The organism is Paenibacillus anseongensis (assembly GCF_009757995.1).
Taxonomy (GTDB): Bacteria; Bacillota; Bacilli; order Paenibacillales; family NBRC-103111; genus Paenibacillus_E; species Paenibacillus_E chondroitinus.
Genome location: NZ_WSEM01000032.1, coordinates 1 through 57671, shown reverse-complemented (window position 1 = coordinate 57671; position 57671 = coordinate 1). Strand labels below are relative to the sequence as shown.

Annotated in this window: 47 protein-coding genes and 1 pseudogene (1 of these 48 running past the window's edge); all 48 read left to right on the top strand. The window is 47.8% G+C overall.

Annotated elements, in window-relative coordinates; genetic code table 11:
• A protein-coding gene (gene yabG / locus GON05_RS30135; RefSeq protein WP_157324501.1) for a sporulation peptidase YabG crosses the window boundary here: on the top strand, window positions 1-367 show its 3' portion. Its footprint begins 506 nt before the window's first position; the window shows 367 of its 873 coding nt (coding positions 507-873); its start codon lies off the left edge, out of view; it ends in the stop codon at window positions 365-367.
• A gap of 265 nt (window positions 368-632) precedes the next feature.
• The gene (veg, locus tag GON05_RS30130; RefSeq protein WP_028557365.1) at window positions 633-908 is read left to right on the top strand and encodes a biofilm formation stimulator Veg; all 276 of its coding nucleotides are present in this window, start codon (window positions 633-635) and stop codon (window positions 906-908) included.
• Between the two features lie 154 nt (window positions 909-1062).
• Window positions 1063-1233: pseudogene (locus GON05_RS30125) on the top strand (small, acid-soluble spore protein, alpha/beta type); the annotation flags it as partial.
• A 349-nt stretch (window positions 1234-1582) separates the two neighbouring features.
• Complete coding sequence (gene ispE / locus GON05_RS30120; RefSeq protein ID WP_157324499.1) at window positions 1583-2437, top strand: 4-(cytidine 5'-diphospho)-2-C-methyl-D-erythritol kinase; 855 nt, start codon at window positions 1583-1585, stop codon at window positions 2435-2437.
• 270 nt (window positions 2438-2707) lie between these two features.
• A complete protein-coding gene (purR, locus tag GON05_RS30115; RefSeq protein WP_157324498.1) occupies window positions 2708-3544 on the top strand; it encodes a pur operon repressor in 837 nt (278 codons plus the stop codon).
• Between the two features lie 4 nt (window positions 3545-3548).
• Entirely contained in the window at window positions 3549-3932 is a 384-nt protein-coding gene (locus GON05_RS30110; RefSeq protein ID WP_157324496.1) for a RidA family protein, read from the top strand.
• Between the two features lie 118 nt (window positions 3933-4050).
• On the top strand, window positions 4051-4335 hold the full coding sequence (gene spoVG / locus GON05_RS30105) for a septation regulator SpoVG (protein ID WP_028557369.1): 285 nt from the start codon (window positions 4051-4053) through the stop codon (window positions 4333-4335).
• Window positions 4336-4473: 138 nt separating this feature from the next.
• A complete protein-coding gene (glmU, locus tag GON05_RS30100; protein WP_157324494.1) occupies window positions 4474-5877 on the top strand; it encodes a bifunctional UDP-N-acetylglucosamine diphosphorylase/glucosamine-1-phosphate N-acetyltransferase GlmU in 1404 nt (467 codons plus the stop codon).
• 141 nt (window positions 5878-6018) lie between these two features.
• The gene (locus tag GON05_RS30095; RefSeq protein WP_157324493.1) at window positions 6019-6654 is read left to right on the top strand and encodes a 50S ribosomal protein L25; all 636 of its coding nucleotides are present in this window, start codon (window positions 6019-6021) and stop codon (window positions 6652-6654) included.
• A 390-nt stretch (window positions 6655-7044) separates the two neighbouring features.
• Window positions 7045-7605, top strand: a complete 561-nt coding sequence (pth, locus tag GON05_RS30090) for an aminoacyl-tRNA hydrolase (RefSeq protein WP_127457137.1) — start codon at window positions 7045-7047, stop codon at window positions 7603-7605.
• 130 nt (window positions 7606-7735) lie between these two features.
• A complete protein-coding gene (locus GON05_RS30085; RefSeq protein ID WP_145669352.1) occupies window positions 7736-7960 on the top strand; it encodes an anti-sigma-F factor Fin family protein in 225 nt (74 codons plus the stop codon).
• A gap of 95 nt (window positions 7961-8055) precedes the next feature.
• Window positions 8056-11583: a transcription-repair coupling factor gene (gene mfd, locus GON05_RS30080; protein ID WP_157324492.1), complete on the top strand. Its 3528-nt coding sequence runs from the start codon at window positions 8056-8058 to the stop codon at window positions 11581-11583.
• 34 nt (window positions 11584-11617) lie between these two features.
• On the top strand, window positions 11618-12670 hold the full coding sequence (locus tag GON05_RS30075) for a peptidylprolyl isomerase (RefSeq protein ID WP_221435278.1): 1053 nt from the start codon (window positions 11618-11620) through the stop codon (window positions 12668-12670).
• Between the two features lie 250 nt (window positions 12671-12920).
• Entirely contained in the window at window positions 12921-13463 is a 543-nt protein-coding gene (gene spoVT, locus GON05_RS30070) for a stage V sporulation protein T (RefSeq protein WP_127457141.1), read from the top strand.
• Window positions 13464-13594: 131 nt separating this feature from the next.
• A complete protein-coding gene (locus GON05_RS30065) occupies window positions 13595-15301 on the top strand; it encodes a putative polysaccharide biosynthesis protein (RefSeq protein ID WP_246239586.1) in 1707 nt (568 codons plus the stop codon).
• A gap of 283 nt (window positions 15302-15584) precedes the next feature.
• Window positions 15585-17102, top strand: coding sequence for a bifunctional methyltransferase/pyrophosphohydrolase YabN (gene yabN / locus GON05_RS30060; RefSeq protein WP_157324489.1), 1518 nt, complete (start codon window positions 15585-15587; stop codon window positions 17100-17102).
• Window positions 17103-17270: 168 nt separating this feature from the next.
• Window positions 17271-17543: an HU family DNA-binding protein gene (locus GON05_RS30055; RefSeq protein ID WP_029197991.1), complete on the top strand. Its 273-nt coding sequence runs from the start codon at window positions 17271-17273 to the stop codon at window positions 17541-17543.
• Window positions 17543-17806, top strand: coding sequence for an RNA-binding S4 domain-containing protein (locus GON05_RS30050; RefSeq protein ID WP_127457143.1), 264 nt, complete (start codon window positions 17543-17545; stop codon window positions 17804-17806). Before GON05_RS30055 ends, GON05_RS30050 begins: the two co-directional genes overlap by 1 nt.
• Window positions 17807-17923: 117 nt before the next feature.
• Window positions 17924-18211 carry a sporulation protein YabP gene (gene yabP, locus GON05_RS30045; RefSeq protein WP_157324487.1) on the top strand — a complete coding sequence of 96 codons (288 nt, stop codon included), beginning with the start codon at window positions 17924-17926 and terminating at the stop codon, window positions 18209-18211.
• Window positions 18208-18783: a spore cortex biosynthesis protein YabQ gene (gene yabQ / locus GON05_RS30040; RefSeq protein ID WP_181646445.1), complete on the top strand. Its 576-nt coding sequence runs from the start codon at window positions 18208-18210 to the stop codon at window positions 18781-18783. Before yabP ends, yabQ begins: the two co-directional genes overlap by 4 nt.
• 15 nt (window positions 18784-18798) lie before the next feature.
• Window positions 18799-19119 carry an FtsB family cell division protein gene (locus tag GON05_RS30035; protein WP_127457146.1) on the top strand — a complete coding sequence of 107 codons (321 nt, stop codon included), beginning with the start codon at window positions 18799-18801 and terminating at the stop codon, window positions 19117-19119.
• 105 nt (window positions 19120-19224) lie between these two features.
• Window positions 19225-19815: a S1 domain-containing RNA-binding protein gene (locus tag GON05_RS30030; RefSeq protein ID WP_157324483.1), complete on the top strand. Its 591-nt coding sequence runs from the start codon at window positions 19225-19227 to the stop codon at window positions 19813-19815.
• Between the two features lie 351 nt (window positions 19816-20166).
• Window positions 20167-22659: a stage II sporulation protein E gene (spoIIE, locus tag GON05_RS30025; RefSeq protein WP_157324481.1), complete on the top strand. Its 2493-nt coding sequence runs from the start codon at window positions 20167-20169 to the stop codon at window positions 22657-22659.
• An 89-nt stretch (window positions 22660-22748) separates the two neighbouring features.
• Window positions 22749-23498 carry a class D sortase gene (locus GON05_RS30020; RefSeq protein WP_157324479.1) on the top strand — a complete coding sequence of 250 codons (750 nt, stop codon included), beginning with the start codon at window positions 22749-22751 and terminating at the stop codon, window positions 23496-23498.
• A 183-nt stretch (window positions 23499-23681) separates the two neighbouring features.
• Window positions 23682-27092 (top strand): collagen binding domain-containing protein, encoded by a 3411-nt coding sequence (locus GON05_RS30015; protein WP_246239584.1) that lies wholly within the window; start codon window positions 23682-23684, stop codon window positions 27090-27092.
• Between the two features lie 327 nt (window positions 27093-27419).
• On the top strand, window positions 27420-35654 hold the full coding sequence (locus tag GON05_RS30010; RefSeq protein ID WP_157324477.1) for an S-layer homology domain-containing protein: 8235 nt from the start codon (window positions 27420-27422) through the stop codon (window positions 35652-35654).
• 143 nt (window positions 35655-35797) lie between these two features.
• Window positions 35798-36517: a vWA domain-containing protein gene (locus GON05_RS30005; RefSeq protein WP_157324530.1), complete on the top strand. Its 720-nt coding sequence runs from the start codon at window positions 35798-35800 to the stop codon at window positions 36515-36517.
• A complete protein-coding gene (locus GON05_RS30000) occupies window positions 36501-37412 on the top strand; it encodes a protein kinase domain-containing protein (protein WP_127457151.1) in 912 nt (303 codons plus the stop codon). Before GON05_RS30005 ends, GON05_RS30000 begins: the two co-directional genes overlap by 17 nt.
• Window positions 37413-37423: 11 nt before the next feature.
• Window positions 37424-38863: a tRNA lysidine(34) synthetase TilS gene (tilS, locus tag GON05_RS29995; protein WP_246239583.1), complete on the top strand. Its 1440-nt coding sequence runs from the start codon at window positions 37424-37426 to the stop codon at window positions 38861-38863.
• 70 nt (window positions 38864-38933) lie between these two features.
• The gene (gene hpt / locus GON05_RS29990) at window positions 38934-39473 is read left to right on the top strand and encodes a hypoxanthine phosphoribosyltransferase (RefSeq protein ID WP_127457153.1); all 540 of its coding nucleotides are present in this window, start codon (window positions 38934-38936) and stop codon (window positions 39471-39473) included.
• 97 nt (window positions 39474-39570) lie between these two features.
• Window positions 39571-41523, top strand: coding sequence for an ATP-dependent zinc metalloprotease FtsH (gene ftsH / locus GON05_RS29985; protein ID WP_157324475.1), 1953 nt, complete (start codon window positions 39571-39573; stop codon window positions 41521-41523).
• A 201-nt stretch (window positions 41524-41724) separates the two neighbouring features.
• Window positions 41725-42663: a quinolinate synthase NadA gene (gene nadA, locus GON05_RS29980; RefSeq protein ID WP_157324474.1), complete on the top strand. Its 939-nt coding sequence runs from the start codon at window positions 41725-41727 to the stop codon at window positions 42661-42663.
• A gap of 134 nt (window positions 42664-42797) precedes the next feature.
• The gene (gene nadB, locus GON05_RS29975; protein ID WP_157324527.1) at window positions 42798-44408 is read left to right on the top strand and encodes an L-aspartate oxidase; all 1611 of its coding nucleotides are present in this window, start codon (window positions 42798-42800) and stop codon (window positions 44406-44408) included.
• A 1-nt stretch (window position 44409) separates the two neighbouring features.
• Window positions 44410-45279, top strand: coding sequence for a carboxylating nicotinate-nucleotide diphosphorylase (nadC, locus tag GON05_RS29970; RefSeq protein WP_157324472.1), 870 nt, complete (start codon window positions 44410-44412; stop codon window positions 45277-45279).
• Window positions 45276-46040: a type III pantothenate kinase gene (locus GON05_RS29965; protein WP_127457158.1), complete on the top strand. Its 765-nt coding sequence runs from the start codon at window positions 45276-45278 to the stop codon at window positions 46038-46040. Before nadC ends, GON05_RS29965 begins: the two co-directional genes overlap by 4 nt.
• Window positions 46041-46063: 23 nt before the next feature.
• A complete protein-coding gene (hslO, locus tag GON05_RS29960; protein WP_157324471.1) occupies window positions 46064-46930 on the top strand; it encodes an Hsp33 family molecular chaperone HslO in 867 nt (288 codons plus the stop codon).
• Window positions 46931-46964: 34 nt separating this feature from the next.
• Window positions 46965-47915, top strand: coding sequence for a peptidyl-prolyl cis-trans isomerase (locus GON05_RS29955; RefSeq protein ID WP_157324469.1), 951 nt, complete (start codon window positions 46965-46967; stop codon window positions 47913-47915).
• Between the two features lie 111 nt (window positions 47916-48026).
• On the top strand, window positions 48027-48968 hold the full coding sequence (cysK, locus tag GON05_RS29950) for a cysteine synthase A (RefSeq protein ID WP_127457161.1): 942 nt from the start codon (window positions 48027-48029) through the stop codon (window positions 48966-48968).
• A gap of 121 nt (window positions 48969-49089) precedes the next feature.
• Window positions 49090-50622: an anthranilate synthase component I family protein gene (locus tag GON05_RS29945; RefSeq protein WP_157324467.1), complete on the top strand. Its 1533-nt coding sequence runs from the start codon at window positions 49090-49092 to the stop codon at window positions 50620-50622.
• 33 nt (window positions 50623-50655) lie between these two features.
• Window positions 50656-51237, top strand: a complete 582-nt coding sequence (gene pabA / locus GON05_RS29940; protein ID WP_157324465.1) for an aminodeoxychorismate/anthranilate synthase component II — start codon at window positions 50656-50658, stop codon at window positions 51235-51237.
• A gap of 3 nt (window positions 51238-51240) precedes the next feature.
• Window positions 51241-52104: an aminodeoxychorismate lyase gene (pabC, locus tag GON05_RS29935; protein ID WP_157324463.1), complete on the top strand. Its 864-nt coding sequence runs from the start codon at window positions 51241-51243 to the stop codon at window positions 52102-52104.
• Window positions 52105-52137: 33 nt separating this feature from the next.
• On the top strand, window positions 52138-52953 hold the full coding sequence (gene folP / locus GON05_RS29930) for a dihydropteroate synthase (protein ID WP_157324461.1): 816 nt from the start codon (window positions 52138-52140) through the stop codon (window positions 52951-52953).
• Between the two features lie 17 nt (window positions 52954-52970).
• Window positions 52971-53339: a dihydroneopterin aldolase gene (folB, locus tag GON05_RS29925; RefSeq protein WP_157324447.1), complete on the top strand. Its 369-nt coding sequence runs from the start codon at window positions 52971-52973 to the stop codon at window positions 53337-53339.
• Window positions 53336-53851, top strand: a complete 516-nt coding sequence (gene folK / locus GON05_RS29920) for a 2-amino-4-hydroxy-6-hydroxymethyldihydropteridine diphosphokinase (protein ID WP_157324445.1) — start codon at window positions 53336-53338, stop codon at window positions 53849-53851. The genes folB and folK overlap by 4 nt, the downstream gene beginning before the upstream one ends.
• Entirely contained in the window at window positions 53833-54045 is a 213-nt protein-coding gene (locus GON05_RS29915) for a helix-turn-helix domain-containing protein (protein ID WP_157324443.1), read from the top strand. Before folK ends, GON05_RS29915 begins: the two co-directional genes overlap by 19 nt.
• 17 nt (window positions 54046-54062) lie before the next feature.
• Window positions 54063-55079 carry a tRNA dihydrouridine synthase DusB gene (dusB, locus tag GON05_RS29910; RefSeq protein ID WP_181646444.1) on the top strand — a complete coding sequence of 339 codons (1017 nt, stop codon included), beginning with the start codon at window positions 54063-54065 and terminating at the stop codon, window positions 55077-55079.
• A gap of 221 nt (window positions 55080-55300) precedes the next feature.
• Window positions 55301-55777 carry a transcription elongation factor GreA gene (gene greA, locus GON05_RS29905; protein WP_127457170.1) on the top strand — a complete coding sequence of 159 codons (477 nt, stop codon included), beginning with the start codon at window positions 55301-55303 and terminating at the stop codon, window positions 55775-55777.
• Between the two features lie 125 nt (window positions 55778-55902).
• Complete coding sequence (gene lysS, locus GON05_RS29900) at window positions 55903-57399, top strand: lysine--tRNA ligase (RefSeq protein WP_157324441.1); 1497 nt, start codon at window positions 55903-55905, stop codon at window positions 57397-57399.
• Window positions 57400-57671: the final 272 nt, after the last annotated feature.

Below are 57671 nucleotides of genomic sequence, written 5' to 3'. Positions count from 1 at the left end.
TGGGCCAGGCGGGTTGTCCAGTTATAAGAACTCGCAGAACTTCGTGAACGCGGTTCAAATAGCGCGGCAGTATGAGCGCAATCGCGATGCGATGATTATCGTGGCCGGCGCTTGCCAGTCACATTTTGAGGCTTTGCTTCGAGCTGGAGCCAATTTCGCCAGCTCGCCGGCTCGCATTCTCATCCACGCGCTGGATCCGCTGTGTATCGCCGCAAAGCTATCCTATACATCCGTGAAGGATACGATTTCGATGTTGGATATTATGGATTTGACGGTGACGGGACTTGATGGCTTAGGTGGTGTAGAGACACGAGGGAGCTACCGAATGGGTGTTCCCGGCATTCAACATACAGATGAGCATGCGTAAATCTTTGCTCAGTACATGATTTTCTTTTAAGGACACTTGTCTGATACTTCTCTTTTCCGAGAGGGTAGCAGGGGAGTGTTCTTTTTTTATTGGAAAAGTGTGAATAATTTGCGAACTTTGGAGACAACCTGTACAATGGGGAATTCAGAAATTAGGCGAAAATGCCGTTGACAACTGGATTATGGTGCTGATATAATATTTGACCCTGTTTGACATGCTTGTCAGGATGGGTTATAATTAACAAGGAAAGAGGTGGTAGTTGACAATGGCAAAAAATGCGCTGTTGGAAATCAAACGCAGTTTGGAGCCCCACGTCGGGCAGAAGATCATGTTGAGAGCGAATGGTGGCCGTCGAAAGACAGTCGAACGTTCCGGTGTTTTAGAAGAAACCTACCCTTCTGTGTTTATCGTGAAGCTTGACCAAGAATCACACGCCTTTAAACGAGTGTCATACAGCTACGCCGACATTCTTACCGAATCTGTTGAAGTTACGGTTTGTAATGATGATGGTCAGGTTCGTATCACCTATATCCAACATTAAGCTTAATAAGTTTCTATAATGAGCAGACCCTAGGGTCTGTTTTTGCATTTGAATGGTCTTGGTGCGTCTGGGCATACTAACCTTACTTTACGCTTACGCTGCCAGCTTTGTTCGATCAAAGCTCAGACTAAGCTCAGGAAAAGGAGGTTTTTTGATGAGTCGCAGAAGAGGTGTTATGTCCGAAAGTTTTAAAAATGAGTTGGCGAAAGATCTGGGGTTCTATGATGTCGTTCAGCGCGAGGGTTGGGAAGGAATTCGTACCAAGGATGCCGGGAATATGGTGAAGCGAGCTATTCAGATTGCAGAAGAACAGTTGGCGAAGCAGTATGTAGCCTCAGCGCCGCCGGTTACGCAAACCTCATACGGGCAGAATGGCTTTACGCAGCCAAGCTTCTCACAGGCGCCAATGTACAATCAGCGGGTTGTACAGTCTCAACAGCACTATGGACAGCAAACGCAGGCTTTTACACCTTCCTATAGCTCTCAAAACACGTACGCCTCGTCTTCGCCTAGCGGTCAGTCACAAGCGGGCTGGAATCCTATGACATCAGCTACCCAACAAGCGGGGCAAGGCGAACGGCGTCCCTACTACAGCTAAAGCGAATGCTTTAGCTTTTTTTTTGCGCTTTTGTTATAATATTTTAACGGCAAACGAGCAAAAGAAGGTGATCCTGATGAAGATTTTTGAAAAAGCACCGGCTAAAATTAATTTATCCTTAGATGTTTTACATAAAAGACCAGATGGTTATCATGAAGTAGAGATGGTCATGACGATGGTCGACCTGGCTGATCGGATTGAAATGCAGGAGCTTTCGCGGGATACGATCATTATTTCCAGTCAAGCGGGCTATATTCCGTTGGATGAGAAGAACTTGGCCTTTCAGGCTGCGCGACTTATCAAGGATCGCTATGACGTCAAGCAAGGCGTCTACATTCATTTGGATAAAAAGATTCCCGTGGCTGCAGGACTTGCAGGGGGCAGTAGTGACGCGGCAGCAACGCTTAGGGGTTTGAATCGGCTTTGGAATTTAAACATCCCTATGGAGGAGCTGCAGGTGCTTGGCGCTGAGCTTGGATCGGACGTGCCCTTTTGTGTGACGGGAGGGACGGCTGTCGCCAGAGGGCGCGGAGAAAAGCTGGAGCCAATCGTCTCGCCGCCGCAATGTTGGGTTGTTTTGGCCAAGCCTCCCATCAATGTGTCCACGTCGGAGATCTACGGCAAGCTGAACGCTCGTGAGATCAAGAATCACCCTTCAACGGCGAATGTCATGAAGGCGATTCGTGAGAAGCAATTCGATCAGCTCTGCGGCAACCTCGGCAACGTGCTGGAGGAAGTAACGCTCGACCTGTACCCGGAAGTTAGACAATTGAAAGATTGCATGCAGCGTCTCGGCGCAGACGGCGTGTTAATGTCCGGAAGCGGGCCGACAGTGTTCGGCCTTGTCTCCAAGGAAGCGAAAGTTCCCCGTATTTATAATGGGCTTCGAGGATTCTGTAAGGATGTTTATGCGGTGCGGATGTTGACCTAGCATGTGGAGTTGTGTGCGAGGGGCCCGAAGGGGCTCTTTTTTAACGGAGTGGACTAAGGGGCAGCGCTTAATGTAATAGAATGATAAAGCCGTCAGGCTCATGCCTAGGCGGTGCTTTTTTGTGGAAATATTCACCTTCAGGGAGTATTTTCTGCCATGTTAGCATTGTGTTATGTGTATGTTAAGTTAATTTTCATGTGAAGCTTGAATAAATACGTATAAAAGTGGTATATTTTCTTTATATTATTCGGATTTTTGGGGGGTAGTGCGATGAAAAAGTTGAAAAGGAGCGCTAGGCTGGTAGAAATGACGCAATACTTGTTATTTCGCCCCCATTCGTTAATTCCTTTAACGACTTTTGCCGAGCGTTACAACTCAGCGAAATCCTCGATCAGTGAGGATTTGGCGATTATTAAAGAGGTTTTTGAAGAAGAAGGACTCGGGGAACTGCAAACGCTTGCGGGTGCAGCCGGCGGCGTGAAGTTCTCACCGAAGGTACCGAAGGAAATCTCGTTGAAGTTCATTGGGCAGCTCTGTTTGCAGCTGCAGCAGCCTGAACGGATCCTGCCAGGCGGTTACTTATATATGTCCGATATCATGGGGCAGCCCCAGTATTTAAATGAAATTGGTAAAACGTTCGCATCTGCGTTCGCAGGGCGTGATATCGATGTGATTATGACCGTAGAAACGAAAGGCATTCCGCTCGCGTACGCGACGGCTACTTATATGAATCTACCCGTTGTTGTTGTTCGCAGGGATAATCGGGTAACAGAAGGCTCAGCCGTAAGCATTAACTATGTTTCTGGCTCCAACAAGCGTATTCAGACCATGTCGCTTGCAAGACGCGCCTTGAAAGAAGAATCCAAGGTGCTTATCATCGACGATTTCATGCATGTTGGCGGAACGATTCACGGCATGATGGATCTGCTGGCGGAATTCAAAGCCTCAGTCCAAGGGGTTGGCGTCTTCATGGAATCTGTGGAAGTGGAAGAACGCTTAGTGGATCAATACGTATCACTATCCCGATTGTTTGGCGTCGATTCCAAGACCAAACAAATCACGGTAGAGCCAGGCAATTATTTTGATAGTAAAAAAGGAGACGCGTAAAACGATGGAATTCATCTCAACAACGGCAGCACCTGCTGCTATCGGACCTTATTCACAAGCTGTTAAGCTCGGTAATATGCTGTTTACTTCAGGACAAATCCCGCTTGACTTAGATGGGCAAATCGTACAGGGCGGCATTAAGGAGCAAGCTCATCAAGTGTTTGCCAATTTGAAAGGCGTGTTGGAAGCAGCGGGTACTTCTTTCGATCAAGTTGTGAAAGCGACCGTTTTCCTCAAGGACATGAATCAATTTGCTGAGCTGAATGAGATCTATGGTACCTACTTTGATGATCACAAACCGGCTAGATCGACTGTCGAAGTGGCTAGATTACCACGTGATGTTTTTGTCGAAATAGAGTTAATTGCTGTGATTCCTGTCGAAATTTAACAGTAACATTAAGATTGTATAAAATTATCGAAAATTTCAAAAAAATAAGAAGGAATTTGCACAACGATGTGGAATATTACACCCAAGTCTCAGAGATGGAAAAAGGTGGTGAACACAAGTGCAAATTACAGATGTAAGGCTCCGCCGGGTCAACTCCGAGGGGAGGATGAAGGCAATTGCTTCCATAACTATCGATAATGAATTCGTAGTACACGACATACGTGTTATCGATGGGAACAACGGTATGTTCGTAGCGATGCCAAGCAAACGAACGCCGGATGGGGAGTTTCGAGATATCGCTCATCCAATTTCTTCTACGACTCGTGAGAAAATTCAAGCTGCGGTATTGGCTGAATATGACCGTGCAGCGGTAGAAGAAGAGGTTATTGAAGAAGGCGCATAATGTCTAATAATTGAGAGGGCCCGTAAGGGCTCTCTTTTCTTTTTGGGGACTTTGGTGCTATATTTGGTAAAGAACTGTTAACTACATCATTTAGGCAGAAATCATACAGCTATTTATAATAAAGGGGTTGGATAGTCTTTGAAACTCATGGCGATTGTGTTGGCGGCAGGACAAGGTAAACGAATGAAATCGAAGCTGTATAAGGTGCTTCATCCGGTTGTAGGCAAACCGATGGTAGGGCATGTTGTAGATACCCTTCGGCAAATAGATGTAACAAGAACGATGGTCATCGTAGGATTTGGAGCAGAAGCCGTCCAGAACTACCTTGGAGATCAAGTTGAGTATGCACTGCAGGAGAAGCAATGCGGAACCGGTCATGCGGTCCTTCAAGCGAAGGATTTGCTCGGTGATGAAGACGGGATGACAGTGGTCATTTGCGGAGATACGCCGCTAATCTCAGACGTAACGCTTAAGAATACGATAGAACTTCATCAGCGTTCAGGCGCGGCAGCTACGATCTTGACAGCGAAGCTCGATGAGCCGCAAGGCTATGGCCGTATCATTCGCGGTGAAGATGGCAGAGTTGCGCGAATAGTTGAACAGAAGGACTGCAGCAGCGAAGAAGCGGCTGTTCAGGAGATTAATACAGGGACATATATTTTTGATAACCGTAAGCTCTTTAAAGCGCTGGGCTCTGTCACAAACAACAATGCTCAGAATGAGTATTACTTGACGGATGTTATCGGCATCATGACGGAAGCGGGGGAAACTGTGCAAGGGTACTGCATGGCGGATGCTGCAGAATCTATCGGCGTGAACGACCGTGTTGCGCTTGCGGAAGCGGAGCGTTTGTTCAAAGCGCGCATTAACCGTGAACATATGCTGAACGGAGTTACGATTATCGATCCTGCCAACACGTACATCGAAAAGGATGTTGTGATTGGAGCGGACACCGTTCTGCTGCCGGGTACTATTTTGCGCGGGAAAACGATCATTGGCGAGCAGTGCACGATTGGACCTCAAACTGAGATCATCGATTCTGTCGTGAAAGATGACGTTACGATTAAGCAATCCGTTCTGCAAGAGGCTTATGTGGATAATGAAGCTAGCGTAGGGCCTTTCGCGTATTTGAGACCTGGAGCGGACATCGGGAAGCAAGTGAAGATCGGCGACTTCGTCGAAATCAAGAATGCGAAGCTGGGCGAGGGTACGAAAGTGTCTCACTTAAGTTACGTTGGCGACGCGATTGTCGGCACGAATGTTAACATTGGCTGCGGTGCGATTACGGTTAATTACGATGGATTCAATAAGAGTTTAACGGAAATCGGGGACGACGCGTTCGTAGGCAGTAATGTGAACTTGATTGCTCCTGTGAAAATCGGCAATGGTGCATACGTTGTCGCAGGTTCCACAATTACCCATGCTGTGAGCGATGGGGATTTGGCTATCGCGAGAGAAAGACAAACGAACAAACCCGGTTATGCGGACAAAATCAAAGGCCGGATGAAAGCGAAGAAAGAAAACAAGGCAAAAAAAGAATAGGAAACGTTAAATCTCCCTAACAAGGGGGAATTTGGATGGAATCTCTGAAGGATGGGTACGCTATGAACTAGCTGTTACCCACTTGGCGTTGTTTACGAAAGTAAATGAGCTAAGCAAAATTCTTAGGAGGTTCTTTTTCTTATGGCATTGTCACTGAAAGCGGAAGCCCGCAAGGACACAACGAAATTCGATATCAAACAACTGCGTGTAAAAGGCAAGGTGCCTGCGGTCGTGTATGGCAAAAAGGTGGCTGCGACGGTGATAACCGTCGACCAGAAGGAATTAGTGGCGCTGCTTCGCAAAAGCCCGCACGCTGTCATTGAGCTGGAGCTGCCGGACGGCGGCAAGCAGCCGGTTATGATCAATGAAATCCAGCGCAACCCGCTGAACCGGGAGCTCCTCCATGTTGACTTCCATCAAATCAATATGGACGAGCCGGTTAAAACGGTGGTCACGCTGGAGTTCATCGGGGATGCCGTGGGGGCGAAAGAGGGCGGTATCTTGCAAATTCAATTGCATGAGCTAGAAATCCGCTGCTTGCCGAGTGAGATCCCGGCATCGATCACTGTGGATATTTCGAATGTAGGAATCGGAGAAAATATGCTGGTTAGTGAGCTCAACGTGCCGGGCACGATTGAAGTGAAATCGGATCCGAACGAGCTTGTACTGACCATCCTGGCGCCTCAGAAAGAGGCTCCTGAGGATGTTGCTGCTCAGGGCAAAGAGGATAAGACAAGCGATGTTAGTGAAGAGACGAAAGAAGAGCAGACCGTATAGGCTTAACAAAGGGTACCCTCGCCGCTGCGCAAAGGGTATCCTTTGTTTTTCCTCTTTCTTCCGTTAATACCCGGGTCGGGAAACTATGAAGTGCGTATTTCTGTTATAAAACGTATTATTAATTTTAATAAAATGCGGGCTGTAAAATTCGATATAGCCTATATCCTTATGCAGATTTTGGTAGTATACTTGGACGGGAATACCGGCATCTATATGATCTTGAAAATGATGATCGCTTGTAAGTTGTTGACCGTTTAGATACATATTCGCTGTTTCACCCGCAATTATGAATTTGATGTTCACTTTAGTAACATATAGGTAAACAATAACCTTAAGATGCAGGTTACGCCAAGGATTTTTTAGTAAAAGGCTAGGAGGATCTGGAAAAAAATGAAATGTTTTATCGGACTGGGTAACCCGGGAAAGCAATATGAGATGAATCGGCATAATGTTGGGTTCATGGCGATAGACCGTTTTGCCGCCAAATGGGGGATAAACTCTTTTCAAAGTAAGGGGAAGGGACATCTGGGAGAGGGAAACGTGAACGGCACGAAAGTATTTCTATTGAAGCCGATGACGTATATGAATCTGTCCGGTGAGTCGATGAGAGCAATCTTGGACTTTTATAAACTGAAGGTGGAGGATGTCGTCATCATTTATGATGATATGGACACGCCTTTCGGGCAAATCAGGCTCCGTTATCAAGGGAGTGCAGGCGGCCACAATGGAATTAAGTCCATTATTCAGCATGCCGGAACTCAGAGCTTCAACCGCATTCGTGTGGGCGTGAACCGCCCTGCACCAGGCTATAATATCGCTGATTATGTCTTGGCGAACTTTTCCAAGGAAGAGATGAAGTCGCTTGATCAGGTGCTGGATCTGACCTGCGAAGCGATGTTGTCGAGCCTGGACGAGCCTTTCGAGAAGACGATGGGCAAGTTCAATAAATAAGTAAAACGGTTTGTCTCCAATCATCATATGCATGGTCCTTATTCGAAAATGACAATGGTACATTCGGCTAATTTCTCCGTAGAATGGTCATACTAGGATGTAATTGAATCGTCGAAGGAGGCATACATATATGATTAAGTACATTTGCAGGCATTGTCATACCTTTGTTGGGGAAATTAATCAAGCAATTACGGAGCAGCAACTCGGCTTCCATTTCTTGACCCCTGATGAGCGTAGAGATATAATATCGTATAACACGAATGGTGATGTTACGGTTAGGGTTGTTTGCGATTACTGCCGCGAGGCGCTGGAAGCCAATCCAGAGCTGTCGCTGCTGGCCAGTCCATTGCAGTAACATGATGTTTTCGCTGAATTAAAATGATGAAGATGAAGAGTTAATAGCCGAGGCAAGTGTGCCAAGGCTTCTTTTTGTGAGAGGAGTGTACTTGTTTGCAAGCTTTAATACAGGCTTTTTCTGCGGATACCGACTTTCAAACGATCGTGTCAGGCATCAGGTCCGAGATGAAAGAGCAGCTCGTTGCCGGACTTACCGGTTCCTCCAAGCAAGTGATGATCGCAACTCTTGCGCGAGAGCTAACGCGCCCGCTATTCATTGTTACTCATAATATGTTTGCCGCTCAAAAAATAGCGGAGGATTTGCTAGAATGCCTATCATCCGATGATGTTCTGCTCTATCCGTCGCAAGAGCTTCTGACAGCGGAAGAAGCAGCTTCCAGCCCGGAGATGCTGGCGCAACGTATTGACGTGCTCACGAAGCTGGCGGGCGGTTACCGCGGTATTGTGATTGCACCGTTCGCGGGCGTGCGCAGATTGCTTCCGATTAAGCAAGTATTCGAAGAATCTCGAATAACCGTTAAAGTCGGAGATACCATTCAACTGGATGAGCTTCTCAGCAGCTTGTCGAATTTGGGCTACGAACGTGTGGAGCGTGTGGAGACCAAAGGGGAGATGAGCGTTCGCGGCGGCATTCTGGATTTATTTCCTTTGACGTCGGAAAATGCGATCCGAATTGAACTTTTTGATGTCGATGTGGACTCTATTCGGACTTTTGATGTGAGTGACCAGCGGTCAATAGATAAATTAACGTCGATTACGATTCCGCCATGCCGTGAGATTCAAGCAGATAGAAAGCGATTACAATCTGCTGCCCAGCATGCGTATGAACTGCTGCAGGCTCAGCTGGAGAAGATGACCGACCGAACAGCCAAAGACAAGCTGCTTGAAGGGATCGGACACGACATTGAGCTGCTCCGCGAAGGGCAGACGTTCCCAGGCATTTATAAATATATTTCTCTTTTATATACGGAAAGACAGACCCTCATAGACTACATGCCTAAGGATGCTGTGCTGATTATCGACGAACCGGCTCGTTTGCTGGAGACAGCGAAGCAGCTTGAACGCGACGAGGCAGAGTGGATGATGCATGCGCTGACAGAGGGGAAGAGCTTGCCGGCTTTTGTGCTGTCCAAATCTTACGAAACGCTGCTGCACCGCAGACCGTTTCCAACGTTGTATCTCTCTCTATTTCTACGTCAGGTCGTTGGGATTCAACCGCAAAATATCGTGAACTTCGTCAGTCGTGTGATGCAAAATTTCCACGGGCAGATGAATTTGCTCAAAGCGGAGATGGAACGCTGGAAGAAAAATGGAGCGAACGTCATTCTACTCGCCAACGGCGAAGAACGTGCTGAACGGGTGAGGCGTGTTCTGAACGATTACCAGATCGAAGTGCCGGAAATTGTAGATGGGAATCTGCAAACAGGGTTTGAATTGCCTTCGATTCATTTGGTTGTCATTACAGAAGGCGAGATTTTCACACAGAAGCAGCGTAAAGCCCGTAAAGTCGAGAAGAAGCTGGAGAACGCCGAGCGGATCAAAAGCTATCAGGAGCTTAAAATTGGCGATTACGTTGTTCATGTGAACCACGGGATCGGGAAATACGTCGGTATAGGTACGCTCGAAGTGGGCGGTATCCATAAAGATTATCTGCATATCATGTATGCCGGCGGCGACAAGCTGTCTGTGCCGATTGACCAGATTGATCTGATTCAGAAATATGTAGGTTCCGAAGAGAAGGAACCGAAGGTTTATAAGCTTGGCGGAGCCGATTGGGCGAGAGTGAAGAGCAAGGCAAGAGCATCCGTTAAGGATATTGCCGATGAGCTGATTAAGCTTTATGCGGAACGACAGGCTACGACAGGTTATGGATTTAGTAAAGACAGCTCCTACCAAAACGAGTTCGAAGCCATGTTCCCCTACGATGAAACAAGGGATCAGCTTCGTGCAATCGAAGAAATCAAGAACGACATGGAGAAATCGCGTCCGATGGATCGCTTGCTTTGCGGCGACGTTGGTTACGGGAAGACCGAGGTTGCCGTTCGTGCGGCCTTTAAAGCGGCCATTGACGGGAAGCAGGTTGCGGTCTTGGTGCCGACAACGATTTTGGCGCAGCAGCATTATGAGACATTCCGCGAGCGTTTCTCCGGCTATCCTTTTAATGTGAGAGTGCTCAGCCGTTTCCGCTCCAAAAAAGAGCAGACGGAAGTCATGAAGGGTGTCAAAAAAGGAACGGTTGACGTTGTCATTGGAACACACCGATTGCTGTCACAAGATGTGCAATTCAAGGATCTGGGCCTGCTGATTGTCGATGAAGAACAGCGGTTTGGCGTGTCCCACAAAGAGAAGCTGAAGCGGCTTAAGACGAACGTCGACGTGCTGACGCTGACAGCAACGCCAATTCCAAGGACGCTGCATATGTCTATGCTCGGAGTTCGGGACTTGTCCGTTATTGAAACGCCGCCGGAAAATCGGTTCCCTGTCCAGACGTATGTGGTCGAATATGGCCCGACATTGGTTCGGGAAGCGATCGAGCGGGAGTTGGCGCGTGAAGGTCAAGTGTATTACCTTTACAACCGGGTTCAAGGGATTACGCAGATTGCCGATCAAATCTCGATGATGATACCGGATGCCCGTGTTACAGTTGCACATGGTCAGATGGGCGAGCAGGAACTTGAGAAAACGATTCTCGATTTCTTGGACGGAGAATACGACGTACTTGTCAGTACGAGCATTATCGAGACGGGTGTCGATATTCCGAATGTCAACACGCTTATCGTTCATGATGCGGATAAAATGGGGCTTTCCCAGCTGTATCAGCTGCGCGGGCGCGTAGGGCGATCGAATCGCGTTGCGTATGCTTATTTCACGTATCAGCGGGATAAAGTGCTTACGGAAGTAGCGGAGAAACGGCTTCAAGCGATTAAAGAGTTTACAGAACTTGGCTCAGGCTTTAAAATTGCGATGAGGGATTTGTCGATTCGCGGTGCAGGGAACTTGCTGGGTGCCGAACAGCATGGCTTCATTGCTTCTGTAGGGTTCGACCTCTACTCACAGATGTTAGCCGAAGAAATTGCAAAGCTGAAACTAGAAATAGATGGGGAAGCGACCATCCCGGAACCGGAATGGAACACTTCCATCGATATACAATTGGATGCCTATCTGCCATCCGACTACATCTACGACAGCATGCAAAAGATCGAGATTTACAAAAAAGTGGCCGCGATTCGCACGCTGGAAGAAGCGGCAGACCTGCATGATGAGCTCGTGGATCGCTTCGGAGATCTGCCGCAGGCCGTGTTTAACTTGCTGTCAGTGGCTCGCCTGAAAGCATACGGTGCGGAGTACCGAATTGAAACGATTAGCCAAAAAGGGGATGATTACCTAATCAAGGTGCATATTGACCAAAATGGCAGGCTGGATGGACAGAAGCTGCTTAATTTGTCCAAAGGCTTTGATAATCGGATCAAACTCAATGCAGACCCGCAGTTGCATATTGTTATTCGCTCCAAAGGTATGAAGCCAGAAGCTTCCATCGAGTTGGTGGAGCAGTTCTTGGTACAATATAAGGATGTTCTGAAAACGAAAGGGGAATTAAAGGATGTTGCCAAATCATACTAGCAAACGACTTTTTTCTAAAAAATGGATCTTAAGCATGGTAGCATTGCTTGTTGCATTTTCCGTACTAAGTGCTTGTGGAAGCAAAAAGGAGGGTGCAGCAACCGCTTCACCTTCCCCATCTGCAGCAGCAACAGCAACAGGTAATCCGGCTGACGTGATTGCGACTTACAAAGAAGGCGGCAAAATTACGCGCGGTGAATTCGATTCTTTCATCAACGTGAACAAAATGTTTTCGCCACAATTGGCGCAATTCATGACAGACCCGGCGTTTCAACAAGATATGTTGAAGCAAATGGTGACTTTCCGCGTGTTGTCTGCGAAAGCGGATGACAAAGTAAAAGCAGATGCTGACAAACAAGTCACTGAGCAAATGAAAGCTATCACGGATTACTTCGGTAAACAAGAAGGCGGAATGGACAAGCAGTTGAAAGACAACGGTATCGAACTGAAAGATATCGAATCTTTGATGAAAATGAGCTTCTACACAATGGGCAGCATGGAAAGCAAAATCACCGACAAAGCTGTTCAAGATTCCTATAACGAGCAAGCAGCTGCACATGCTTTTGATATCGCAACAGTCAGCCACATTCTGATCTCCTTGAAGGACGCAGCTACTCAAAAAGATCTGCGCACGAAGGATGAAGCTTTGGCAAGAGCGAAAGAAGTTAAAGGCAAATTGGATAGCGGCGGAGATTTCGCGGCTCTAGCGAAAGAGTATTCCGATGATCCAGGTTCCAAAGATGCTGGCGGTACGTACAAAGATGCAGACATCAACCAATGGGTGCCTGAATTTAAAGAAGCGGCAAGCACACTTCCTTTGAACAAAATTTCCGATCCAGTTGAATCCTCCTTTGGTTACCACGTGATGAAAGTGGAATCCAGAAGCACGAAACAACTTGATGACACGCTTAAAACACAAATCAAATCTCAGCTTGCGGAGAAATCCCTTTCTGAGTTCGCAGAGAAAGAATACCCGAACTTGATCGAAACGAATAATTTGCCTAAACCGGAAGCAAACCCAGCTCCAGCGGCAAGCCCTGCTGCAAGTCCAGCAGCTAGCCCTGCAGCAAGCCCGGCGGCAAAGTAAGAACTTACCAGGATGTCCGAATATGGACATCCTGTTTTTATTTGTTATTTTTGGACAACATAATCACAGCAGGGTGCAATGCAAAGCTACATAAAGAAAAATTCCTTAGCAGAAGCGACTGCATAGAAGATTGGGAAGTGAAGAATACTATGGATAGAATTCAAGTTCCCACCAAAACCCGATCTAGCATACAAGATTTCATGCTCCTGTCGTATCTAATTCTTGAGCGGAAAGTGAGGCATCTAGAGGTATGAAAGCAACTGGAATTGTCCGTCGGATAGATGATTTAGGGAGAGTTGTTATTCCCAAGGAAATACGACGCACACTGCGAATTCGCGAAGGCGACCCTTTGGAAATTTTCGTTGATCGCGATGGTGAAGTGATTCTAAAGAAATATTCGCCTATTGGAGAGCTCGGTGATTTTGCTAAGGAGTACGCAGAGTCGTTGTTTGAAAGTACGAATCATGTGGCCATGATTTCAGACCGAGACACGATTATTGCTATGGCTGGTGGGTCCAAAAAGGATTTCTTAGAAAAATCAGTGGGGTCCATTATTGAATCCTGCATGGAAAGCCGCAAACCGATTTTGGAGAGCAACTCCGGGCAGTTTGAGATTATCAAGGATATGAATGAGACGTTCTCTTCTTTTGTCGCTGCACCGATTGTGGCGGGGGGCGATCCAATTGGCTCCGTTATTTTGATCTCGAAAGACGAGAGTGTAAAAATGGGGAACATGGAAGTGAAGATGGTAGAAACAGCGGCTGGTTTTCTGGCAAAACAGATGGAACAATAGAGAAAATCATAAAACACAAAGGCTTCCTTACTGAGGTGATGTTCATCTGTAAGAGAAGCTTTTTTTGTCTGCAAAGAGCTATTTCGTTATAATACGTATATAGGTATCACATCAGGCAGAGGAGAAATAGGATGGGGGAAACCGGCAAGGGGCATCACATGGATCGCGAAGAGCTCCATCAGAATGCCGGAAAACAGGGGACAGCCAAGCTGCTAAAAGGGGCTGCGGTTCTGGGTGCGGCGGCTGTGCTTTCGAAGTTACTGGGCACATTGCAAAAAATACCGCTGCAAAATGTAGCGGGAGATGCCGCCTTTGGTATCTATAATGCGGTTTATCCGCTTTATATTTTGATTTTATTTGCGGCTACGGCAGGTTTTCCTGTCGCTGTTTCCAAGTTTGTGGCGGAGAGTGTCATTCACGGCGATCATCGTGAGGCGAAACGCATCGCCCGCATATCGGGAACAGTGCTGCTAGGCAGCGGTATCGTTTTGTTCGTGCTGCTTTATCTTGGAGCGGGCGAGATTGCTGGTTGGATTGGGATTCAGCAGACGGAGAAGGCGATTCGAAGCGTTTCCTTTGCCTTGCTTTTGGCTCCGACACTGGCGGTGCTGCGCGGTTATTTTCAGGGGTATCAAAACATGCTGCCAACCGCGGTCTCACAAGTCATGGAGCAGTTGATTCGGGTTATTACGATGGTTGCTTTACTGCTTTATTTGGCGGCACTTGCTTATGATGAAGAATGGATTGCGGCAGGAGCGACTTTCGGTTCCGTTACCGGTGCAGCCGCAGGGTTAGTGGTTATGTATGTATATTGGCGAAAAGCGATGCGGAATCTGAGTGATTCGGAGGAGCAGGAGGATGGAGGCAGTCCTAAAGCTCAGCCCCTGTCCACTCGGCAGTGGGTGAGACGGATAGCGGCTTATGCGATTCCTGTCTGCTTAGGAGCGATCGTGGTGCCGCTTCTGACTTTGGTCGACACGTTTACGATGCCGCGGCTGCTTGAAGCTTCGCAAGGCAGCGAGCTTGAAGCGATGCGGCAGTTTGGCTTGTATAACCGCGGCTTGCCGCTCGTCCAGCTTGTTGTGATGGTGGCCTCCTCGATGTCCGCTGTCCTTGTTCCTGCGATGGCGGATGCGAAGGCAAGAGGGTTGACTGATGTCATGCGCTCTCGCGCGGAAATGTCCATCCGGCTCTCATGGCTTATTGGTCTGGGCGCCTCGTTTGGACTCGCATTTGCCGCGGTGCCGATCAATATCATGCTGTATAAAAACAGCGAGGCAAGCCTAACAATGGCCGTGCTGGCGTTCACGGCCTTGTTCAGCACGCTGAACGCTGTCTCCGCCAGCGTGCTGCAGGGGGCCGGCGTGATTCACACGCCGGCGCAGGCCTTGCTCGTTGCCATCGTGCTGAAAGCACTCGGCAACGTCGTGCTCATGCCCCGCTGGGGCATTGAAGGCGCCGCGCTCAGCGCGGTCATCGCCTACGCCGCTGCGGCGGGGCTGAATCTGGTGCAGCTGCGCCGCTGCACCGGGGCGCGCTTCGCGCTGCGGCCGTACGTCATCGCACCCACACTAGGCGTGGTGGCGATGGGCGTCTGCCTCGCAGCGTTGCAGCTGCTGGCCATGCCCGCTGTGGCGGCATGGCACGTGCCTGAGCGATTGAGCGCGAGCGCAATCGCTTTGGTTGGGGTAGCCGGCGGCGCGGCCGTCTACGGGCTTGCGCTGCTGCGCAGCGGCAGCATCAGTCGCGAGGAGCTGCGGCTGATGCCGGAGCTGGACCGGAAGCTGGCGCCGGTCCTGGCTCGGATCTGGCCGGCGGGGCGTTCGGCCGGCCGGTAGGGCCCTGGCTTCTGTATGAATGAGCTGAAGTCTAAATCTTGCTGTATGTTGCACAACATACAATGATTTTGCCCTTAAACAGCAGCTCAGTGCTCCTATATTGTATTTTGTACAACGATTTGAGCAAAATGGCTGCATTTTATGGAGAAGCGCTTCAAATGGTTGTACTTCGTACAATATAGATAGCTTGTTTACTTGAAAAATGACGAAATGCTTGCACAACATACAACATAGCTCGCAGGCTTGCTCTCAAATAACAACCATATTTCAGGAGGTGCCATCCATGTCAACTCAAGCTCATATAACTGTCGTCGGACTCGGAACGGGAGACGAAGACCAGCTCACACTCGGCGTCTGGAAAAAGCTTCAAAGTGCAGCAAAATCACAAGCCGCGCTCTATTTGCGCACGGAGGACCATCCGATGGTCCGTATGCTGGACAGCAATCAAATCCCTTACCAAACTTTCGACGCCAATTATGTGGCTCATCAAAGTTTTGAAGGGGTTTATGAATCTATAGCGGAAGCACTTATTCAATCTGCCAAAGACTCATCCACCGAGGTCATTTATGCTGTTCCCGGTCACCCCATGGTGGCGGAGTACACGGTACAGCTTCTGGAGCAGCGGTGTCCGGAAGAAGGGATCTCGCTACAAGTCATGGGGGGAGAAAGCTTTCTGGATCAGGCATTTTTACGCTTTGGCTTTGATCCGATCGATGGATTTCAGCTGCTTGATGCGACCAGTCTTAGCCGCTATGCGCTAAATCCGCAGATGCATACAATTATTGGGCAGGTCTATGATACCTACACCGCGTCAGACCTCAAGATTTCTCTCATGGATACATACCCGGATGAATATCGCGTTGTTGTGGGCCACTCCCTGGGTGTGGCGGGTGCCGAGCAGGTCATTGAAGTGCCGCTGCATGAGCTGGATCATGTGAAAGGCTACGGAAATTTATCGCTAGTTTGGGTGCCGAAAAGCGAGGAGGACGAGGTCCGCTATCGCACTTTTGGCCGATTGCATGAAATCGTGCAAATTCTTCGGAGTCCAGAGGGCTGTCCTTGGGATCGCGAGCAGACGCATGCCAGCCTCCGCAAAAATCTCATAGAAGAAGCTTACGAAGTGCTGGAAACGATCGATGAAGATGATCCTGAGCACATGTGCGAAGAATTGGGAGATTTGCTGCTGCAAGTTATGCTGCATGCCCAGATGGAAGAGGAGATCGGGACTTTCACTGTGTATGACGTGATTGCTACGCTAAATGAGAAGCTCATTCGCCGCCATCCGCACGTATTCGGGAACAACAAAGCGGAAGATGCCGATGAGGCGCTTGTGAACTGGAATGCGATGAAGGCCGAAGAGAAGCGGAAGAAAGGCATCGACGTGACGAAGCAATCGGTCCTGGACGGCATTCCACGGGAGTTACCGGGGCTCATGAAGGCTTTGAAGCTGCAGAAGAAGGCGGCTACTGTCGGCTTTGATTGGTCTGAGCTGCGAGAGGTGCTTGCGAAGCTGGATGAAGAGCTGGTCGAGCTGCGTGAGGCTATTGACAGTAAGTCGGAAGAAGCGGCTCAAGATCGGCTAGAGGAGCTTGGGGATGTGCTTTTTTCTATCGTAAATGTTGCTAGATTCCTCAAAATTGACCCGGAAGAAGCTATTGCGCACACAAATCGCAAATTTATTCAAAGATTTTCATATATGGAAGATCAGCTACGTTTAAAAGGGCTTTCTTTTGAACAAACTGGGTTATCAGAGATGGAAAATTATTGGCAGGAAGCAAAAAAAGTTACAAAACTTCGCTAGTAATAGAAGGAATTTGACGAAAAAAGAAGAATACTAAGTTTGGTGTAAGGTTGAATATGGAAATTTACTAGTAGGGATATTTGAACATCGTTCAAAGTCTCTCAGCTTTGCGAATTTTGGTACATAGAAGACATGATCTTCAACTATTTTTGGGAGGTAACAAATCACATGAACAAAACGGATTTAATTAACAACATTGCAGAAAAAAGCGGACTAACTAAGAAAGACGTAGAAGTTGTACTTAACGGATTCCTTGGTGAAGTTACAGACGCTCTTTCATCCGGAGATAAAGTTCAATTAATCGGTTTCGGAACTTTCGAAACTCGCAAACGTTCCGGTCGTACAGGCCGCAACCCACAAACTGGTAACCCAATCGTGATCGCGGAATCCAATGTTCCAGCTTTCAAAGCGGGTAACAAGCTTAAAGACGCTGTAAAATAATGCGAATTGACAAGTTTTTAAAAGTATCTCGACTGATTAAGCGCCGAACCGTAGCGAAGGACGTGTCCGACCAAGGGCGTGTCTGGATTAACGGCAGAGATGCCAAGGCGAGTACGCAAGTGAAAGTCGGCGACGAATTAGCTATTCAATTTGGTCAGAAAAAGGTGACGATTCGCGTAGAGCTCCTGTCGGAGTCGACCCGCAAGGAAGACGCTGCGAAGATGTACACGCTGGTCAAGGAAGAGGCTTATCAGTCCGAGTAACACGATATAACACCGAATAGTCCAGGATTCCCGGATGAGGGATCTTGGGCTTTTTTTTGGTTCTAAAATAGGACATCCTCCCATATCGTAATGATAGATGAAGGAGGGGTACAGGCCATGATGGAACCCGTTAAAAATACGAACAAACGGCAAGAAATCAAAATGCTGAATCGCAAGCTCTTGGAGATCTCCGGAGTTTTGAACGTAGAGAGCTTTGACAGCGAAGAGTTCCTCCTTGAAACGGAAATGGGCTACCTGATGATTAAGGGGCAGAATTTGCACATTAAGAATTTGAGCTTGGAGCAGGGGTTAGTCGCCATTGAAGGACTTATTCAAGAATTATCGTATGTGGATGGAAATACCCAGGAGAAATCCAAGGGGTTTCTCGGTAAATTATTCAAGTGACGCTGAACGTTCAATTCCACACAATCTTCATGATGTTTTTGAGCGGGGTTGCCATTAGTGCAATGTTTGATGTGTTTCGTGTGCTTTCCGGTAAGCTCAGGCTGCCGCGATGGACGATTCCGCTCGTTGATACGGTGTATTGGATTGTGGCGACAATCCTCGTGTTCCGACTGTTGATTTACAGCAATGAAGGACAAGTTCGTATGTTTATTTTTCTGGGAATGGGGATCGGTATCTGCTTTTATTTCGCCTTCCTCAGCTGGGTAGTGGTTCATCTGACGCTGTTTCTCATCCGAGTTGTCATTGCGATTTACAAGTTTATTGCAAAAACCGTCGAAATTCTTATCATTAAACCGATCATTGGCTTATATCGTCTAACTGTGATAATTTTGGGCTTTTTGCTTGCTGTAGCTATATTCCTTTACAGAATTGTGCTACAATTGCTTTATCCTTTGTGGAGATTACTCCTCTGGATGACTCGGCCTGTGCATAAATATTTCGTGATTCCTGATTGGTTGAAGAAGCTGACAGGCAAGATCGTAACGTTATATCGCAGGTTATTCTCAAAGTAGGAGGAATTCCTATACATGCAGGCTCAAGCAACCGCACCAAACAAGCGCAGCAGTAGTGTAGGCTCAAAGCGAAGACTGCGTTTTCTGATGATCTTTGTTCTCTGTTTTATGAGTTGGGCTGCTGTTAACATTTGGGGGCAGTTCGCTAAGCTTCACGAGAAGAGAAATGCCGTGGCGAATATGGAGCAACAGCTCGTTGATGCGAAGAAGATCAAGGAGCAGACGCAGAAGGAAATCAGTAGGCTTCATAATGATGAATACTTGGATCAAATTATTCGCCGGGATTTTCACTATAGCAAAACGGGAGAGACACCACTTAGTGTCTCGAAGCAATAAAAGGACTGAAGAAGGGGCGAATGCCGTGTTGACCGTGGTTTCTGCATCGGTTATAATCGGCGTAGCCAGTGTTTTCAACATTTTAAGGGAGGAACATTTTACTTTATGGCAATTGAAGTTGGCACCAAGTTAGAGGGTAGAGTGACGGGGATTACTCACTTTGGAGCATTCGTCGAGCTTGCTGAAGGAGTTACCGGTCTTGTTCACATTTCGGAGATCGCAGACAATTATGTGAAAGACGTTAATGACCATTTAAAGCTGGAAGACAAAGTATTGGTCAAAGTGATTAACGTGGACAAGGATGGCAAGATCGGACTGTCGATCAAGCAAACGATTGACAAGCCAGTTGAGGAAAGACCAGCTCGTCCTGAACGTACAGGTGGCAGCAGCTATCAAGGACGCCCGAGCGGAGATCGTCCAGGCGGCTTCCAAGGTGGTCGTCCAAGCAGTGGCGGAGAACGCAGTGGTCCTCCTAGTGGTGGCCCAGGCGGCGGTCGTCCAGGCGGCGGTGGCTTCAATCGTGGCGGCGGCGGTGGTGGCGGTCGCGGCGGCTTTAACAAGCAGCAAGGTGGAGCTAGACCGTTCTCGTTCGAAGATAAAGTATCTCGTTTCCTTAAAGATAGTGAAGAGCGGATTTCGTCTCTGAAGAAGAACACCGAGTCCAAACGCGGTGGCCGAGGCGGAAGAAGAGACTAATAGATGCTTATAATAGAACCACATTACGCTTAAGCGGATGTGGTTTTTTTATTTTTTCGATGGTTTCTGTGGAGTTACCAATTATTACAATTCATCGTATGGTCAATTCCAATCGACATGGAGTTACGGGTATCTCCCCCATCTGCATGGCGAAAGTTCGGGAGGATCAGACTTTTGGATACGCTTTCAGCTAAATAAAGCGAGACGCGGCAAGGGCTGGGGGCGGGTGACACGGCTGGCGCGGCTTGTCGGAAATTTCTTTGAATCTATCAACTCATTCTGACAAACTTTCTGCTAGATTGTCTCTATACTAGAGAAACAAATAAGGGAAGAATGGATGGTGTTCAAAGCATGCAAAGAAGAAGCCTAGGAGCGGCGATTAGCGGTGGATGGTCAGGAATTTGGCAAAGAGCGAAAACAGGTGCTCACAGTGCGGCAGTGGAAAATCGTTTTGTTCAAGCTTTTGTAGCTAAGAAATGGTCTTTTCTCCTCATCGTTATGGCATTCCTTCTTGGACGTGCGATGATTCTCGAACAGCTATCTCCGTTTGCTTTAGCCTTTATCGCGGTTATCTATTTTACGAGGAGAGACATTTTACATTGGGTAGGTATTGCGGCGTTTGCCGGGAGCTTACTGTCCATTAATTCGAATACAGGATATCTCGTTACGGAGATCATCGTCTTCCTGCTCATTCAAAAAGCGCTTGAGAAGTTTGAGCGTTCAGAGCTTTCACTCGCTCCACTGCTCGTTTTCAGCTCAACCTTCCTGGTTCAGCTTTTTGCAGAGTTGGTCGTATCGAACTTAAGCTGGTATACACTGATGATGCTGTCCGTAGAGGCACTGCTTAGTCTAGTGCTGACACTGATTTTCATACAAGCTATTCCGGTATTCACACTTACCCGTAAAAACTATCATTTGAAACATGAAGAGATCATCTGCTTAATTATTTTATTGGCATCCGTTATGACAGGGACGGTGAGCTGGGTGATGGGGCCTGTCACCGTGGAGCATGTGCTCTCCCGATACTTGATTCTTCTATTTGCATTGGTAGGCGGAGCGCCTTTTGGAGCCTCGGTTGGCGTCATCACAGGGCTTATCTTAAGTCTTGCGAATAGCAACGCCATCTATCAAATGAGCTTGCTTGCCTTCTCCGGGATGTTGGCCGGACTGCTCAAGGAAGGGAACCGGCTCGCTGTAGCTTTCGGTATGTTGCTGGGATCTTCGATTCTATCGTTCTATATAGGTTCGAGCGCTGATATGATCAACTCCGCGTGGGAGTCGCTTGCGGCCGTTACGCTGTTTCTCCTTACGCCGAGGAGCCTGATTCTTACGCTCGCCAAATATGTGCCTGGCACACAGGAGAATCTCAAATCGCAGCAGGACTATGCGAAGCGGGTTCGCGATGTGACGGCCAGCCGTGTGGAGCAGTTCTCGGAAGTGTTCCGGCAGCTGTCGCGCAGCTTTAAACAACTAACGACGGATGACGCGGTCAGCCGTAAGGAGGAGGAAGTTGGGCATTTCATGAATGCCGTTGCACAGAAAACTTGTGAATCCTGCTGGAAGAAGAGCCAGTGCTGGGATCAGAAATTTTATCAGACGTATACGTTTATGACGGATATGATGACTAATATTGAGACAAAGGAGAATATGACGAAGAAGCAAATACCTGCAGAGTGGAAGAAGGTGTGTAATAAGACGGATCAGGTGCTCGATGTGATGAAGCAGCAGTATAGCTTGTACAAGAATGATATGCATTGGAAAAAACAAATTATGGATAGCCGCCATCTCGTCGCAGATCAGCTATCTGGTGTCTCGCAGGTCATGGAGGACCTGGCGAAGGAGATTAAGCGCGAAGGGCAGGAGTTGTTCCTTCAGGAGGAGCAAATCCGCAATGCGCTGGAGGAGTTGGGCCTATCGATTCATACAATCGACATTATTTCCTTAGATGAAGGAAATATTGAAATTGAAATCATTCATCAATACACGAAGGGTTTCGATGAATGCCGGAAAATCATTGCGCCGCTGCTGAGCGAAATCATCGGCGAGAATGTCGCCGTGATGCGCGAAGAGATGCATGAACGCGGCGAAGGCTACAGCACGGTCGTATTCGGCTCTGCCAAAGAATATGTGGTCGAGACCGGGGTCGCCGGCGCAGCCAAAGGGGGCGACCTCTTCTCGGGCGACAGCTTCTCCACGGTGGAGCTGGGCAATGGCAAGTATGCCGTTGCGCTTAGCGACGGCATGGGCAACGGCGAGCGGGCGCGGGCCGAGAGCCAGACCGCCCTTAGCATCCTGCAGCAGCTGCTGCAGTCCGGGATGGACGAGAAGCTGGCGATCAAGTCGCTGAACTCGGTGCTGATGCTCCGTTCCTCAGATGAGATGTATGCCACGGTGGATATGGCCTTGATTGACATGTACAATGCCAATACGACTTTCATGAAAATTGGCTCCATACCGAGCTTTATTAAGCGAGGGAACGAGGTGATCTCCATCTCCGCCAATAATCTGCCTGTGGGCATTTTAAGCGAGATCGATGTCGATCTGGTTTCTATTCCTCTCCAATCGGGAGATATCCTCGTTATGATGACCGATGGGATCTATGATGCGCCTGGCCATGCGGTGAATAAGGAGATGTGGATGAAGCGCATGATCCATGAAATTGACACGACCTTGCCGCAAGAGTTCGCGGATTGTTTGCTGGAGCGGATTTTCCGCCATCATCATGGCGAAATTCAAGATGATATGACAGTCGTTGTCGCTCGCGTAGAGAAGCGGCAGCCGGAATGGGCGACATTCCGCTGGCCGGGGATTACGCGCATGGAGCGTCCGAAAACGGTTAGCTAGAAAATGAAGCCGTAACAGCTCATTTGCTGTTGCGGTTTTAGTGTGGGAAAATAAGGGTATTACAGGATTTATGAGAAAGGCGGTATGGCATGTTCAGGAAAGTGCTTTCTCTCGCATGCATCATCCTCGGGGCTTTGATTTTTCTATATCCAGCCTTGAATGACCGGTACGAGAGTTACCAGCAGCAAAAGATTATGAATCAATGGCAGGAAAGTTTGCAGATCATGGATCAGATCCCGTCGGAGGAGAGTGAGAGCGCACAAACTGAGGGTGTGGATACACTCATAGGAAAAGTCGAGACAACTGGCAGCTTGGGTGCTATGGGCCCAGTGGATACCGTTGGATCTGTTGATTCGGCTGCTACTAATCCCCCTAGTGTAAAGCCAGTGCAGCCTTTGGATTTGCAAGCTGCTCCGAAACCAACACCGCAACCCAAGAATGTAGAGGGCGTACTACGAATCGATAAAATCAATTTGAAACTTCCGATCTTGACGGACGCAACCGTAAAGAATTTGAAGGTTTCCGTTGCAAGTATAGCTAATACGGGAAAACCGGGCGGGGTGGGCAACTATGCGATAGCTGGCCATAGAAATTTGACCTATGGGAAAAATTTTAACCGATTAGATGAAGTTGACCTTGGCGACATCATTCAAGTCGAGACAGGGAGCAAACAGTTCAAATACATCGTGGAGGATAAGCAATATGTCCTTCCTACAGATGTTTCGGTCTTAAAGGGCAATGGTAAAGATAAGGAAATAACCTTAATTACCTGTGACCCTATGGATAATCCGACGCACCGTTTAATTATAAAAGGGAAAATTGTAGAATCATCGGACTAAGTGGAATTTGCTTTCACTTTCGTCCGATGTGATACAGTTATGACGTATACAATACAAAATGTATCATATAATAACTATATTGATACATTTTGTATTGTGTAGTGCGGTGTTTTCTGATACATTTTGTATCAAAGGCGAATTAAGTTTTTTGGGTCCACATATGGATAGGAATGGAGGGAATTTATGAAGATGTTGAAGAAGGAATTGAAGCTGCTACTCGTCATTTTGTTAGTCTTCATGCAGTGCTTGTATGCAGTCGGCGTTTCAACTAAAGCAAGCGCGACTGAAATCTCCAAAACAGATAACATTTTGGAGAGCGTGACGATGGCTGTTTACGACAGTGCGGGACAAGTCGTGACAGGAAACGTCTATGATCAGGGAGCTAGAGTAAGGCTGGACTATACCTGGTCTTTGCCGGACGGTCATAGTTACCGTGCAGGTGACACCTATACGTTTATGCTGCCAGCGCAATTTTTGTTATTTAATAACGTGGGTGGGACTTTGACTACCGGGGATGATCAAGTTGGAACCTTTCAAGTGAACAAGGACAGCCGCCAAGTCATCATTACATTTAACAACTTCATTGAGAGCCATGATAATGTGAGAGGGACCCTCACGATCAATACCCAGTTTAATAAAAGCCAAATAACCGGCTCGACAACGCAAATTATTACGATCCCGATTCAATCTGGAGAAGAGGTTTTTACCCTTATTTTCAGGCCGGATGTCCCTTCTACCATAAGTAAGGCAGGTGTGGCTAACGGTTTTAATGCGAAGCAAATTGATTGGACCGTTGATGTGAACAAGTCGATGGACTCCATTCAACAAGCGGTCGTAAAAGACCCTATTCCTGCGGGGTTGGCTGTGCCTGTTTCCGTTGCGGTTTATTCTCTGGGCGTAAAATTGGATGGCACTATGGTTTTGGGAGAACTGTTGGATAGCAGCCAGTATACAGTAAGCACGGACGACAGCATTCTTGCCGTTCATTTTGCTGATAACCCAATTACTCATGCATACAGGATACAATTCGCTACGGCAATTACGGACGCAACCAAGTCATCGTTTGTGAACACGGCAACATTGTCTGGCAGCAACAAGACACCGGTTCAAGCAACTGCAACTGTTGAAGTCAAGCATGGAAGTGTGCTTAAGAAGATCGCAACTGACTACGCGACAGGGACTCAGACGATAAGTTGGGCAATTCAGTATAATTATAATGAGGGGAATATCCCGCAATCGGCAGCCTGGTTATCCGACCTATTCAATGAGTCCCAAGAGTTAATAGCCGAATCTTTTCAAATATTCCCAGTCACATTTAATGGAGTAGGCGGCGAAGTGTTGGGTAGTTTAGTGCCTTCTACTGAGTATACTTTGACTCCACAGACGGCCGAGGGTAAGAAGGGATTTAAGCTGCAGTTTCTTCATGATATTTCAACGGCGTATAAAGTAATCTATAAAACGAAGGCAAGTAAGCCTGTTCTGGACAATAGTTCCGTAACCAACACCGTTACTTCAGGTGGCGGAAGCAGCGATACGGTTGTTAAGCCGATTAATCAGGTGGTACTTGTCAAAAGTGACGGGCATATCGATTATAATACTAAAATAGTTGAATGGAATATTGCGATTAATGGGGACAGCCAGCAAATGAGCCATGTGGTTGTAACGGATACATTCCCTTACAAGGGTCTTCGCCTTCTTCCAGATACCTTTAAAGTCAAGCAAGGCGCAGGAGTGCTGGATCCATCTGAATATACATTAGACGACTCTGTAGCTCCTGAGGATGGCTTTATAGTAAGATTCAAGAATCCGTTAACTGGACCGGTAACCATTAATTACAAAACAGCATTTAATCTGGATTGGATTCAACCTGCAGGCAGCAGAACAGACTTCTATAATACAGCTCAGATGGCCTGGTTGGATCGTTGGGAAAATGAGCAAACCAAGACAGTGACGGATATTTTTTATACAAGGGACGAAGTCAAGAATAATGGTTTCAAAAGCGGTACCTATGACGCTGCGCACAAGCAGATTACTTGGACAGTTGGGGTCAACTATAACAGTAAGCCCATTGAGCAAGCTGTTGTTGAGGATCTCTTGGAGTCAAATCAAAAGCTCGATGCAGTCACGCTTGCTGTTTATAAGATGGTCATTGCTCCAAATGGGACCACAACATTAGGCAGTATAGTAGATACTTCTGAGTACGAGTATCAAATTGATGCAGCTAATAAATTAAAACTCTCGTTCAAACAACCTATATTAGGACCTTACTCCATCGTCTTCAAAACGAGCCTGGACGGACAGTTGATTAACAATGCCACAGTAAACAACACAGCCAAACTATTCGATGCGAGTAAACCTGTGTCGAACGATCTGAAAGCGACGGTCAACATCCCACACGGAGGCGAGTACGTCAGCAAGAAAGGGTTACAAAGCGGCGACAAGATTAATTGGATGATAACGATTAATCAAGGACAGTCAACTTTGAATGACGCTTTATTAATCGATACGCCTACGGTAAATCAACTGCTGCTGCTTGATACGTTCCATCTGTTTAAAACGATAGTAGATGTGAATGGCAACGTAACGAAAGGAGCAGAGTTAACCAAGGACGTCGACTATACCTTGGTAATTGAAACGGATGCAAGCGGCAAACAAACGTTCCGCCTGCATTTCGTGAATCCTATTAGCTCCGCCTATATCTTGGAGTACCAATCGCTCATCGCGGCTAATGATAGGGATACTGTTTCCAATAAGGTTATCCTGAGTGGTAACAATGTAACGACAGTGACCAAGGAAACCGTGCAGGATATCATCGTTGGCGTTTCGAGCGGTTCCGGCACAGGCAGCGGTGTAAGAGGCTCGCTCTCCGTGAAAAAGGTGGATGCGTCGAATTACACCGTATTGCTCAGTGGAGCAACCTTCGACTTGTACCGGAAGTCTGACAGGGCATTGGATCGGATTGGTACAATGACCACGAATGAAAATGGAGTTGCTAATTTTACCGGCCTGTTGAAGGGCAACTATGTAGTGAAGGAGAGTGCAGCGCCAGCTGGGTACGCTTTGGATGCGGATAAAGAATATCCGGTATCCTTGAGCTCGGGTGAGAATTATTCAATCACGGTAACCAATACGAAGTCTACCGTGCCATCTAATCCGCCTACTAGCACGCCAACGGATTCGCCGTCTAGTACGCCGTCTAGTACGCCGTCTAATCCACCATCCAGCACGCCAACGAATCCGCCAAAACACGATTCATCATCGAATGATCCGGATCCGACTCCGAGTGCTTCAACATCACCGAAGCCAAGTACGTCGCCTGCTCCGTCCGGTTCGCCAAGTCCGGGTCTGGGCACAAGCCCGAGTCCGAGTCCTAGCTTAAGCCCAAGCCCAAGTCCTGGTTTGTCGCCGAGTCCGACGCCTGCTCAATCAAACGGGTCTGCGCCTTCGCTCAGTCCACAGCCAACGACGTTGGATGGTCTCCAGCCGGAGACACTCCCGGTGACCGGTGAGTCCAGTCACACGGCAGTGAAATTATCCGGTTTGGCGCTCATTCTTCTAGGCTTCCTCTTACGGAGAAAATGGCGTAAAAATTAAAGTTAATGCCAAGCCTTAACAGCTCATTTGCTGTTAGGGCTTTTTTTTGCTTTATTGTGATAAATTATGACATATTTCTTGCAAAAATTAGGAATTAGGTCCTATATTTCCTTGCAAGTAGGACTATAATCATGGTTAACTATAAATAGATTCTTTACAGTTAAAAAAAATGGGGTGAGGGATGGCAATAGGTTGTATGGAAAGTCGTTAATGTTGGGTTTACAGAACGGGAAGATCAAGCGTTTGAGCTGAGGAAAAACTGAGCAATCGTGCATCTAAGATGAGCGAACAGTATTCAGGTTGCGACAATTATAGTGGAGGTAAATCATGCTGCGTTATCGGAAGAAAATTGCCATTCTGATGTCGCTGATGCTGGTCATCCAGTTAATTGGCGGTATGCTTGGCGCGGTGCAGGCTGCACCATCTTATGCATTTGATGGAACTAAGCTCGATGAGTTTAGTGTAACTGGGTATGATTCGGATCCTAATGATCCGAATGGACTACAAAAGAAAGAATTATCGGAAGCTGTACTAGGGCGCGATACGGAAATTTTGGTCCATGCCCATAATAAAGCTCCGGGAACGATGGCCTTCAACGTTGGCGTTGAAGTTGTACTGCCGGACGGTCTTGAGCTGGCATCCGATATGAGTCCCAGTACAGTGGTAACGGATGGCGCAACAGGAACCATTACAGCTTTCTGGAAAGATATCAAAGATATCGCTGCCGGGGAAAGCTTCGATTTTCCTGTGAAAATCAAAGTTTCTAATAACTACAGGAAAGCAAATAGCGGCGGTCTGGTTCCGTTTGGGACTATGTTGACGCCTACGGTTCGGTTATACGCGAGCAGTGATCCCCGCAAGTTATACTATGACGCTGCGCTACCTACCAAGACGTGGAGCAAAGCCATCAAGGTCACGCCTTTTTCCATCCGACTTATCAATGATGTGAAGAATGTGAAGGGGGCAGGCCCTGATGATGCACCTCCTGCAGGAGGCTCAGAGTGGGGAGAGCTTCCTTACAAGATCGAAATGGTTAATAATGCACGGTCATCTACAACGTTCACACTCTTTAAAGAGACAACGGATGCGGCAGTGGAGCACTACGGTTTTACAGGCCAAACCGGAACGCCGACACAAACGGTTACCAGCGGGGTGCGCACCATTAACTGGACGCTTCCAGCGCTAACAGTGGCAGGCGAGGACGGAAAAGGCAAGAAAACGTTTAGTTATCAGGCGGCCTTTTTGAATGCGGACTCAGGCAATCATATCATGACGCATGGCACACAGAAGGACGATAAGTTTGACTATTCAGCTACTGTGGACGGTCAAACCTTCACGGGGTCTGTGACACAGAAGGTGACTGCTAGAGATATCGTGATTTATAAAGGTGTACAGAAGAAGGCAGGTTCTTCCTCAGCAGGAAGCGAGGTCGGATACGGAGACAGGCTTGTATACACGCTGCGTGTCAAAGTCAATGAGTATGTTCCTGTGACAGGGATCACCGTTGAAGATACGCTGGGTGACGGGCAGGACTTTGTCGATAGTTCGGCAGTAGTTAAGGATGCAACCGGTGCAACGATATCCCGTGATTTCTCGAAATCGGCTTCAGCGGATGGAACTACAGCCTTAACGTGGACGCTAGGCGATATGAACTACGCAAGTGCCACGGACCGTGAATTCACGATTACTTATGAAGCCACCGTTCGGTCGACTTGGAAGGTTGCTAAATCCGGTGGAAGCAATGTAGTTGCAGCGGACGTTCTCGTCAACAAGGCTGAGGTAAGCGGTGTATCTGTTTCGTCAGGAACGGTTACCGATTCCGATTCAACGGACATTCACGTGACAACGCCTAGTGTTAGTGAAAAAATCGTTAGAGTGAACGATGGAACTACCGTGGGGGGCCAGCCGGTCAATGAGCTGAAGCAAGCGGTAACCGTAGGTGACACGGCTAGCTTTAAAGTGGCTTACGACGCTGTGGGACTGCCGGCGAAACAGCACAAAGTTAAGCTTTATGACTATCTGCCTCTCGGCACGCTGTATGAAGGCTCACTTAGCACTTATCAAATTAATGGAATAACGCCTACATACGAAGATGATATGCAAGCTCTCGTGTGGGATTTTGGCAACACGGATCTAGTCGAGGGTCAGGTTAACCAACTGACCACAGAATTAAAAGTGCGGATTCAAAACGATACCAGCTACGTCACCAAGGATAAAGGAGCTAAAAACTTAGTCGTCCTTACCTACGAGAACTCAGAAGGTATCGTTGAAAGCAAGCGTAAGGAAGTTGAATTAGCTTATGTAGAGCCAGACGTGAGCATGACGCGCACAGTGAGTAAAACGACGGACCTTCACGGGAATGAATCCGTTACAATTACAATCAAGCTAACGAACAATGGATCGACACCGGCCTATCATGTCAAGCTGACGGATAAGCTAGCGGATGGCTTGCAGGACTTGCCGGAAAGTGAGGACTATACGCAGACAGACACTTCGATCAAATTCAATGAAATTCCTTCCATACAACCAGGCACAACCAATTCGGTTACGTTGACTTACACAGTTCAGCTAATTAATCCAATCGGCGCGAGCAGAGATATTGTGCTGAAAGATGCGAGTTGGACCTACTATGGGCAAAATAATACATCAGCAGGAGTCATCAATCGTCCTTACACCGGACAAGAGACGACGACGACCACGCTAACAACAGCCGGACCGACGATTACGAAGACCGTTGAGGATACCTCGGGTACGAAAACTTCTTTGAAGCCTGGAGATTGGGTAGTTTACAAGGTGGAAGTGAAAGTTCCGGCTAACAACGTGACTTATTCACCATCGGTCGAAATTGAAATACCGAGTAATGAAGATTATGCTGCGACGTATACAGGGTATGATTCCCTAACACATACGGGTACGGGATCACCAACTGTCGATACGACAACAGCGGGCCTCATTAAACTCGCCGGAATGTCGGAGACACCGGGTGCGACATATACGTATTATGTTAAAACCACGGTTAAGAAGATTAATGCCGGTACATCAGTAAATGATACGTCTGGCGCTACCTTCAAATGGAAAGCAGAAGCGGCATCCATTACAGAGAAAAGCTTATCCGTTCAGAGCGCACAAAAGCCTACGGTGACCATTAAAGCGCCGCAGCTGGAAATTACCTTAAGTCCTGCTACAACATCCATGAAAGCAGGAGATACCCAAGCCTACACTGTCAAGGTGAAGAACAAGGGGCTGAACCCGGCCTATACCTTTACGCCAACAGTAACGCTGCCTGCAGGATTTAGTTTTGTTTCTGGAGACGGGACGGCAGCTGGGGTCACGATGACGTTCCCGCAAGTGACGACACTTGCTAATAATGCTGAGGTAACATACGCATTCATTGCCCGTCTTGATAACGTTAAGGGGTCAGGATCAACGCAAAGCATTTTAGCTTCCACTGGAGACTACTACAGTCTGCCTGATAGTGGCGGCGCCAAGTATGATTATGTGGCAGGTTCAGCTACAGTTGATGTTCCACGCGTCACGATTACGAATGTTATTACAGCAACGAGCAGTGGCGATATTACCAAGATTCGTCCAGGAGATACCGTAGACTATAAAGTTGAAGTGACAATACCTGAGGGGACGATAGCGTACAACGTTGTCGTTGAAGATGTAGTCGACTCACTCGGAAGCAACTTTACTTTAACGAACAATCCTAATAATTTTACAGTTGCAGGGAACAAGCTCACTAAAGTTTTAACTAATTTGGAGACGGATGCCTCACTAGGGGCTAAAGTGATCACATACACCTTTCAAGCACGAGCAAAAGCAGGTGTTTTCGACTCTACTGAAGTAGTTCCGTACAAAACTACGGCTGTAGCCAAGTGGAATAAGCAAAACGGCTCCGACCCAGCCCAAACGGCTGATGCAGTAACGAGCATTGCTATTATGCAGCCCAAATTGACCATAGCTCCGGTAGCAATTACCGATACGAAGTTTTCCAAAACCAACACCGAGATCACAGTTGAGTTTGAACTGAGTAACGTCGGGAACGCGACAGCATACAAGCCTTCCGTGGAAGTCAAGCTGCCAAGCGAACTGAACGTGAAGCCAGGCTCGATTTCGGACGGCGGATCCCTTAGCGACGGCGACACACTTACATGGTCCGCGCTCTCTGATCTAGCTGTAAGCGGTAAGAAGAAAGTGAACTTCATAGTCACTACGAAGCCAGAAGTTTTACCGGGGACAACGGGTATTACGATCAACGGTAAAATAACCGGATACGAGTCCCGGGAAACAACTCCGGTTGCCATTTACACGCCTGTAGTGTCCTTGCCGCAGGTACTCTCTGTAGATGTGTTGACGGTATCGGCTTCAATTAAAGAATCAACGAACAACAGCACGACGACAGTGCGTCCTGGGGATGAAGTGACCTATCTCCTGAATTTGGATCAGCCGCTTAATACGACCTCGTATCATGTAAATCTTGATTCGCTGTCAGGGCTTGTCCAACAGGATATCATTTCGGTAGGCAAAATCGTTGGCGGCTCTGTCACTGATATTCCGAAAGTTGGAGATAAGTATCCGCTTGGGTCTATCACAGGGGATGCCAGTCCGACGGACCCATCCGCGCAGTATCAAATTGTTACAAGGTTGAAAACGGATGGACCGGCGGGCGGCTACATTGCACAGTTCACGCCGAAACTTGACTATCAGACAGCGGCTGTTGAAGGCGCTCCTCGAACCATATCGGCCGAGATGCTGTCCGTGAACGTCGTTCAACCCGACATTTCCCTGCTGTTAAGCAGCATCAAACCGGCTCGTCCGGATGGTTCCGTTCCGTTCGATACGGCGAGTGAGGAGCTTCTCTTCACCATGAAGCTGACGAATAACGGGCAAAGTACCGCGTTCAACCCGTTTACCACGATCCAGCTTCCATCGGGCGTTCATATCAGCTGGGCAGATCCTAGGGCTACAGTAAGCGGATCTACCTATAGCTTGACTTGGGAGAGTACGCCGATTCAGCCTGGCAGCAACAGCGAATTACAATTCAAATTGCAGGCGGATAACGATACCGTGGTTAGCTCGGTATATAGCGTCAAGTATACCTTAAACGAATACTACTCTCTCCCTTCGAAGGGCGGGAAGAAGTATGATGAGCTGAGTTCAAATTTAATCAACGCCATTATACTTGGGCAGCACTCGTTGGATACAGCTCCGGATCAAAGTGTGAAGGCCGGACAAACCGCAACGTACCCGCACATTGTGACGAATACGGGAGCCGGTGTAGATCTCTTTAAGCTTGAATTGAACACGCCATTTACTACGGATGTGATCGTTAATGGCCAAGTGGCAGCCACGTGGGCATTTGATCAGGGCCAGTGGAAATGGACTTACATCTCTCCGGATGTGAATCAAGGCAGCGTCCCGGGCTTCATGTTGAATGCCGGACAGCAGCAGGCGCTGCAGCTAGTCGTTCATGTTCCGGAAGGCACTCCGTATGACAACGATCATCCGTATCTGATCGGCCTGAAGGCATCAGCCGCCGAGAGCGGAAAAGAAGAGAGCATTCAAGATAAGCTATACGTTGTTGGGGATCCGATTGACGGATGGGCGGGTAGTCAGCCGCGTTCGCCATGGACAGAGCCGGTGCTTGCACCAGGGGATCCATTGAAGCTTTCAGCCGTTAGCTCTAACGATGTGCAGCGAGTGGAAGCAGTTTATATCCATGGCTCTCATTCCGAAGTTATTCAATTCGTGCTTACGAATCCGGAAACATACATCACAGATGGCCATAAAGAATGGAAAAACGTGCTGACACGGTTACCGGACGATATTCTGGGCAATCAGACTTCAGGGTCGTTCAAATTAACCTTCAAAGGTTACGATGCGGCAATCGGCGGTCATGACATCCAGACAGATGCACCTAACGGCGCATTTGGCGGCAATAATGGTTTTACGGTGAAAAATGCGATTGAAATTCTTGGCACCATTACAGTTGCAGGAGAACACCGGCCAATCGCCGGCGCTACTGTTACCTTGTACAAGGAAGATGCCAACCATGTGGAAATCGCAAAAACAACAACGGATGCTAACGGTGGCTACAATTTCGGACAACGTCCGGCAGCACGTTATAGCATCGTGGTACAAGCTGAGAATTACGCAGAGGCAAGCAAAACGTTCTATGCGATACCGAGCACAGTTGGAAGCAACCAAGTTATCGTAGACGCCGAGCTTAGCCAATATCGCTTAGTCTTAACAGCTGATCCTAGCAGCATTGTCGGCGATGGGCAGTCCACGACTGTTTTAACGGCAGTCGTTTTGGATCAAGCGGGTCAACCGCTATCGAATGTTCAAGTGAACTTCAGTGCTCCAATCGGTACTTTCGTTGGTGGCTCATCGGCTGTCACGAATGAAAAAGGTGAAGCAAAAGTAACGTTCAAGTCTGCCGTAATCGAGGGCATCATCTCCGAGCGGTTCCCGATTCAGGCAGTTGCTGACGACAGTCCGCGCGATCTCCATGCCAAAGCGCAAATTATCATGACGTTTGAACCGGCTAGCATTGTCGGAATTGTTACGGAGATGATCGATGGCGTTGTAACACCGGTTAATGGAGCTCATGTTGTCATTACGGCTAATTTTGACGGGAATCCCGGCGTCGACTTTACTGGTGATGCTTACACGGTTACGAAAGATACGTACCAAGGCTATTACAAAATCGCGATCCCTCGCGGAGGCGTCGATTATCAAATGCAAATTACGAAGCCTGTTCAAATCGGTGGACAAACCCAACTTATCACCTACACACAAACGATAACGGCAGGTGTGGTTTCCGGTACAGGACATGAAGAATTTATGCCTTCCAAAGGGGCCAGCGGTCTTATTGCAGTAGGTAACGACAATCAGAGTGTCGGTGTGTTTCCTGCGGACATGACGAACAAAATGAGAGTTCGCTTGCTGGATGGCTCAAATCATGAAGTTTCGAATGTTCCGCTTCAAGCCAACGGAACGTTCAGTATGAATGGCCTGACGCAAGGCGAATACAAGATGGAAATTAGCTATGAAGTAGAGCCGGGCGTATTCATTGTGCTGAATGAGAACGCGCAAGGGGAACTGTCGAAGCTGAAAATCAGCAGCGATGGCGAACTGAACATTGCGCTTGAGCTTATCGACCCTTATGGTAAAGTTACGGATGCCATGACGGGGGAAGTAATCGAAGATGCGCATGTTGAGCTGTACTATGCAGATACGCCTAGAAATGAAATTAATGGAAAAACTAAGCACACCATGGTTCCACTCCCTGTTCTTGTAGGCTTCGCGCCAAACGATAACAAAAACCCGCAGAATACAGACGCTGCCGGAGATTACGCGTACATGGTCTTCCCGACATCGGATTATTACATCCGAGTTACGAAACCGGGATATGTGACGTATATCAGCCCGACGATATCCGTAGAATATGCAATCGTTAAGCACGATTTGCAAATGCAGCGGGAATCAACATCAGACAAAGGCAATGGCGGCTCTGTCGGAGGCAGTATTGTTCTGACGGGTCAAACAGACTTGTCCGTTCATTTATTTTCGGACAAAGCCAATTATGGTGAAGGACAAGAAATCACGTTTACGGTTGAATACAGCAACAAAACAGGCACATTAGCGCAGGGAGTTAACGTTAGCGCACAAATTCCAAACTACACGACGGTCGCTGACTCAGCAGGTGGATCCGTGAACGGAAATACGGTCACGTGGGCGATCGGTGATTTGGCCGCCAATGGAAAAGGGTCGTTGACCTACAAAGTGAAAGTGTTGTCAAACGCTCTTCCCAAAGCGGAACAAAACGTAACGAACGAAGCATCGATTTCAAGTAAGACAACGCTCGTACATCTGGAAGACGACAAGTCTACACTTCAAGTGATGTTGTTCTCGAACCGCTATGAGAATAGCAAGCACACCAGATATATCATGGGATACCCTGATCTGGAGTTCAAACCGCTGCGCAATATTACCCGCGCTGAAGTTGCGGCGATTTTCGCAAGGATCATGGATTTGCGCAGTACAGTGAAAGGGGAAGTACTCTACCCCGATGTGCCAATCGCTTATTGGGGCAGCGAGTACATTGAGGCTGCTACGAGAGCCGGCTTATTTGGCGGGTATGAGGATCGATCGTTCCGGCCAGATACCGCGATTACGCGTGCTGAGCTATCGGCTGTCATAGCCCGTTACCTGAACCTGAAAGCAGATGCATCCAACAATCTTCATTTCAATGATATTTCTGCGCACTGGGCGAAGAATGAGATTGAGGAGATTTACCGTTATCACATCATTAACGGATATCCGGACGGCTCCTTCCAACCGGGGCAAGCGATGATTCGCGCAGAAGCTGTAACGATGATTAATCGTCTTCTGCACCGCGGTCCGTTGAAAAACGCCAGTCAGTCTTTCCCTGACGTCTCCCCGTCTTATTGGGGCTTCGAGCAAGTAGAGGAAAGCGCCAATACGCATGAGTACAAACGCAATGAAGACGGCTCAGAAACATTAACCAAGTTGATACCTGAGCCACTCTGGTAATGAAAATAGAGGCAGGAGCCCCTCGGGGTATCCTGCTTCTTTTCTTTCTATTCCAGGTGATTAGAGCCTCTCGAAAATGGAAAAACTAGGAGAAGAACTGCTAGAGAGCAAATTTTCCTTATGTCAGGGAGGCAATTGTTATGATGAAACAGATTTTGTTAATTACAGATGGATGCTCGAATGTTGGCGTGAGTCCTGTTATAGCGGCTGCACAGGCGCATACAGAAGGTGTAACTGTGAATGTCATAGGTGTGGTCGACCAAGGGGAGTTAGGCCTGTTAGGCACGGAGGAGATTCGCGAGATTGCCGCGGCAGGCGGGGGAATGAGTCGGATTGTCAATTCGATCCAGCTGTCCCAAACCGTTCAGATGATGACACGCAAAACCGTAACAACAACGATACAGCATGCAGTAGGCAAGGAATTGCAGAGCATTCTGGGGATTAATCAATTAGAGCAGCTTCCGCCTGAGAAGCGGGCAGAGGTCGTGCAGGTGATCGATTCCATGAGTGAAACTACTTCCCTTCGCGTAGCGCTTTTAATAGATGCTAGTGCTAGTATGAAGCCCAAGCTTGCAGCAGTGCGGGAAGCTATCCATGATCTTCTGCTAAGTCTTAGGGCCCGCAGTGGCAAAAGTGAGTTAGCTGTGTTCCATTTTCCATCAACCAAAACAAGGGATCAAGAACTAGAGATGGATCTCAACTGGACGAATCAGCTTGCAAATTTAGACAAGATGTTCTATAAAATAAACATGAAGGGTACGACTCCGACGGGTCCGGCGCTCCTGCAGACGCTGCAGTTCGTGACGGAGAAGCCTGTCGCACCAACTACCGAGGATGGGATGCTGAGTGACTACGTGGTATGAGGAAGCTTTCCGTCCAGGGACAGAAATCCAAGGCAAATGGAACGGTCGCAGTTATGTGGTCGAACGTTTATTAGGTGCTGGCTCTAACGGTGTTGTGGTTCTCGTACGAAGAGGAACGGCCAGATTTGCTCTAAAAGCAGGACACGAAACGGTTGACCATCAATCGGAGATTAATTCGCTTCTCGCCATATCCCTCACAGATACATCTTTTAAGAACTTCTTAATCGATGCGGATGATATGCAGGTACGCGGGAAAGAGATCTCTTTCTATGTCATGCGATATATTGATGGAATGACAATCTCTCATTTTATACATAAGCGTGGGCAGGATTGGATCTATGTTATTGGCTCTAACCTGCTCAGAAAGCTGACGGAGATCCATAAGAGCGGTTATGTGTTTGGGGATTTGAAGATTGAGAACATGATCGTATCCAAGTATGGCGATGTGGACCTCATTGATTTCGGCGGGGTGACACCCAAAGGCAGAGCGATTAAGCAACTGACGGAAGTGTACGATCGCGGCTATTGGAAGATGGGGGAGCGGGTTGCGGAAGAGAGCTATGATTTATTTTCATTTGCCATTTTACTTTTAAAATCGCTCGATCAGCGCAAACGCTTCACGGCAATGAACAAGATGCTCCCTCAAAACAGAGATGTGGATCAGCTTATGGTCATTATGCGAGAAAATTCAGCAGCTGCCCAGATCGCGCCATTTCTCCAAAAAGCATTGAGAGGCGAGTTTACTACGTCGCAGGAAGCTTTTCATTATTGGAAAAAACTCATTTCGGGTAAAAAGCTTACACAACCCGCTCTGAAAATGCCGTGGCTCAAGATTTGCTTCGCGGCCTCCATTTTTATTTTTGCAGCTACTGTTTATGTTTATTGGCCGAATTAATAACTAGGAACATGCAAGTCGGAAAGGAAGACAGTATGGAAATCGATCTTGTCGCCAAGGTGCGGCAGCGAGTGACCGAAGAGAAGTTGGCGGATTCGGGAGATGTCGTCGTCGTCGCAGTTTCAGGAGGACCTGATTCCGTGGCGCTGCTTCATGTCCTTTTTGCGCTATCGCCCGGTTTCAACTGGAAGCTGGTTGTCGCTCATGTGAATCATCAGTTCCGGGGTGCGGAATCGGATGGGGAAGCCGAATTTGTGATGGAGTTGGCGAAGAAGCTGAGTCTACCTTGTGAAATTGGCGTCATCGATGTACCGGCTTATATAGAGGAAACGGCGTTGAATGGGCAAGCAGCCGCGCGTGAGAAGCGGTACGAATTCCTTCATCAAGTTGCTGAAGATTATGATGCTCAACGAATTGCATTTGCGCATCATGCCGATGATCAAGCGGAAACAGTCATGATGCGAATCCTCCGAGGAACAGGCCCGTCCGGGCTTGTCGGGATGCCGGAACGCAGGCGAGAAAAAAAAGTGGAACTGATTCGTCCTTTCCTACGTATATACAAATCAGATATTGTGAATTATTGCGCTCAGCATCATATTACTTATTGTAAAGACAGCAGCAATGAGCTGCGGAAGTACTTTCGTAATCAAATTCGGCTGGATGTTATGCCGATGCTGAAGCAGTACAATGAACATCTGCCGGAGTCGCTGAATCGATTGACGGATATGATGCGCGCTGAGGATGATTATTTGGCTGGGGAGACCGAGCAGGTTTTACGCCGGATAGTGACTTTTCAGGAAGCGGCTTGCCGGCTACAGAGAAGTGATTTCAGCGGACTTCACGTTGCTTTACAAAGGCGTTTGATTAAATTAATATTAAACTGTCTTTGTTTGGGAATGGACCGGCTGGAATTTAACCGGATTGAAAGTATCCGCGAGCTGATCTTGCAGGATCAGGTTTCTAATCAAGTACTGCAGGTGGATGATGCCCTTTATATTGTGAGAGAATATGAAGCCATTCAGTTTCAGACATCTGCTCCCTCGCCGAAGCCTTATGCTTATGCGATCGGATCTGATACGGATGTACTGAACCTGCCGGAAATAGAAGCCAAACTGCTTTGCTCATGGATGCCTGTCAGTTCGCTAGAGACAGCAGCTTTGCTCTCATCCGCAACTGACGTATTTTTGGATCTGGATCAACTTCAACTGCCGCTAGTTCTTCGAAGCCGCAGGACAGGAGATCGATTGGAACCGTATGGTTTAAACGGGTCCAAAAAGGTAAAAGATATGTTCATTGATGCCAAAATGCCGCTAAGCCGGCGTGAGGTCATCCCGTTACTGGTCGATGCTTCCGGACAAATCCTCTGGATTGCCGGCTTTCGTAGGTCCAAGCACGCTCTTGTTGGTCCCGATACAGAACGTGTGCTTCATCTGAAGCTCGTGCTGAAGTAACATGCGTAAATTTCGTTCTTCTAGAATGTAAATTTATAAGGATTCATAATATAAACTAGGGGGTTCATCCTTGTACAGCGACATTCAAGACGTTCTTTACAGTGAAGAACAGATTCAAGGGAAGATTCAAGAATTAGGAGAGCAACTCTCCAAAGATTACGAAGGCAAGAATCCATTGGTCATTTGCGTGCTTAAGGGAGCTTTTATTTTCATGGCTGACCTTGTGAAGCAAATTAAAGTGCCATTGGAACTCGACTTCATGGCCGTTTCGAGCTATGGTCAATCCACGAAGTCATCCGGTGTCGTCAAGATTATCAAAGATCTTGATGTTCCCGTAGAAGGACGGCACATTCTTATCGTGGAAGACATTATCGATAGCGGTTTAACGCTGAGTTATCTGATAGATGTGCTAGAGCGACGCAATGCGAAGACGATTTCGGTCGTTGCGCTGTTTAATAAACCGGCACGCAGAACCGTTGAACTCGAACCTGATTACGCAGGTTATGTGCTTCCAGATGAGTTCGTTGTCGGATATGGTCTGGATTATGCAGAGAAATACCGTAACCTTCCATTTATCGGCATATTGAAACCAGAGATTTACTCAACCTAATGTCATATCTCCGGGCTTCTTCATTGCGGTTATGTTGTAGTGCTTTACCGGGATATGGTAAAATAATAAAAGTGTGCCGTTCGAGAGGAGGCTTGGGATGAATCGAATTATCCGGAATACCGGTTTTTATTTACTTATATTTTTGGTAACAGTAGGTATCGTCCATTTCATCAGTACCCAAAACGAACAAAAGGAATTAATTACTTACGATAAATTCCGCCAAGCGGTAGTTAACAAAAATGTGGAATCCGTAACCCTCAAGTTCGATGGATACACGTATTTGATTAAAGGTAAGTATATTAATCCTCCAAGCGGAGCAGATAAGAAGAGCTTTGAAACGCATGCTCCGTACGAGCAATTGGTCGTTCAACTGATCGAAGCCAATGGTGTTCCGTCAGAAACGTATGAGACAATGGAGCGGGATAGCGTCTGGATTAGCTTCCTGACCTCTATCATCCCATTCGTCATTATCTTCATCCTGTTTTTCTTCTTATTGAACCAAGCTCAGGGTGGCGGCGGCAAAGTGATGAACTTCGGCAAAAGCCGTGCCCGCTTATATAATGAGGAGAAGAAACGTGTCACATTCGAAGATGTGGCCGGTGCGGATGAAGAAAAACAAGAGCTGGTCGAAGTTGTTGAATTCCTCAAAGATCCAAGGAAATTCGCAGCAGTCGGCGCAAGAATTCCTAAAGGGGTTCTGCTCAATGGTCCTCCGGGAACAGGTAAAACATTGCTTGCACGGGCAGTAGCCGGTGAAGCAGGCGTTCCGTTCTTCAGTATTTCCGGTTCTGACTTCGTAGAGATGTTCGTCGGTGTCGGCGCATCCCGTGTTCGTGACTTGTTCGAGAACGCGAAAAAGAACTCGCCTTGTATCATTTTCATTGATGAGATCGATGCAGTCGGTCGTCAACGTGGCGCCGGATTAGGTGGCGGACATGACGAACGTGAGCAAACCCTCAATCAGTTGCTAGTTGAGATGGACGGGTTTGGCGCTAACGAAGGTATTATTATCGTCGCGGCAACGAACCGCCCTGATATTCTTGACCCTGCCTTATTGCGTCCAGGTCGTTTTGACCGTCAAATCACGGTTGACCGTCCGGACATTAAAGGCCGCGAAGCTGTACTGAAAGTACATGCGCGCAATAAACCGCTTGCCAAAGATGTGAAACTGGACGCTTTGTCCCGTTACACGACTGGATTTACAGGCGCAGATTTAGAGAATCTATTGAACGAGGCAGCTTTGATTGCTGCTCGTCGTAACCGTAAAGATATTTCGATGGCTGAGATCGAGGAAGCTTTTGACCGTATTATTGTAGGTACGCAAAAGAAAAGCCGGATCATCAGCGATGCAGAGAAGCGTATTGTCGCCTATCATGAAGCCGGACACGCAATCATTGGTTATCATGCGGAAAATGCAGATATGGTGCACAAAGTGACAATCGTTCCGCGCGGACGCGCTGGCGGTTACGTGATGATGCTGCCCAAAGAAGGCGAAGACCGCATGATGCAGACGAAGAACGAGCTGTTGGATAAAGTAACTGGACTCCTTGGTGGTCGTGTTGCCGAAGAATTATTTATCGGTGAGATCGGCACAGGGGCTTACAGTGACTTCCAGAAGGCTACAGGCATCGTCCGCCGCATGATTATGGAATACGGTATGAGCGATAAGCTTGGACCGATGCAGTTCGGCAGCTCCCAAGGTCAAGTGTTCTTAGGCCGCGACATTGGCCATGAACAAAACTATAGCGATGCGATCGCTTATGAGATTGACCAAGAGATGCAAAGCTTTATTCGCACTTGTTATGACCGTGCACGCGCCATTCTTACTGAGCATGCCGATCAAATGCATCTCGTAGCCAAAACGCTGCTTGATAAAGAAACGCTCGATAAAGATGAAATTATTGAGCTTTTGGAAAAAGGCAAGCTGAATGCCGGTGGGATCGACGAGGACGTTAAAGTGAACATTCAACCGCAAAGCAAAGAGAATGAAAGCAATAAATTAGAGTTCGAAAAAGAGAAAGATCCGAATTCGGATCAATCCGAAGAGTAACAAGCAATGGCAACTCGTAAATCCGGTGTACACGTCAGGTGTACCCGGATTTTCTGCTTATTTCGGCTTTTTTACGCATTGACAGGGGATGCTGGAATGTGTAAATTAGTTGTAAATCTCTAATTTTAACTAGCTTAGATCATACTACTTTTAGATAGTTAAGAAGTACACTTTACATCCCAGACAGGGGAGGAAGCATCCATGGAAGCTTTAGCACTAGAGCGTAAAGCGGAGCAGAACCGAGAGTTGAAAGAGCGGTTGCTTCAATTGAAGAAAGAACGGAATGCTATTATTCTTGCTCATTATTATCAGCGTGACGAGGTTCAAGAAGTTGCCGATTTCCGGGGGGATTCCTTTTTGCTAGCGCAAAAAGCGGCACAAACAGATGCAGATGTGATTGTTTTTTGCGGCGTCCACTTCATGGGAGAAAGCGCTAAAATTTTGGCGCCGAACAAAACCGTGATCATTCCGGATGAGCGTGCAGGCTGCCCGATGGCGGATATGGTTAATGTTGAGGGTCTTCGTGCTTTGAAGCGCCAACATCCGAAAGCTAAGGTCGTTGCCTACATCAATACATCAGCCGATGTCAAATCAGAAACAGATATTTGTTGTACCTCTGCAAATGCCATAAATGTTATTAATTCCGTCGATTCGGATGAGATCATCTGGGTACCGGATAAAAATTTGGGCGACTATGTATCAAAATTCACAAGCAAAAAAGTGATCATCTGGGAAGGTTATTGCAATACGCATGATATGCTGACAGTCAAAGATGTAGAGGAAATGAAAGCGCAATATCCAAATGCGCAATTTGTTGTACATCCGGAGTGCCGCCCAGAAGTCGTGAAGTTGGGCGATTTCGTGGGAAGCACGACAGCGATTATTAAATATTGCAAAGAATCAGACTGCAAGGAGTTTATTGTCGGGACGGAAGACGGGACAGGGTACCAACTACGCTTGGATAGCCCGGACAAACAATTCCACTTTGCAACCAAATACCTGGTTTGCCCGAACATGAAAGTAAACAACTTAAAGAAAATTGTGAAGTGTTTGGAGACCATGCAGCCAGAGATTTATGTACCGGAAGATGTAGCCGATAAAGCAAGATTGTCCTTAGAGCGCATGTTACAAGTAAAGTAGCATGCGCTACTCTCTTGTTTAATTGAAAGAACGCATCAAATCATTTTTGTAAGTTACCCTCGTGAAGAAACAGAGTCTTACTTTTCAGATTCTGTTTCTTGGCGAGAATACATGGTGAAGATCGGGTGAGCGGCATGATTCCTAGATACCTCGTAGATGTAGACTTAAATTCCATTCCTCATGTACATACAGATGTGATTGTGATTGGCGCAGGTATTGCAGGATTATTTACGGCTCTGCGCGCTAGTGAAAATAAGAAAGTTCTGATGATTACGAAGAAATCTCTCCTCGATAGCAATACGCGTTATGCACAAGGCGGGATTGCAGCTGTTATTTCGGATGAGGATTCACCTGAATATCATATGCAGGATACTTTGATCGCCGGCGCCGGCCTCTGCTCACCAGAGGCTGTTGATGTTCTTGTTCACGAAGGTCCTAACGGCGTACAGGATTTGATTCAAATGGGAACTCAGTTCGATCTGGAGAACGGAGAGTTCGCTTTGACGAAGGAAGGGGCTCACAGCCAGCGACGCATTTTGCACGCGCATGGTGATGCTACCGGCGCTGAAATTGTACGAGCCTTATCGGAGCGCACGAAGCAAGATCCGAACATCGAGATCTGGGACGATCACTTCGTGATCGACCTGATCACGCAAGATGGCGAGTGCTACGGTGCACTCGTGCAGAAGCCGGGCGGCCAGCGGGTTTTTGTCCGCGGCAACGCCACGATCCTTTGCTCGGGTGGTGCGGGGCAGCTGTTCCGCTACACCACTAATCCCGACATCGCGACAGCTGATGGCATCGCGATTGCTTACCGCGCCGGCGCGCAAATACAGGATGTGGAATTCGTACAATTCCACCCTACGGCGCTGTGCTATCCTGGCGCTCCGCGCTTTCTAATCTCCGAAGCGGTTCGCGGCGAGGGGGCTTACCTTCGCAACATCAAAGGTGAGCGCTTTATGGAAAGATACCATCCACAGCTCGAGTTAGCGCCTAGGGATGTTGTAGCTCGCGCCATTGTCGACGAGATGGAGAATTGCAAGTCAACATTTGTATACATAGATATTACACATGAATCTGAGGAACTAATTAAACATCGGTTTCCAACGATTTATGAGTACTGCTTGAATTATGGTTTGGATATGAGCACAGACTGGATCCCGGTTGCTCCTGCAGCTCACTATATGATGGGCGGCGTGAAGACGGATTTGCACGGAGAAACGCATGTTCGTCGACTTTTCGCTTGCGGAGAAGTGTCTTCTACAGGTGTACATGGCGCTAACCGCTTAGCGAGCAACTCGTTATCGGAAGCTATCGTGTTCGGCAGAAGGATTATCGAGCGTATTCAAGAGCTGCCGGCTCTGGAAGGCGACATTCAAATCCGTGCGGAGTCCGAAGCGCCAAGAACGGAAATTCCGAATCAGGCTGTTGTCGAAAAGAAGTTGAAGCTGCAGAAAGTCATGCTGCGCTACGCCGGACTGAAGCGTTCAGCCAAAGGTCTGCAGAAAGGCCATGATGAACTGTCCAGACAGCTTTCTATTTTTGATTCCTTGATGACGAAACGTGAAGATTATGAGTTTGCTAATTTACTGAACTGTGCATTGCTTACGACAACAGCGGCTTTGGCGCGTGAGGAAAGTCGCGGCGGACATTACCGGGAAGATTTCCCCGAACGGGGTGATCGTGACTGGAAGAAGCATATTGTTTTTAAGCGCGGGGAAGATAGCATAGAGGAGTGGATTTAATATGCTGGATTTAAACATGGAACTTATTCGTAAACAGATTCGGCTTTGGTTAGAAGAAGATATTGGCAACGGTGATGTCACGACTCTGACAACGATCCCTTTGGACCATGCGTCCAAAGGGATTATCCACGTCAAAGAAGACGGAATTATCTGTGGTCTGGAAATTGCGCGCGAAGTTTTCGCTGTCGTCGATTCCTCGCTTCATTTTGAAACAAAAGTCGCAGAAGGATCGTCAGTTAATAAAGGGACGATTATTGCTGAAGTGGAAGGCAACACGCGAAGCATCCTGCTTGGCGAACGTTTGAGCCTTAACCTCATGCAAAGGTTGTCTGGTATTGCGACCAGAACGCGGGAGTTTGTTAACGCCTTGGAAGGTTTGCCGACCAGACTTGTTGACACAAGGAAGACGACGCCGGGCCATCGGCTGCTTGAGAAATATGCCGTTCGCGTAGGCGGCGGTCATAATCACCGTTTCGGTCTTTATGATGCTGTTATGATCAAGGATAATCACATCAAGGGCTCTGGAGGTATCACACAGGCTATACAAGCGGCTAGGAAGCAGATCCCCCACACCATGAAGATTGAGGTCGAGGTCGAAGATTTTGACCAACTGCATGAAGCGTTATCCGCCCAGGCTGACATTATCATGTTGGATAATATGGCGCCGGCAAAGATGAAGGAAGCAGTTTCCATAATTAAAAGCAAAGCTCCGCATATTGTAGTAGAAGGATCAGGATCTGTAACGGTTCAGACCATTAAAGCTATGGCTGAGTCGGGCGTAGATGTGATCTCGGTTGGACGGTTGACCTACTCGGTTGCAGCGCTGGATATTTCACTTGACCTTAATGAACGGAAGGGGACGGCGTTATGATTCTCGTGATCGATGTAGGGAATACCAATATTGTGCTTGGCCTCTACAAAGAGCGTACACTCCTGCACCATTGGCGGGTGAGCACGAACCGTTCTGCTACCGTTGATGAGTACGGCATGCAGTTGCATAGCCTTTTTCAACACTCAGGGATTAAATTCAGCGAAGTGGAGGGAGTAATCGTCTCTTCCGTTGTTCCTCCGCTCGTTAGCGTGATGGAAAGCCTTTGTAAGCATTATTTGAAAAGGACGCCATTTACCGTAGGTCCCGGCATTAAAACGGGATTGAATGTACGGGTAGACAATCCCAAAGAAGTTGGGGCAGATCGCATTGTAAATGCGGTTGCTGCTCTTGAATTATATGGAGCTCCTTGTATTATTGTTGATTTCGGCACGGCGACAACCTATGACTATATTGATCCAAACCAGCAGTTAGTGGGATGTGCGATTGCACCAGGCATCGGTATCTCCACAGAAGCGCTGTATCAAAAGGCAGCGAAACTTCCGCGTATTGAGCTTGTGAAGCCGAAAAGCGTAGTCGGCAAAAATACGGTAGCTGCAATGCAGGCAGGGATTATTTACGGTTACGTAGGTCAGGTTGATGGGATTGTAGAACGTGTAAAACAGGAGTTTAATGTAAATCCTACCGTCATAGCAACGGGGGGACTTGCAGAATTGATCTCCAGTGAGTCCCGTACGATTCAAATCGTGAATCCTCTGCTGACACTGCAAGGTTTACAAATGATTTATGAGAGAAATGCATAAGCTGTTTAAGGAAAGGACGTAACATGGGCGATTATTTAATTCGAGGAACGGCCCTTCAGGGAAGAGTTCGTGCTTTTGCAGTGCAAACCACCGACCTCACAGATGAACTTAGCCGAAGACACCAAACGACCCCTACCGCCACAGCGGCGTTAGGAAGAACGGCAGCGGCCGGTCTTCTTCTGGGAGCCATGCTCAAAGGTGAGGAGCATCTCATTATTCAAGTCAAAGGAGACGGTCCAATCGGGCAGATTGTGGTCGATGCCAATGCCAAAGGCGAGGTGCGCGGTTATGTGGATAATCCGCTGGTTGACCCTCCCCTCAAAGCGAATGGCAAACTCGATGTTGCCGCTGCGGTCGGAACGGACGGCTTTTTGTACATAACTAAAGATCTAGGTCTCAAAGAACCTTACAAAGGTAGTACTCCGATCATTTCCGGAGAATTAGCTGAGGATTTCACCTACTATTTTGCGAAGTCGGAACAGACGCCTTCAGCTGTAGCTCTTGGTGTTTTGGTAAATACCGATCATACCATCTTGGCAGCGGGTGGATTCGTCATTCAACTGCTTCCAGGATTAAGCGATCAGGAGATTAGTGAAATTGAGGAAATGCTCTCACGCATCCCTTCCTTTACAACCATGCTTGGCAGCGGATTAACCCTGGAAGGAATTTTGCAGACGGTATTGCCTTCTTTTCAAACACTCGATCAGATGGATGTTATGTTCCGCTGCAAATGCAGCCGGGAAAGGATTGAATCGACACTCATTTCCCTGGGGAAAGCGGAGCTTCAAGAAATTCTCGATGATGAAGGCTTCGCCGAAGTTGTGTGTCATTTCTGCAATGAAGCCTATCGTTTCGACGAAGAAGACTTGCAACGGATGATTGATCTGTAGATCAGCAGCATTATGGAAATGAAGAGGAGTCAGGATGCAGAACGTAAAGCGATTGTGGGGAGTCATCATTCTGATGGCAGTATGTATTCTCGTGCTCGCATCCTTGCTGATCACTCATACTATGAACCAATCAGAATCGAGTCACCCAGCGGATCCTGAGCAGCAAGGCGAGCAGAACAATGAGCAGGTCGTAGCCAAAATTGGAAGTCGGGAAGTTACGCGGCAAGAGCTTCAAACTGCGTTGGAACAACATTATGGTGCAGAACTGTTAGGTCAACTGTTGGATCGTGAAGTGATACGTCTGGAGGGCAACGAGACGGGGACTGCGATTGCAGATGCGGAGATTGCACGTGAGTTGAAACGAATGCAGCAAGGATATGAGAGTGAAGAACAATTTTATACCTCTATGCAAAATCAGTTGGGGCTATCCCGGCAAGAAATCAAAGAGGACGTCACGAATAAACTGCTTTTGGAGAAACTCGCCACCAGCCATATTCAAATAACGGATGCTCAGGTGGAATCTTATGTCCAAGCGCATCCTGACGAATTTAAGCAGGAAACCGAGTACAACATCCAGCAGATTATTGTTTCTACCAAGGATCAGGCGAACAAGGTGATTGCCGCGTTGGCGAAAGGCGAAAGCTTCGAAATCCTGGCTAGAGATCGCTCCCTGGATGACGCGACCAATAATTCGGGAGGGGACCTCGGTTGGATTGAGGGTGATGACCCTTTTGTGGCAGCGCCCGTTCTCGAAGCCGCGAAATTGCTGAAGGCTGGGGAAGTCAGTAAGCCGGTACCGTTAACGCAAGGATTTGCCGTAGTGAAGCTGAAAAGCAAGCGTGACAAAGAAAACCCGGATCAAGCATTTATTCGCGAAAATGTGCGCAGAGAGTTGGCGCTGCAGGAAGCTCCGCCGCTTAAAGATTACATTTCGCAGCTTCGGACGAAATGGAAAGTAGCTGTTATTGCTCCGCAGTTTAAGTAGGCCGGTGAAAATGTGGTTGACAACGCGTGGGTGCATTGATAAGATTAAATGTATAATACCGACTAATTAACTCGGAAATCATCTATTACTCAATCTGGAGGGGAACTAGCAATGGCAAGATTAGTACAAAGCATTACGGATTTGATTGGAGATACACCGCTTGTTCGTTTGAATCGTGTCGTTCCGGAAGGAAGCGCAGAGGTTTATGTTAAATTGGAGTATCAGAACCCTGGTGCCAGCGTTAAAGATCGTATTGCCATCTCCATGATCGAAGTGGCTGAGCAAGAAGGCAAACTTAAGCCTGGTGATACAATCGTTGAGCCAACTAGCGGTAACACAGGAATCGGAATTGCACTAGTTGCAGCAGCTAAAGGATATAAAGCGATTCTGGTTATGCCAGAAACGATGTCATTAGAAAGACGCAACCTGCTTCGTGCTTACGGTGCTCAGCTTGTTCTTACACCGGGAGCAGAAGGAATGAAGGGTGCGATCAAACGTGCGGAAGAACTGAAAGCAGAGAATCCTTCCTATTTTATCCCGCAACAATTTGAGAACCCAGCTAACGTGAAAGTTCACCGTGAAACAACAGGTCCAGAAATCGTTGAAGCAATCAAAGGTCACGATGGCAAATTGGATGCTTTCATTTCCGGTATCGGTACAGGCGGTACGATTTCGGGCGCTGGCGGCGTGTTGAAAGAAAACTTCCCTGATATCAAAATTTATGCGGTAGAGCCTGCGGCTTCCCCGGTTCTTTCCGGCGGCAAACCAGGTCCTCACAAAATTCAAGGTATCGGTGCAGGTTTTGTTCCTGGTATTTTGAACACAAACATTTACGATGAAATCATTGCGGTGGAGAACGAAGATGCTTTCGAAACTTCCCGTCGTGTAGCCAAAGAAGAAGGTATTCTTGGCGGTATTTCCTCAGGCGCAGCGATTTTCGCAGCTTTGAAAGTGGCCAAAGAACTTGGAGCTGGCAAACGTGTCGTAGCGATCGTACCAAGTAACGGTGAGCGTTACCTGTCTACGCCACTTTACCAATTCGAAGAGCAATAAAGTTGACCTTCATTCAATTAAGTAAGCCTCAGCTCTTGCAGCTGGGGCTTTTTTTCTGTGATAGGTTGGAGTATACTAATGGACAACTAATCTTCGGATATTATTGGAAGGAGGGGCAATCATGATAATAACAACCCTAGAGCAGTGGCGTAGTTGGTCCTCCGCGTATACCATGCTGCCTTACGTCGTGAAGCTCGAGCTGGGCGAAGATCGTATCGTCTCCTGGGAATCAGCTTGGAAGGAAGCGGCGCCGGATTCTTTTGTACTGGAGAGCGGAAAGGGCGGGCGCTACACGTTCCTCGGGTTACAACCATTTTCGACGATACACGGAAAAGGGCTGGAAGCTGAAATAACCTCGTCCGGTCGTGTAACTCGCATGAAAGGCGAGCCGCTTTCGATCGTGAAACAATGGATGTCTTCTCATCATAGTCCCAAAGTAGAAGGCGCGCCTAAGTTTTTAGGCGGATGTGTCGGGTATTGGAGTTACGATGTAATTCGTACTATTGAGAAGCTCCCGACACAAGCAGCGGATGATCTGCCAATCCCGGATTACAGCTTTGCGATGTATGATCAAGTATGGGCTGTGGATCACCTTGAGAAGAGCCTATACCTCATGGTCCACATGCCCGTGCAGCTGGACCTGGCTGCGGATGATGCGTATCTGCAGCAGCTATACGCGCAGGCGCAAGCGCAGGCAGATGCCATGCTGCGTCGCTGGCAGGCCATCAGCGCAGCGGGCTCGCCCCACAGCGGCGGCCCAGGAGGGACATCGATCGCGCGCGAGCAGCTGCACATCGATGTAGAGAGCATCGCAGGCATCCAGCCTGCGTTCGGCAAAGCCGACTACATGGCGGCGGTGCAGCGCATCCAAGCCTACATCTCGCAAGGTGATGTGTTCCAGGTCAACTTGTCTGTCAGACAGAGCCGGCGCTTGAATACGACGCCGGAAGAGATCTACGAGGCGCTGCGCATCGTCAATCCCTCGCCTTACATGGGCTTGCTGCGTTTCGCAGGCTTCGCCCTCGTCTCCGGCTCGCCGGAGCTGCTCGTGCAGCTCGAGGACGGCGTCCTGCGGACACGTCCTATCGCAGGCACGCGCCCGCGCGGCAAAGATGAACAGGATGACCTGCGCCTGGCCGGCGAGCTCATCGACAACGAAAAAGAGCGCGCCGAGCACGTCATGCTGGTCGATCTCGAGCGCAACGACCTTGGCCGCATTTCCAAGTACGGCTCCGTCCGCGTCAAAGACTTCATGGTCATCGAGTACTATTCCCACGTCATGCACATCGTCTCCGAAGTTGTCGGTGAGCTGGCGGAAGGCAAGGATGCGTACGATGTTATTGCGGCTACGTTCCCGGGAGGAACAATCACAGGTGCCCCGAAGATTCGGACGATGGAAATCATTGAAGAGTTGGAACCGGTCCGCCGCGGCCCGTACACGGGTTCTATGGGATGGATTGACTATAATGGCAATATGGAATTTAATATTATTATACGCACGCTGGTGGCGGCAGAGGGTATGGGGCATATTCAAGCGGGGGCGGGGATCGTCATCGATTCTATTCCCGAGCGTGAGTATATCGAATCTTTGAACAAAGCCAAAGCGATGTGGAAAGCAATCGAATATAGCGAGCGGAGCATGAGCCGAGCTTAAGCCTGAGCAGGGCTGACGAAAGGGGAGCTTAGAATGATTTTAGTGATTGATAATTATGATTCGTTTACGTACAACCTCGTCCAATACTTGGGGGAGATTGGGGAAGAAGTCATCGTTCGTCGCAATGACGAGATTGATTTAGCAGGTGTGGAGGCCTTGGCGCCCGACCATATCTTAATATCTCCGGGGCCTTGCACGCCGAATGAAGCCGGTATTAGCCTATCACTGATTGACCATTTCAAGGGTAAAATCCCCATTTTCGGCGTTTGTCTGGGACATCAGTCTATCGGACAAGCTTTTGGCGGCGACGTCATTCGCGCTGAGCGCTTAATGCACGGTAAGACCTCAGAAATTTTCCATGATGGCCAAACGTTGTTTGAAGGGTTACCTTCTCCTTTCATCGCGACGCGTTACCATTCTTTGATTGTCAAAGCGGAGACGCTGCCTGAATGCTTGGAAGTCAGTGCCCGTACGGCTGAAGGTGAAATCATGGCGCTGCGTCATAAGGAATATCCGATTGAGGGCGTTCAATTTCATCCCGAATCCATTATTACGGAGCACGGTCACCAAATGCTGCGCAATTTTCTAAGCCGCACGGCTAAAGCAGGAGCTTAATTTATGATTATTAGCATCAATGGCAAACTTATGGATGAACAACAAGCCGTGGTCTCGGTTTATGATCACGGTTTTCTTTACGGATTAGGTCTCTTTGAGACCTTCCGTACCTATAACAAAGTTCCTTTTCTCCTTGCTGAGCACATGAATCGTCTTGCGGAGGGGTGCAAGGAGCTGGGGATTGGGTATGAGCCTGATACTGAGCGCATGCAAAAGTTAATTGATGAACTGCTAGCTGCGAATGGGCTTCAGGATGCTTATATTCGTTTTTCCGTATCTGCTGGAGTAGAAGCGCTTGGTCTTCCTTCGGGGGATTACGGTCAGCCTACCGAGATTGTCTATATCAAGGCGCTCCCGCCGAGGGATGCGAAAATTTATGAAGAGGGCAAAGCCTTACAGCTGCTGAAGCTGCCTCGTAATACACCGGAGGGCTTGTACCGATTCAAGTCTTTTCACTATATGAACAATATTTTGGCTAAAAGAGAGCTAAGCCAATACCGCTGGGCCACAGGCGCAGAGGGTCTGATGATGAGCGAAGAGGGTTATGTGGCTGAGGGCATTGTCAGCAACCTCTTTTTCATTAAGGACGGGACATGCTACACGCCATCGCTAGATACAGGTATTTTGGCGGGAATCACCAGAGCGCACGTACTGCGAATTGCCCAGCGAGGGCAGTTACCTGCCCAAGATGGTTTATATCGTTGGGAAGATTTGACGGAGGCCGATGAGGTATTTTTGGTCAATTCCATTCAAGAAATCGTGCCGGTCACAACTTTATATACACCTAGTGGCCAAAAGATCTCAGTGGGCACAGGAACAGTGGGGCCCATCACTCGTGAGCTGATTCGGACATATAACGAATATTGATAAATTGATAAACATACAGGAAGTGAACAGCAGATGAAAGTGTTATCCTGCAAAGGACACGAGCTGCCCATCGGTGATCGAACGATCATCATGGGCATATTGAACGTAACGCCGGACTCCTTCTCGGATGGCGGATCCTATGTCACCGTAGAAGATGCGATACGCAGAGCTCGGCAGATGGTTGAGGATGGCGCAGATATCATTGATATTGGAGGCGAGTCCACCCGTCCGGGATCTGCGGAGGTGACCGAGGAAGAAGAGCTTCGCCGGGTAATCCCCGTCATTGAAGCGCTAAGTCGAGAAATTAACGTTCCTATTTCTATAGATACATATAAAGCGGAAGTCGCTAAGCAAGCTTTGGCGGCAGGGGCGCACATCATCAATGATGTATGGGGTGGACAGGCCGACCCCCGTATGGCTGGCGTAGCGGCGAGCTACGATTGTCCCTTCATTATTACCCATAACCGATTGAACACGGAATATAAGGATTTTCTGCCAGAGGTGCTGAACGATCTTCGGCAATATGTGAGTCAAGCCCGAGACGCGGGGGTTCGCGACGAACGGATTATTTTGGACCCTGGCATCGGTTTTGCGAAATCCTACGAACAGAACTTGCAGCTTATGAACCAACTGCGCCCTCTTGTTGATCTCGGGTATCCGGTCCTCCTAGGTACATCTCGTAAAAGTGTAATCGGGATGACGCTGAATCTGCCGCCGGCCGAGCGGTTGGAAGGATCGCTTTCAACCGTCGTGCTGGGAATCGCACAGGGCTGCGGGATTGTTCGCGTGCATGATGTATTAGCAACCAAGCGGGCCGCCGTCATGACGGATGCCATTATTCGCTCATAATGAAGGAGGCCACAACAATGGACAAAATCACACTATCTCGCATGCAGTTTTTTGGTAATCACGGTGTTTTTCCGGAAGAAAATAAATTGGGCCAGCGCTTTTATGTGGATGTCGAGCTGATGCTTCCGCTGCATAAACCCGGACAGTCGGATCATCTCGATGATACGGTGAATTATGGCGAGGTTTTTTTCAAAGTGAAAGAAATTGTCGAAGGACGCACTTTCCAATTAATTGAAGCTTTAGCGGAAAACATTGCATCAATGCTTCTTCATACTTATACTAGTATCAATGAAGTGACGGTTCGCGTCATTAAGCCGCATCCGCCCTTTGCCGTTATTTTTGACGGCGTGACTGTAGAGATTAACCGAAAGCGGGCAACGACATGACAGCCGAGGAACAAGAACGCAACATTGCAGCTTATGTCGCATTAGGATCCAATATCAATGATCGCGAACAATATTTGCAGGATGCGATTACAGCGCTGAACCAGGAGTCGGGTATTGTCGTGACTGGCTTGTCCAGTATTTACGAAACCGAGCCGGTCGGTTATGTAGACCAGTCTGCTTTTCTTAATATGGTCGTTCAGATACAAACAGTTATTCCTGCTGAAGATTTGCTATTCAAATTGCTGGCCATTGAGAATCGTTTGGGGAGAAAGCGCGACGTGCGCTGGGGTCCAAGAACGATCGATTTGGATTTGCTTCTGTACGGCGACGAGCAGCTTACGACCCCCGACTTGATCATTCCGCATCCGCGGATGCATGAGCGGGCTTTTGTATTAGTCCCTCTCTCAGAGGTTCTCTACGAGCGGCAAGATGCTGCATTTGAATTCATCTCCGCGAATCTGGAGAAACTGGAAGGAAAGGAAGGCGTTGTGTTATGGAAAAAAGCTCAGTAGCTCAGCGCATACGCGCTTTTCGTAAATTGAAAGGATATACCCAGAATGAATTGGCTGATTTGCTCGGCGTATCGATCGCCATTTTGGGTGCAATTGAAAGAGGTACACGTAAACCGGATACGAAAATCATTAATAAAATCTCGCAGGTGCTTGGTATCGAGCCGGATGAGTTAGTCGCAGTGGTTGCGAGATAAGAGAGGTGGAATCTTCGGTGCTGAAAATAGGTAATGTCGAAGCTCCCAATAAAGTTGTGCTTGCCCCGATGGCAGGCGTTTGTAATCCTGCATTCCGTCTGATTGCCAAAGAGTTTGGCACAGGGCTGGTATGTGCGGAGATGGTAAGTGATAAGGCTATCGTTCACGGGAATACCCGTTCGATGGAAATGTTATATGTAGATGATCGGGAGAAACCGCTCAGTTTACAAATCTTCGGCGGCGACACGGAAACACTCGTGCAGGCAGCCAAAATCGTAGATCAACAAACCAACGCAGATATTATTGATATCAATATGGGCTGCCCGGTGCCGAAAATCACCAAATGTGATGCTGGCGCACGTTGGCTGCTTCAACCGGATAAAATTGAACAAATGATCGAGACCGTCGTAAAGGCAGTAAACAAACCTGTTACCGTCAAAATGCGGATCGGCTGGGATTCTGATCACATCTATGCTGTCGAAAATGCAAAAGCTGTCGAAAGAGGCGGCGGCAGCGCAGTTAGCGTTCACGGTCGTACGCGCGAGCAGCTCTACACAGGGAAAGCGGATTGGAACATTATCCGAGATGTGAAGCAAGCTTTGTCGATTCCGGTTATTGGTAATGGTGATGTAGTTACGCCTGAGGACGCCAAACGCATGTTGGACCAAACAGGTGTGGATGGCGTCATGATCGGCCGTGGTGCATTAGGCAATCCGTGGATGCTATACCGTACCGTTCAGTATCTTGCTAATGGGGAGTTACCTCCGGAACCAACACCGGAAGAGAAAATCCGCATCGCCATCCTGCACATGGACCGACTCATAGCACTCAAAGGCGAGCACGTTGCCGTCAAAGAGATGCGTAAACATATGGCTTGGTACCTGAAGGGATTAACAGGAGCAGCTCGTGTGAAGGACGCCATTATGGAGATGTTGAAGCGTGATGAAATGGTTCGGACACTGAATGAATACGTTGAGCACCTAGCTGCGCAATCGTCGTCATCCAGCCAAGAAGAATCTCCCGTACTGCATTAAATCATGCAGCTATGGTTGAGATTGACATTTTGAAACGGTTGCAATATAATCAGTCAATATTAATGTGTTCCTGCATATATTGAAAGACAAACGAGTAAGTTCCTAATTTTATAACCGTGAATTCATACTACTTGAATCAGCTCTATAAAGACCTAACTCCTAGCAGGAAGCATCGATTCAACGATATGAAAATCTTTCACATGACGGGAGATCAGTTGGTAATGGCTGAAAAAGAGGTCATTCTTACACCAGAAGGTTTGAGAAGGCTCGAGGACGAGCTTGAGCATCTTAAATCCGTGAAGCGCCGCGAAGTCGCGGAGAGAATCAAGGTTGCTATCGGGTATGGCGATATCAGTGAGAACTCCGAGTACGAAGATGCGAAGAACGAGCAAGCTTTTATCGAAGGCAGAATCATCACTTTAGAAAAAATGCTGCGCAATGCGCGGATTATTAATAACGACGATGTGGATATCAACACGGTAAGTGTAGGATCCATCGTTACACTGAAGGACTTGGAATTCGGTGATTTGGTTGAGTACAATATTGTAGGTACCGCGGAGTCTGATCCGCTACAGAATAAGATTTCCAATGAAAGCCCGGTGGGCAAAGCAATTCTTGGCAAGCAAAAGGGCGCAACCGTTGATGTTAACGTTCCAGCTGGTGTCATTCAGTATCAAATTGTTGATATTAAAAAGTAGCGTGCAGCCGCAGCCCCGTTGCAGTTTACCTTTGCTTAGCATAGGCAAATTGTCTGGAAAGCTTCCTTACGGAAGCTTTTTTCCGGTTTTAGCACCCTTTACTAAAATATGTAGGAGATGAAAACATGAGCCAGGAAGTGGAATTGAACGAATTGCTCGTCATTCGCCGTAACAAATTGGACGAGCTTCGCGGTTTGGGCGTAGACCCTTTCGGCAGCAAATACGTTAGAACGCATACAACGCAAGAGATCTTGACAGCTTACCAGGACAAAACAAAGGAAGAGCTGGACGAAGAGAACCACGAGGTTAGTATTGCAGGACGTATTATGCAAAAAAGAGGCATGGGTAAAGCAAGTTTCGCTCATATCCAAGACATTACAGGGAAAATTCAAATCTACGTGCGGGAAGATGCGTTGGATGCGAACAAGTACAAAGCTTTTGATCTTTTGGATCTGGGCGACATGGTTGGCGTTCAAGGTGTTGTTTTTAAAACTAAAACCGGAGAAACCTCCATTAAGGTCAAGTCTCTTGAAGTATTGACGAAGTCTTTGCTTCCGCTTCCGGACAAATTCCATGGTCTTAGCGATGTAGAATTGCGTTATCGTCAACGTTATGTTGATTTGATTATGAATCAAGATGTTCAACAGACATTTATTCAGCGTTCTCGTATTATTCAGTCGATGCGCCGTTACCTGGATTCACTGGGTTATCTAGAGGTGGAAACACCGACGCTACATTCGGTTGCAGGCGGGGCTTCGGCTCGTCCGTTTAATACGCATCATAATGCTTTGGATATGCAGCTTCATATGCGTATTGCGATTGAGCTTCACTTGAAACGCCTAATTGTTGGCGGACTAGAGAAAGTTTACGAAATTGGTCGTGTATACCGGAATGAAGGTATCTCCACGCGCCATAATCCAGAGTTTACGATGATTGAGTTGTACGAAGCTTATGCTGACTACAAAGACATCATGAAGCTAACTGAGGAGCTTATTGCGCATATCGCTCAAGAGGTTCTTGGTACGACTTCGATTCCTTATGGAGATCATGTGGTTGATCTAGCTGTTGGCTGGAGACGTATCTCCATGGTTGATGCGGTTAAAGAAGTGAAAGGTGTAGACTTCGGCGTTCAAATGACGAATGAAGAAGCGCATCGCTTAGCCAAAGAGCATAATGTGCCGGTGGAGCCTCATATGACATTTGGTCATATTTTGAACCAATTCTTTGAGACGTTTGTAGAAGAGACGCTGATCCAGCCGACCTTTATTTATGGACATCCTCTAGAAATTTCACCGCTTGCCAAAAAGAACCCGGAAGATCCGCGCTTCACGGATCGCTTCGAGCTCTTTATCGTAGCGCGTGAGCATGCGAATGCATTTACTGAGCTTAACGATCCTATCGATCAAAGAGAGCGTTTTGAGGCTCAGCTTCGTGAGAAAGAGCAGGGGAATGATGAAGCTCATGAAATGGATGAGGATTTCATCCGTGCTTTGGAATATGGAATGCCGCCAACCGGTGGTTTAGGAATAGGAATCGACCGTTTGGTTATGCTATTGACCAATGCCCCATCTATTCGCGATGTCTTGTTGTTCCCGCTTATGCGTGAGCGTCAAGGAGAGTAAGGAAGACCATTTCGGGGCATCGTAAGGTGCCTCGAAATTTTTTGTCGAAAGTACTTGCATTGTCTGTGGCGTCTGTGGTATCTTATAAAAGTTGCCGCTGAGGACAACGAGCAAATGGTTGAAAAACAACTTAAAAAATAAGTTGCAAACAAAAACTCAGTATGGTATATTGAACTTCCGGCTTTCGAAAGAGAGCGGATAGGACAAGAGTTCTTGATCTTTGAAAACTGAACAACGAGTGAGTAAGCACAGTCGAGCAATCGACTATAAAT

Excerpts from the sequence above, each read along its gene's own strand:
- pabA (WP_157324465.1), top strand. The coding sequence starts at position 50,656 with ATGATTTTAGTGATTGATAATTATGATTCGTTTACGTACAACCTCGTC.
- spoIIE (WP_157324481.1), top strand. The coding sequence starts at position 20,167 with ATGCAAAGAAGAAGCCTAGGAGCGGCGATTAGCGGTGGATGGTCAGGA.
- GON05_RS30030 (WP_157324483.1), top strand. The coding sequence starts at position 19,225 with ATGGCAATTGAAGTTGGCACCAAGTTAGAGGGTAGAGTGACGGGGATT.
- yabN (WP_157324489.1), top strand. The coding sequence starts at position 15,585 with ATGTCAACTCAAGCTCATATAACTGTCGTCGGACTCGGAACGGGAGAC.
- folP (WP_157324461.1), top strand. The coding sequence starts at position 52,138 with ATGAAAGTGTTATCCTGCAAAGGACACGAGCTGCCCATCGGTGATCGA.
- folB (WP_157324447.1), top strand. The coding sequence starts at position 52,971 with ATGGACAAAATCACACTATCTCGCATGCAGTTTTTTGGTAATCACGGT.
- veg (WP_028557365.1), top strand. The coding sequence starts at position 633 with ATGGCAAAAAATGCGCTGTTGGAAATCAAACGCAGTTTGGAGCCCCAC.
- nadB (WP_157324527.1), top strand. The coding sequence starts at position 42,798 with ATGATTCCTAGATACCTCGTAGATGTAGACTTAAATTCCATTCCTCAT.
- GON05_RS30075 (WP_221435278.1), top strand. The coding sequence starts at position 11,618 with ATGGTAGCATTGCTTGTTGCATTTTCCGTACTAAGTGCTTGTGGAAGC.
- greA (WP_127457170.1), top strand. The coding sequence starts at position 55,301 with ATGGCTGAAAAAGAGGTCATTCTTACACCAGAAGGTTTGAGAAGGCTC.
- GON05_RS29955 (WP_157324469.1), top strand. The coding sequence starts at position 46,965 with ATGCAGAACGTAAAGCGATTGTGGGGAGTCATCATTCTGATGGCAGTA.
- GON05_RS30065 (WP_246239586.1), top strand. The coding sequence starts at position 13,595 with ATGGGGGAAACCGGCAAGGGGCATCACATGGATCGCGAAGAGCTCCAT.
- nadC (WP_157324472.1), top strand. The coding sequence starts at position 44,410 with ATGCTGGATTTAAACATGGAACTTATTCGTAAACAGATTCGGCTTTGG.
- GON05_RS30010 (WP_157324477.1), top strand. The coding sequence starts at position 27,420 with ATGCTGCGTTATCGGAAGAAAATTGCCATTCTGATGTCGCTGATGCTG.
- GON05_RS30085 (WP_145669352.1), top strand. The coding sequence starts at position 7,736 with ATGATTAAGTACATTTGCAGGCATTGTCATACCTTTGTTGGGGAAATT.
- ftsH (WP_157324475.1), top strand. The coding sequence starts at position 39,571 with ATGAATCGAATTATCCGGAATACCGGTTTTTATTTACTTATATTTTTG.
- GON05_RS30035 (WP_127457146.1), top strand. The coding sequence starts at position 18,799 with ATGCAGGCTCAAGCAACCGCACCAAACAAGCGCAGCAGTAGTGTAGGC.
- GON05_RS30020 (WP_157324479.1), top strand. The coding sequence starts at position 22,749 with ATGTTCAGGAAAGTGCTTTCTCTCGCATGCATCATCCTCGGGGCTTTG.
- GON05_RS29945 (WP_157324467.1), top strand. The coding sequence starts at position 49,090 with ATGATAATAACAACCCTAGAGCAGTGGCGTAGTTGGTCCTCCGCGTAT.
- GON05_RS30095 (WP_157324493.1), top strand. The coding sequence starts at position 6,019 with ATGGCATTGTCACTGAAAGCGGAAGCCCGCAAGGACACAACGAAATTC.
- tilS (WP_246239583.1), top strand. The coding sequence starts at position 37,424 with ATGCAAGTCGGAAAGGAAGACAGTATGGAAATCGATCTTGTCGCCAAG.
- GON05_RS30015 (WP_246239584.1), top strand. The coding sequence starts at position 23,682 with ATGAAGATGTTGAAGAAGGAATTGAAGCTGCTACTCGTCATTTTGTTA.
- cysK (WP_127457161.1), top strand. The coding sequence starts at position 48,027 with ATGGCAAGATTAGTACAAAGCATTACGGATTTGATTGGAGATACACCG.
- pth (WP_127457137.1), top strand. The coding sequence starts at position 7,045 with ATGAAATGTTTTATCGGACTGGGTAACCCGGGAAAGCAATATGAGATG.
- folK (WP_157324445.1), top strand. The coding sequence starts at position 53,336 with ATGACAGCCGAGGAACAAGAACGCAACATTGCAGCTTATGTCGCATTA.
- GON05_RS29965 (WP_127457158.1), top strand. The coding sequence starts at position 45,276 with ATGATTCTCGTGATCGATGTAGGGAATACCAATATTGTGCTTGGCCTC.
- pabC (WP_157324463.1), top strand. The coding sequence starts at position 51,241 with ATGATTATTAGCATCAATGGCAAACTTATGGATGAACAACAAGCCGTG.
- GON05_RS30050 (WP_127457143.1), top strand. The coding sequence starts at position 17,543 with ATGCGAATTGACAAGTTTTTAAAAGTATCTCGACTGATTAAGCGCCGA.
- spoVT (WP_127457141.1), top strand. The coding sequence starts at position 12,921 with ATGAAAGCAACTGGAATTGTCCGTCGGATAGATGATTTAGGGAGAGTT.
- lysS (WP_157324441.1), top strand. The coding sequence starts at position 55,903 with ATGAGCCAGGAAGTGGAATTGAACGAATTGCTCGTCATTCGCCGTAAC.
- ispE (WP_157324499.1), top strand. The coding sequence starts at position 1,583 with ATGAAGATTTTTGAAAAAGCACCGGCTAAAATTAATTTATCCTTAGAT.
- yabP (WP_157324487.1), top strand. The coding sequence starts at position 17,924 with ATGATGGAACCCGTTAAAAATACGAACAAACGGCAAGAAATCAAAATG.
- purR (WP_157324498.1), top strand. The coding sequence starts at position 2,708 with ATGAAAAAGTTGAAAAGGAGCGCTAGGCTGGTAGAAATGACGCAATAC.
- GON05_RS30055 (WP_029197991.1), top strand. The coding sequence starts at position 17,271 with ATGAACAAAACGGATTTAATTAACAACATTGCAGAAAAAAGCGGACTA.
- GON05_RS30110 (WP_157324496.1), top strand. The coding sequence starts at position 3,549 with ATGGAATTCATCTCAACAACGGCAGCACCTGCTGCTATCGGACCTTAT.
- GON05_RS29915 (WP_157324443.1), top strand. The coding sequence starts at position 53,833 with ATGGAAAAAAGCTCAGTAGCTCAGCGCATACGCGCTTTTCGTAAATTG.
- nadA (WP_157324474.1), top strand. The coding sequence starts at position 41,725 with ATGGAAGCTTTAGCACTAGAGCGTAAAGCGGAGCAGAACCGAGAGTTG.
- hslO (WP_157324471.1), top strand. The coding sequence starts at position 46,064 with ATGGGCGATTATTTAATTCGAGGAACGGCCCTTCAGGGAAGAGTTCGT.
- GON05_RS30005 (WP_157324530.1), top strand. The coding sequence starts at position 35,798 with ATGAAACAGATTTTGTTAATTACAGATGGATGCTCGAATGTTGGCGTG.